This window comes from Streptomyces sp. CBMA291 (assembly GCF_014596525.1).
Taxonomy (GTDB): domain Bacteria; phylum Actinomycetota; class Actinomycetes; order Streptomycetales; family Streptomycetaceae; genus Streptomyces.
Map to the genome: position 1 here is coordinate 1 of NZ_MSJP01000014.1, position 57671 is coordinate 57671.

The 57671-nt window shown below is 73.0% G+C and carries 51 protein-coding genes; 20 read left to right on the top strand and 31 right to left on the bottom strand.

Annotated features, from left to right (window positions below):
• Positions 1-221, top strand: a 221-nt coding sequence (locus BU197_RS30235) for a hypothetical protein (RefSeq protein ID WP_223184045.1), incomplete at its 5' end; no start/stop codon positions are given.
• Between the two features lie 400 nt (positions 222-621).
• On the top strand, positions 622-1620 hold the full coding sequence (gene trpS / locus BU197_RS03845) for a tryptophan--tRNA ligase (RefSeq protein ID WP_188266751.1): 999 nt from the start codon (positions 622-624) through the stop codon (positions 1618-1620).
• Here trpS and BU197_RS03850 read toward each other — a convergent pair.
• A complete protein-coding gene (locus BU197_RS03850; protein ID WP_188266752.1) occupies positions 1587-2630 on the bottom strand; it encodes a GlxA family transcriptional regulator in 1044 nt (347 codons plus the stop codon). The genes trpS and BU197_RS03850 overlap by 34 nt on opposite strands.
• Before the next feature lie 44 nt (positions 2631-2674).
• On the opposite strand from BU197_RS03850, the gene BU197_RS03855 reads away from it, so the two are divergent.
• Positions 2675-3277, top strand: a complete 603-nt coding sequence (locus BU197_RS03855; protein ID WP_188266753.1) for a cysteine hydrolase family protein — start codon at positions 2675-2677, stop codon at positions 3275-3277.
• 89 nt (positions 3278-3366) lie between these two features.
• Here BU197_RS03855 and proC read toward each other — a convergent pair whose 3' ends face one another.
• From proC to BU197_RS03875, 4 genes are all read right to left on the bottom strand, one after another.
• Positions 3367-4176 carry a pyrroline-5-carboxylate reductase gene (proC, locus tag BU197_RS03860; protein WP_188266754.1) on the bottom strand — a complete coding sequence of 270 codons (810 nt, stop codon included), beginning with the start codon at positions 4174-4176 and terminating at the stop codon, positions 3367-3369.
• Between the two features lie 317 nt (positions 4177-4493).
• On the bottom strand, positions 4494-5597 hold the full coding sequence (locus BU197_RS03865; RefSeq protein WP_188266755.1) for an NAD(P)/FAD-dependent oxidoreductase: 1104 nt from the start codon (positions 5595-5597) through the stop codon (positions 4494-4496).
• A gap of 111 nt (positions 5598-5708) precedes the next feature.
• Positions 5709-6248: a hypothetical protein gene (locus BU197_RS03870; protein WP_188266756.1), complete on the bottom strand. Its 540-nt coding sequence runs from the start codon at positions 6246-6248 to the stop codon at positions 5709-5711.
• Between the two features lie 35 nt (positions 6249-6283).
• Positions 6284-6622 (bottom strand): SH3 domain-containing protein, encoded by a 339-nt coding sequence (locus BU197_RS03875; RefSeq protein ID WP_188266757.1) that lies wholly within the window; start codon positions 6620-6622, stop codon positions 6284-6286.
• A gap of 158 nt (positions 6623-6780) precedes the next feature.
• Here BU197_RS03875 and BU197_RS03880 point away from each other — a divergent pair, with 158 nt between their 5' ends.
• On the top strand, positions 6781-8955 hold the full coding sequence (locus BU197_RS03880) for a protein kinase domain-containing protein (RefSeq protein WP_188266758.1): 2175 nt from the start codon (positions 6781-6783) through the stop codon (positions 8953-8955).
• 222 nt (positions 8956-9177) lie between these two features.
• Here the strand turns inward: BU197_RS03880 and ilvD are convergent, their stop codons facing one another.
• The 3 genes from ilvD to BU197_RS03895 all read right to left on the bottom strand — a co-directional run bounded on the left by ilvD (position 9178) and on the right by BU197_RS03895 (position 13374).
• Entirely contained in the window at positions 9178-11031 is a 1854-nt protein-coding gene (ilvD, locus tag BU197_RS03885; RefSeq protein WP_188266759.1) for a dihydroxy-acid dehydratase, read from the bottom strand.
• Between the two features lie 248 nt (positions 11032-11279).
• Entirely contained in the window at positions 11280-12110 is an 831-nt protein-coding gene (locus BU197_RS03890; RefSeq protein WP_188266760.1) for a sugar phosphate isomerase/epimerase family protein, read from the bottom strand.
• A 331-nt stretch (positions 12111-12441) separates the two neighbouring features.
• Positions 12442-13374 carry a Ppx/GppA phosphatase family protein gene (locus BU197_RS03895; protein ID WP_188266761.1) on the bottom strand — a complete coding sequence of 311 codons (933 nt, stop codon included), beginning with the start codon at positions 13372-13374 and terminating at the stop codon, positions 12442-12444.
• 94 nt (positions 13375-13468) lie between these two features.
• On the opposite strand from BU197_RS03895, the gene BU197_RS03900 reads away from it, so the two are divergent.
• Entirely contained in the window at positions 13469-14287 is an 819-nt protein-coding gene (locus BU197_RS03900) for a hypothetical protein (RefSeq protein WP_411158436.1), read from the top strand.
• Between the two features lie 117 nt (positions 14288-14404).
• Here BU197_RS03900 and BU197_RS03905 read toward each other — a convergent pair whose 3' ends face one another.
• Complete coding sequence (locus BU197_RS03905) at positions 14405-16231, bottom strand: sigma-70 family RNA polymerase sigma factor (protein ID WP_188266763.1); 1827 nt, start codon at positions 16229-16231, stop codon at positions 14405-14407.
• A 420-nt stretch (positions 16232-16651) separates the two neighbouring features.
• Between BU197_RS03905 and radA the strand changes: the two genes are divergently transcribed.
• Positions 16652-18055 (top strand): DNA repair protein RadA, encoded by a 1404-nt coding sequence (gene radA, locus BU197_RS03910; protein WP_188266764.1) that lies wholly within the window; start codon positions 16652-16654, stop codon positions 18053-18055.
• A gap of 159 nt (positions 18056-18214) precedes the next feature.
• The gene (gene disA / locus BU197_RS03915) at positions 18215-19339 is read left to right on the top strand and encodes a DNA integrity scanning diadenylate cyclase DisA (protein ID WP_188266765.1); all 1125 of its coding nucleotides are present in this window, start codon (positions 18215-18217) and stop codon (positions 19337-19339) included.
• 94 nt (positions 19340-19433) lie between these two features.
• Here the strand turns inward: disA and BU197_RS03920 are convergent, their stop codons facing one another.
• Positions 19434-20261, bottom strand: coding sequence for a hypothetical protein (locus BU197_RS03920; RefSeq protein ID WP_188266766.1), 828 nt, complete (start codon positions 20259-20261; stop codon positions 19434-19436).
• Positions 20262-20539: 278 nt separating this feature from the next.
• Between BU197_RS03920 and BU197_RS03925 the strand changes: the two genes are divergently transcribed.
• From BU197_RS03925 to cseC, 6 genes are all read left to right on the top strand, one after another.
• Positions 20540-21211: a phosphatase PAP2 family protein gene (locus BU197_RS03925; protein ID WP_188266767.1), complete on the top strand. Its 672-nt coding sequence runs from the start codon at positions 20540-20542 to the stop codon at positions 21209-21211.
• A 240-nt stretch (positions 21212-21451) separates the two neighbouring features.
• Positions 21452-22414: an A/G-specific adenine glycosylase gene (locus BU197_RS03930; protein ID WP_223183472.1), complete on the top strand. Its 963-nt coding sequence runs from the start codon at positions 21452-21454 to the stop codon at positions 22412-22414.
• A gap of 697 nt (positions 22415-23111) precedes the next feature.
• Positions 23112-23684, top strand: coding sequence for a SigE family RNA polymerase sigma factor (locus BU197_RS03935; RefSeq protein ID WP_188266768.1), 573 nt, complete (start codon positions 23112-23114; stop codon positions 23682-23684).
• A 278-nt stretch (positions 23685-23962) separates the two neighbouring features.
• The gene (locus BU197_RS03940; RefSeq protein WP_411158437.1) at positions 23963-24586 is read left to right on the top strand and encodes a hypothetical protein; all 624 of its coding nucleotides are present in this window, start codon (positions 23963-23965) and stop codon (positions 24584-24586) included.
• Positions 24587-24727: 141 nt separating this feature from the next.
• Entirely contained in the window at positions 24728-25426 is a 699-nt protein-coding gene (gene cseB / locus BU197_RS03945) for a two-component system response regulator CseB (protein WP_188266769.1), read from the top strand.
• A 2-nt stretch (positions 25427-25428) separates the two neighbouring features.
• A complete protein-coding gene (cseC, locus tag BU197_RS03950) occupies positions 25429-26760 on the top strand; it encodes a two-component system sensor histidine kinase CseC (protein WP_411158434.1) in 1332 nt (443 codons plus the stop codon).
• Positions 26761-26988: 228 nt separating this feature from the next.
• Here cseC and BU197_RS03955 read toward each other — a convergent pair whose 3' ends face one another.
• Complete coding sequence (locus BU197_RS03955; protein WP_188266770.1) at positions 26989-28569, bottom strand: MDR family MFS transporter; 1581 nt, start codon at positions 28567-28569, stop codon at positions 26989-26991.
• Positions 28570-28670: 101 nt separating this feature from the next.
• Between BU197_RS03955 and BU197_RS03960 the strand changes: the two genes are divergently transcribed.
• Positions 28671-29228 (top strand): TetR/AcrR family transcriptional regulator, encoded by a 558-nt coding sequence (locus BU197_RS03960; RefSeq protein ID WP_188266771.1) that lies wholly within the window; start codon positions 28671-28673, stop codon positions 29226-29228.
• An 80-nt stretch (positions 29229-29308) separates the two neighbouring features.
• Here BU197_RS03960 and BU197_RS03965 read toward each other — a convergent pair whose 3' ends face one another.
• Complete coding sequence (locus BU197_RS03965) at positions 29309-30001, bottom strand: M23 family metallopeptidase (RefSeq protein WP_188266772.1); 693 nt, start codon at positions 29999-30001, stop codon at positions 29309-29311.
• 487 nt (positions 30002-30488) lie between these two features.
• Here BU197_RS03965 and BU197_RS03970 point away from each other — a divergent pair, with 487 nt between their 5' ends.
• Positions 30489-33506, top strand: coding sequence for an NACHT domain-containing protein (locus BU197_RS03970; protein WP_188266773.1), 3018 nt, complete (start codon positions 30489-30491; stop codon positions 33504-33506).
• A gap of 79 nt (positions 33507-33585) precedes the next feature.
• Here the strand turns inward: BU197_RS03970 and BU197_RS03975 are convergent, their stop codons facing one another.
• Positions 33586-36108 (bottom strand): ATP-dependent Clp protease ATP-binding subunit, encoded by a 2523-nt coding sequence (locus tag BU197_RS03975; protein ID WP_188266774.1) that lies wholly within the window; start codon positions 36106-36108, stop codon positions 33586-33588.
• 463 nt (positions 36109-36571) lie between these two features.
• Between BU197_RS03975 and BU197_RS03980 the strand changes: the two genes are divergently transcribed.
• On the top strand, positions 36572-37159 hold the full coding sequence (locus BU197_RS03980; protein WP_188266775.1) for an SCO3374 family protein: 588 nt from the start codon (positions 36572-36574) through the stop codon (positions 37157-37159).
• Here BU197_RS03980 and BU197_RS03985 read toward each other — a convergent pair.
• The 10 genes from BU197_RS03985 to BU197_RS04030 form a co-directional block, all read right to left on the bottom strand.
• Positions 37138-37473, bottom strand: coding sequence for a histone-like nucleoid-structuring protein Lsr2 (locus BU197_RS03985; RefSeq protein ID WP_188266776.1), 336 nt, complete (start codon positions 37471-37473; stop codon positions 37138-37140). The two genes, BU197_RS03980 and BU197_RS03985, sit on opposite strands and share 22 nt — an antisense overlap.
• A 153-nt stretch (positions 37474-37626) precedes the next feature.
• Positions 37627-38196: an amino-acid N-acetyltransferase gene (locus tag BU197_RS03990; RefSeq protein WP_188266777.1), complete on the bottom strand. Its 570-nt coding sequence runs from the start codon at positions 38194-38196 to the stop codon at positions 37627-37629.
• A 9-nt stretch (positions 38197-38205) separates the two neighbouring features.
• Complete coding sequence (locus tag BU197_RS03995) at positions 38206-38625, bottom strand: BlaI/MecI/CopY family transcriptional regulator (RefSeq protein ID WP_188266778.1); 420 nt, start codon at positions 38623-38625, stop codon at positions 38206-38208.
• Between the two features lie 207 nt (positions 38626-38832).
• On the bottom strand, positions 38833-39012 hold the full coding sequence (locus tag BU197_RS04000) for a hypothetical protein (protein WP_188266779.1): 180 nt from the start codon (positions 39010-39012) through the stop codon (positions 38833-38835).
• 14 nt (positions 39013-39026) lie between these two features.
• Positions 39027-39596 carry a hypothetical protein gene (locus BU197_RS04005; RefSeq protein ID WP_188266780.1) on the bottom strand — a complete coding sequence of 190 codons (570 nt, stop codon included), beginning with the start codon at positions 39594-39596 and terminating at the stop codon, positions 39027-39029.
• A 360-nt stretch (positions 39597-39956) separates the two neighbouring features.
• A complete protein-coding gene (locus BU197_RS04010) occupies positions 39957-40763 on the bottom strand; it encodes a type III pantothenate kinase (protein ID WP_188266781.1) in 807 nt (268 codons plus the stop codon).
• Complete coding sequence (gene nadC / locus BU197_RS04015) at positions 40763-41785, bottom strand: carboxylating nicotinate-nucleotide diphosphorylase (RefSeq protein WP_188266782.1); 1023 nt, start codon at positions 41783-41785, stop codon at positions 40763-40765. The genes BU197_RS04010 and nadC overlap by 1 nt, the downstream gene beginning before the upstream one ends.
• Positions 41786-43480 (bottom strand): L-aspartate oxidase, encoded by a 1695-nt coding sequence (locus BU197_RS04020; RefSeq protein ID WP_188266783.1) that lies wholly within the window; start codon positions 43478-43480, stop codon positions 41786-41788.
• Complete coding sequence (panC, locus tag BU197_RS04025; RefSeq protein ID WP_188266784.1) at positions 43477-44574, bottom strand: pantoate--beta-alanine ligase; 1098 nt, start codon at positions 44572-44574, stop codon at positions 43477-43479. Before panC ends, BU197_RS04020 begins: the two co-directional genes overlap by 4 nt.
• Positions 44571-45488, bottom strand: coding sequence for a Rossmann-like and DUF2520 domain-containing protein (locus tag BU197_RS04030; protein ID WP_188266785.1), 918 nt, complete (start codon positions 45486-45488; stop codon positions 44571-44573). The genes panC and BU197_RS04030 overlap by 4 nt, the downstream gene beginning before the upstream one ends.
• A 136-nt stretch (positions 45489-45624) precedes the next feature.
• Between BU197_RS04030 and BU197_RS04035 the strand changes: the two genes are divergently transcribed.
• Positions 45625-46800: a threonine aldolase family protein gene (locus tag BU197_RS04035; protein ID WP_188266786.1), complete on the top strand. Its 1176-nt coding sequence runs from the start codon at positions 45625-45627 to the stop codon at positions 46798-46800.
• Positions 46801-47046: 246 nt separating this feature from the next.
• On the opposite strand, the gene BU197_RS04040 is transcribed toward BU197_RS04035, so the two are convergent.
• On the bottom strand, positions 47047-47259 hold the full coding sequence (locus BU197_RS04040; protein WP_188266787.1) for a hypothetical protein: 213 nt from the start codon (positions 47257-47259) through the stop codon (positions 47047-47049).
• Positions 47260-47406: 147 nt separating this feature from the next.
• Here BU197_RS04040 and BU197_RS04045 point away from each other — a divergent pair, with 147 nt between their 5' ends.
• On the top strand, positions 47407-48495 hold the full coding sequence (locus tag BU197_RS04045) for a DUF5937 family protein (protein WP_188266788.1): 1089 nt from the start codon (positions 47407-47409) through the stop codon (positions 48493-48495).
• A gap of 220 nt (positions 48496-48715) precedes the next feature.
• Here BU197_RS04045 and BU197_RS04050 read toward each other — a convergent pair whose 3' ends face one another.
• Both BU197_RS04050 and BU197_RS04055 read right to left on the bottom strand, forming a co-directional pair.
• Positions 48716-49396, bottom strand: coding sequence for a response regulator (locus tag BU197_RS04050; protein ID WP_188266789.1), 681 nt, complete (start codon positions 49394-49396; stop codon positions 48716-48718).
• A gap of 100 nt (positions 49397-49496) precedes the next feature.
• Entirely contained in the window at positions 49497-50702 is a 1206-nt protein-coding gene (locus BU197_RS04055; protein ID WP_188266790.1) for a sensor histidine kinase, read from the bottom strand.
• A 96-nt stretch (positions 50703-50798) separates the two neighbouring features.
• Here BU197_RS04055 and BU197_RS04060 point away from each other — a divergent pair, with 96 nt between their 5' ends.
• Positions 50799-51890 carry an SAM-dependent methyltransferase gene (locus BU197_RS04060; protein ID WP_188266791.1) on the top strand — a complete coding sequence of 364 codons (1092 nt, stop codon included), beginning with the start codon at positions 50799-50801 and terminating at the stop codon, positions 51888-51890.
• Positions 51891-51894: 4 nt separating this feature from the next.
• Positions 51895-53037, top strand: a complete 1143-nt coding sequence (locus BU197_RS04065; protein WP_188266792.1) for an NADH-quinone oxidoreductase subunit D — start codon at positions 51895-51897, stop codon at positions 53035-53037.
• Positions 53038-53068: 31 nt separating this feature from the next.
• On the opposite strand, the gene BU197_RS31215 is transcribed toward BU197_RS04065, so the two are convergent.
• The 5 genes from BU197_RS31215 to BU197_RS04090 form a co-directional block, all read right to left on the bottom strand.
• The gene (locus BU197_RS31215) at positions 53069-53557 is read right to left on the bottom strand and encodes a GNAT family N-acetyltransferase (RefSeq protein WP_188266793.1); all 489 of its coding nucleotides are present in this window, start codon (positions 53555-53557) and stop codon (positions 53069-53071) included.
• Positions 53554-55059 (bottom strand): hypothetical protein, encoded by a 1506-nt coding sequence (locus BU197_RS04075; protein ID WP_188266794.1) that lies wholly within the window; start codon positions 55057-55059, stop codon positions 53554-53556. Before BU197_RS04075 ends, BU197_RS31215 begins: the two co-directional genes overlap by 4 nt.
• Before the next feature lie 130 nt (positions 55060-55189).
• Complete coding sequence (locus BU197_RS04080) at positions 55190-56188, bottom strand: ABC transporter substrate-binding protein (protein ID WP_188266795.1); 999 nt, start codon at positions 56186-56188, stop codon at positions 55190-55192.
• Between the two features lie 38 nt (positions 56189-56226).
• The gene (locus BU197_RS04085) at positions 56227-56892 is read right to left on the bottom strand and encodes an ABC transporter permease (RefSeq protein ID WP_188266796.1); all 666 of its coding nucleotides are present in this window, start codon (positions 56890-56892) and stop codon (positions 56227-56229) included.
• A gap of 1 nt (position 56893) precedes the next feature.
• Positions 56894-57580 carry an ABC transporter permease gene (locus tag BU197_RS04090; protein ID WP_188266797.1) on the bottom strand — a complete coding sequence of 229 codons (687 nt, stop codon included), beginning with the start codon at positions 57578-57580 and terminating at the stop codon, positions 56894-56896.
• Positions 57581-57671: the final 91 nt, after the last annotated feature.

Below are 57671 nucleotides of genomic sequence, written 5' to 3' on the forward strand. Positions count from 1 at the left end.
ACCTCGACCATCCGAAGATGGACGGGGTATCAACTAATCTGGCGTTGATTTTTGGCACGCTGTTGAGTTCTCAAGGTGCGGACGCTTCCTTCGTTCCTGTTTCCAGGCCCTCCGGGCGCTTCCTTCGTTTCCGACTCTATCAGATCCTTTCGGCGTCTGATTCCCAGTCAGCGGGATTTGTCTTTCCGGCTGTTGGGCCGTTCCGACGAGTGAGACTTTAGCGGATTCCTTGCCCCGACGCTAATCGGTGGCTGCGTCCGAACTTCGAACGCGAATTCCTTCATTTCACAAAAACACACAGAAAGCAGAACGGAACGACAAAGCCCCGTCGGCTTCTGCGGATCTTGCGGAATGGCTGTCCGGGGCCGACCGGAGTCGGTGCTCACGTCGGACAACTCGGAGAACACTACGGACGCTGGTATCTCCTGTCAACCCCGAGCCCCAGGGCGTACGCTCTGCCCCATGACTACGCATGCGCACACCACCCAGTGGTGGGCCGCCTGACGGCGGCCCGCACCCACGCATGCACCACGCGGCCGCCGCTTCGGCGGCCGTTCGCGTATCCCCCTCCGGGAGCCGGCCGTCGGATCGGCGGTCAGGAGAAGAGGGAGAACGAACGCGATGACCAGGATCTTCAGCGGGGTCAAGCCCACCGGGCATCTGACGCTGGGCAACTACCTCGGAGCCGTACGCCGGTGGGTCGAGGTCGATCAGCACCGGGCGGAGTCGCTCTTCAGCGTCGTCGACCTGCACGCGCTGACCGTGGAGCACGACCCGGCGCGGGTGCGTCGGCTCAGTCGGCAGGCGGCGACGCTGCTGCTCGCGGCGGGGCTCGACCCGGAGCTGTGCACCGTCTTCGTACAGAGTCATGTGGACGAGCACGCGCGGCTCTCGTATCTGCTGGAGTGCGTGGCCACCGACGGTGAGCTGCGGCGGATGATCCAGTACAAGGAGAAGAGCGTCCAGGCGCGGGACTCCGGGCAGGGGGTGCGGCTCTCCCTGCTGACGTATCCGGTGCTGATGGCGGCGGACATCCTGGCCTACGGGGCGGACGAGGTGCCCGTGGGCGAGGACCAGACGCAGCACGTGGAGCTGACCCGGGACCTGGCGGTGCGGTTCAACCAGCGGTACGGGCACACCTTCGCGGTGCCCCGGGCGGTCCGGCCCGAGGTGGCGGCGCGGGTCATGGATCTTCAGGACCCCACGTCGAAGATGGGGAAGTCCCATGTCGACGGGGCGGGGATCGTCTATCTGCTCGACGACGCGGAGACCGTGCGGCGCAAGATCATGCGGGCGGTCACCGACAGCGGTCGAAACGTGGAGTACGACCGGGACGTCAAGCCGGGAATCGCAAATCTACTCGATCTGATGGCAGCGGCGACCGATGCGCATCCTGCGGATCTGGCGGGGGCATACGGATCGTACGGAGCGTTGAAGAAGGACACGGCGGATGCGGTCGTCGAACTGCTGAGGCCCTTGCGCGAGCGGCATGCCGCGTTGGCGGCGGACCCCGGCTTCGTTGATCAGGTGCTGAAGGACGGGGCCGAACGGGCCCGTGCCATGGCGCGTCCGTTGGTGGACCAGGCCTACCGGGCGATCGGGTTGCTGCCTGCCGGGTGACGGAACGCGTTGCGGTAGTCGCGTGGGCTGGTGGCGAGGTGCGAGGCGAAGTGCTGGCGCATCGTGACCTCGCTGCCGAAGCCCGCGCGGCGGGCCACCTCGGGGAGGGGGTGGTCGGTGAGTTCGAGGAGTTTCTGAGCGGCTGCGACGCGCTGGGTGATGAGCCAGTGCAGGGGGGTGGTGCCGGTGGTGGCGTGGAAGTGGCGGGCGAAGGAGCGGGGCGACATGCCGGCGCGGGCGGCGAGGGTCGCGACCGTGTGCGGCTCGTCGAGGTGGGCGAGGGCGTGGGCGCGGACGGCGGCGAGGGCGTCGGCGTCCCGGTCGGCGCGGGGAGTGGGGTGCTCGATGAACTGGGCCTGGGTGCCGGTGCGGAAGGGGGCGGTGACCATCGAGCGGGCGATCGCGGCGGCGGCTTCGGCGCCGTGGGCCGTGCGGACGAGGTGGAGGCAGAGGTCGATGCCCGCTGCGGTGCCTGCGGAGGTCCAGATGCCGGTGTCCTCGACGAAGAGCGCGTCGGGTTCGACCCGGACCGCCGGATACCGGGCGGCGAGGGTTCCGGCGAGGTGCCAGTGGGTGACGGCGCGGCGCCCGTCGAGGAGTCCGGCGCGGGCCAGGACGAAGGCGCCGGCGCAGAGCGAGGCGACGGGGATGCCCCTGTCGTGGGCGTGGCGGAGGGCTTCGAGGACCGGGGCGGGGATGTCGTCGTCGGGGTCCTCGACGCCGGGGACGAGGACGAGGTCGGTGGGGGCGAGTCCGTCGAGCCAGTCGAGGGTGCGGTCGGGGGTGAGGGTGAGGCCGCCGCGCAAGGGGACGGGGGCGTCGGGGTCGGCCGCGGCCCGGTGGAGTTCGAAGGGCGGGACGCCTCTGAGGGTGCGGTCGCTGCCCCAGACCTCGGTGATGACGGAGACGTCGAAGGCGCGGATGCCGGGGAAGGAGAGGAGGGCCACGCGCTGGGGGCGGGGTGTGGGGGTGGACGGCACGTGTGGCAGTAAATCATCGATCGCTGGCATTCGCCCTCCTGGGCGTGAGGTGCGCACGGAGGAAGGATCGGAGCATGGAGAACGCAGGGAACATCGCGGGGAACGCGGCGCTGGTCGTCATCGACGTGCAGCAGGGCTTCGAGGAGGAGTACTGGGGGAGGCGGGACAACCCGGCGGCCGAGGGGAACATCGCGGCCCTGATCGACCTGTGGCAGGAGACGGGTCGGCCGGTCGTCTTCGTGCGGCACGACTCGGTGGGGGCGGGGTCGCCGCTGCGGTCCGGTTACGAGGGGAACGCGTTCAAGGACTTCGTGGAGGAGCGGCGCGGGAAGGGGGACGGGCCGGAGCTGCTGGTGACGAAGAGTGTGAACTCCGCCTTCTACGGCGAGCCGTCGCTCGACGCGTGGCTGAAGGGTCGGGACATCGGGCAGATCGTGATCGTCGGGATCCAGACCAACATGTGCAACGAGACGACGGCCCGGATGGGCGGGAACCTCGGGTACGAGGTGCTGTTCCCGCTGGACGCGATGCACACCTTCGACCTGGCGGGGCCGTTCGGCTGGTCGCAGTCGGCGGAGGAGCTGACCCGGGCGACGGCGGTGTCGCTGCACGGGGGGCGGTTCGCCCGGGTCGTGACCACGGAGGACGTCCTGAAGGGCGCGGCGGGCGCGCGGTAGGCGTCCGGCGGGGGCGCTTCGGTGGGCTGGTGTCGGCGGTCGCGAGGCGGCCGGGGGCGGTGGCGGGGCCGGTGCCTCGGCCGGTGGCGTCAGCTGGTGCCGGAGGCGAGTTCGCGGCTGCGGTCGCGGGCGGCTTCGAGGGCGGCGATCAGGGCCGCGCGGACGCCGTGGTTCTCCAGTTCCCTGATGGCGCTGATGGTGGTGCCCGCCGGGGAGGTGACGGCCTCGCGGAGCTTGACGGGGTGCTCGCCGCTGTCGCGGAGCATCACGGCGGCGCCGATGGCCGCCTGGACGATGAGGTCGTGGGCCTGGGCGCGGGGCAGCCCGAGGAGGATGCCCGCGTCGGTCATGGCCTCGACGAGGAAGTAGAAGTACGCGGGGCCCGAGCCGGAGAGGGCGGTGGCCGCGTCCTGCTGGGACTCGGGGACGCGGAGCGTCTTGCCGACCCCGCCGAAGATCTCCTCGGTGTGGGCGAGGTGGGCCGGGGTGGCGTGGCTGCCGGCGGAGATGACGGACATGCCCTCGTCGACGAGGACGGGCGTGTTCGGCATGACGCGGACGACGGGGGTGCCGGTGGTCAGGCGGTCCTCGATGAAGGAGGTGGGGATGCCCGCGGCGGCGCTGACGACCAGACGGTCGGTGGTGACGTGCGGGGCGAGTTCGTCGAGGAGGCGGCCCATGTCCTGGGGCTTGACGGCCAGGATGAGGGTGTCGGCGCGCTTGGCGGCCTCGGCGTTGGTGACGGTCTCGACGCCGTAGCGGGCGCGGAGTTCCTCGGCGCGCTCGGTGCGGCGGGTGGTGACCAGAAGGTTCGAGGGGCGCCAGCCCGCGCGGATCATGCCGCTGAGGAGCGCTTCACCGATCTTGCCGGTGCCGAGGACTGCGACGGTCTTGGTCATGGCTCTGTTCACCTCGCCGGAGGGGGTACGTGCCGTCATCCTCGCATCGGCGGGTGGAATGGTGTGCGGCCGTCCGAGGGTCGGGCACGCGGTGGGGTGTCCGGTGCGCCGGACGCCCCTGGGGGACGGTGCTTCCCAGGGGCGGGTTTTCCCGGCGGGGCTCGGCGGGTCGGAGGCGGGAGGGGCGGAGGCCGACGGGTTAGGGCTCTCAGGTGCGAGGCCGGGGCTTTCGGCGGGTCGGGGCCTTCGGGTGCGAGGCCGGGGCTCTCGGCGGGGCGGGGCCCTCGGGTGCGGGGACTGGGGGCGGGGCTTCGGGGTCAGAGGCGCTTGGCCGAGCGGCGGATGTACCAGGTGGCGCCGCGGACCACGAGTTCCTTGAAGGTCGCCGCCGCGCGGCCGGTGAGGAGACGGTCGCGGGGCGAGTCGTCAGGGTGGACGAACTGGATGAGGCCTTCCTTCCGGCCCAGGCTGACGCACTGGAAGCGGTATCCGAAGGCGAGCGGCTCGGGTTCCTCGCCGCGCAGCTCCCGGATGATCGAGTCGGCGGTGTGGGTGCCCGTGGGCAGGGCGGTGGCACAGGCCATGCGCAGTTCGGTGGCCGCGTCGGGGTGGGCGGCGGCGCCCGCGTCGCCGGGGACGTACACCTCCGGGTGGGAGGTCGAGCGCAGCGAGGTGTCGACGGCGATCCGGCCCGAGGGGGCGAGGGCGAGTCCGGCGGAGACGGCGAGTTCGGTGTTCGGGACGAAGGAGGTGGCCCAGACCACGATGTCGGCGTCCACCTCGTCGGGGGTCGCGTACCGCCGGCCCTCCTCCACGCGAGCGCCCCGCTGCTGGAGGACCCGGTGGACGTGGGCGGCGCCGCGCGGGGAGAGACCCGCGCCGACCCGGCCTCCGGTGAGGAGACGCACCCGGGTGCCGAGCGGGCGGTGGGTCTCGGCGAGTTCGGCGGCCATCTCGATGCCGGTGAGGCCGCCGCCGACGACGGCCACCGAGCCGGGCCGGTCCCGCAGGCGCAGATGGAGCGCACCGGCGGTCTCCGCCGTGTAGGCGCGGGGCTCTCCGGTCGTGGTGGGCGGGGCGGTGCGGCTGCCGAGGGCGTAGACCAGCCGGTCGTACGGGAGTCGGCGGCCGTCGTCGGTGGTGACCTGCCGGGCGGTGGTGTCGATGGCGGTGGCGCGGGCGGGGATGTGCTCGATGCCGGTGCGGTGGAGGAAGGCGGAGAGGGGGTGGGTCACGTCGGGTCGTCCGGCGGCCTTCTCGTGGAAGCGGACGCGTTCGGTGAAGTGGTCGGCGGGGTCGACGAGGGTGACCCGGGCGTGTGGGCCGACGCGGAGGGCGGTGATCAGCCCGGCGTATCCGGCGCCGAGGACGAGGACACGGTGGGTGGGGTGGCCGGGGCGGCGGTGCGATGTCGTCTTCATGCCCGAGGGACGAGGGCGGGGTGCCGGAATGTGACATCGGCGCGGGGATTTCCTCGGGAGGGGGCGGGGGCCCGGTCCTGCTCCGCTCGTGGCCGTCTCGGTCCCGGCGGGTTACTTGCGCTTCGGCTTCTTGCGGGTGGCCGGGTTGCCCGTGCGGTGGGAGCGGCGCTTCTCGTACTGGGTGCGGGCCGTCTCGTACTCGGCGCGCAGGAGCTTCTCGCCGGGGGCCTCGACGAGGCAGCGGATGCCGTAGGCGAGGAGGGAGCCGATGAAGCCGATCGCCTTGAGGCTGCGCAGGGACTCCTCGCGGGCCGGGTCGGCGGGGCGGCGCTGGAAGCCGTCCCAGGTCCGGACGAAGGCGATGGCGGTGCAGACCGCGAACATGAGGACGACGAGGACGTTGACGAAGCCGCCGACGTTCGCGATCTGGAGGCCCTCGTAGCCGAAGCGCAGGACGAAGCCGGCCGCGACGACGGCGACGAACGAGGCGGCGGCCAGGCCGAGGCGGCGGGCCGTGTAGTGGTTCTCGTGGTCGACCCAGCTGGTGCCGAAGTGGCGGATCTCCTCGGGCAGCGGGCCGGCGGGGGTGCCGCCGGCCCGGCCCTCGTCCTTGCCGCCTGCCGTGCCGGGGGTCTGCTCGTCGTCGCTCACGAGGTCGATTATCCCCTGGCCCTCGGCGGAAGGCCTCAGGCGCAGCGGGCGGCGACGAAGCCGTCGCTGCCCGTGTGCACATAGGAGTCGGAGATGTACTGGCCTGCGGCGACGCAGTCCCAGATCCGGGTGGTGCCGTACGGGCCGGTGACCCACTCGCCGTACACCTGGCAGGAGATCGTGACGGTGGCGCCTGCGGCCAGCTGGCGGACGACCGCGTACTGGGTGCCGGGGCCCGAGCGTACGTTCACCCGGTAGCCCGGGGCGGTCGCGTAGCGCACGGCCGCCGCGACGGCCGCCATGCCCTGTGGGCCCGCCGGGTCCGGTGCCGGTGTCCGGTCGGTCCTCGTCGTGTCGTTTTCTTCGGTGTCCATCTGTTCCTCCCCCGTGTGGCGCAAAGCGCTCCGCTGAGTTTCACTCTCCGCGACGCGCAGGCTAGCAAGCCCCACCGACTTCGCCGGGGTCATGGACTAGGCTCCGTCGGGTCGCGCAGGGCGCGTGAGGGTGACGGGGAATCACACGGGGGTGGGCGATGCCACCGTTGCGCGGGACGGGCTCCGAGCGGGAAGCGGAGGAGCCCGAATACGCGGGCGACTACCGGCTTCAGGCGAATCTGGGCGCCGGTGGCATGGGGGTCGTGCATCTCGCGTCCTCGGCCTCGGGGCTGCGGCTCGCGGTCAAGGTCGTGCACGCACGGTATGCGGAGGACCCCGAGTTCAGGGCGCGTTTCCGCCAGGAGGTCGCGGCGGCCCGCCGGGTCAGCGGGGCCTTCACCGCGCCGGTCGTCGACGCCGACCCCGATGCCGTACGCCCCTGGATGGCCACCCTCTACGTCCCCGGGCCGACCCTCGCGGACCAGGTGAAGCGGAACGGGCCGCTGTCCCCCGCCGAGCTGCGCAGGCTCACCGCCGGGCTCGCGGAGGCCCTCCGCGACATCCACCGGGCCGGAGTCGTCCACCGCGACCTCAAGCCGAGCAACGTCCTGCTCTCCGACACCGGGCCCAAGGTCATCGACTTCGGCATCTCCCGGCCCCTCGACAGCGATCTGCACACCGAGACCGGCAAGCTCATCGGCTCGCCGCCGTTCATGGCGCCCGAGCAGTTCCAGCGGCCGAGGGAGGTCGGCCCCGCGGCCGATGTGTTCGCGCTCGGCTCCGTGCTCGTGCACGCGGCGACCGGGCACGGGCCGTTCGACTCGGACAGCCCGTACATCGTGGCGTACCAGGTGGTGCACGACGAGCCGGATCTGGCGGGCGTCCCCGAGGACCTCGCGCCGCTCGTCGCGCGCTGCCTCGCCAAGGAGCCCGCCGAGCGGCCCACCCCGGCCGAGATCATGACGGCGCTGCTTCCGCCCTCGTACGCGGCGGAGGCCTTCATGCCGACGCAGCGGCGGCGGCCCGCCCTGCCCGAAGGCCACGACACCCCGGCCGGCTCCGGCACCCCGGGGGCCTCCTGGGACGCGGACACCCCGGTCCGGGGCGCCGTGCCCGCCCCGCCGCCCCGGCGTCTCGCCCGGCTCCGCCCGCGTCTGACGCTCGCCGTCGTCGCCGCGCTCGCACTGGCCGGGGCCGGGCTCTACACCGCCCTGACCCCGAAGGAGCACGGGCCGACGGCGGCGCCCACCCGGCCCGGTCAGGTCGCCACCGCCTTCGCAGGCTGGCGGACCGCGCTCCAGAAGCACGGGACGATCGCCGCGCCCGCCTGCGCGCACGGCGGCGGCGCGCTGTACTGCACCGCCCGGGGCGTCGCGGTCGCCCGGCTCGACCCGGTGACGGGGCGGGTCGTCTGGTCGCGGACCGTCCCGGCCGAGGGCGAGCCGCCGGGCATGCCGTTCCTCCTCTCCCCCGGTCTGGTCGGCGCCGCCCCGGCGATCGGTCCGCTGCGCGCCTACGCCGCGGGGAACGGCACTCCCGGCTGGACGGCGGAGCCGCCGGGCGCGCCCGAGCTGCCCCGGCCCGCCGGGGACGCCGTGGTCCTGGCCGACGGTCTGGGCGGGATCCGGGCCGTCGAGGGGAGCGGCGGGAAGGAGCTGTGGCGGCACGGTCTGCGCGGCTTCGGGCTGCCGCAGCCGGGGCCGTACGACGGCCCGTCGGGGCTGATGGCGGTCTCCGAGGTCGCGGACGACGGCTCTCGCACCCGGGTTGGCGAGTTCCGTCCGGGGACCGGCGAGGTGGTCTGGCGGCGGGATCTGGACGGGGACCTCGACCCGCTGGGCCGTACGGGGGATGGCTCGCTGGTGCTCGGCTCGCGTTACCAGGGCTCGCTGCTCGACGCGCTGGTCCTGTCGGGGCCCGAGGGCGGCGCGGTCCGCCGGGTCGCGCTGCCCTACCGGATCGACGTCCGGGGGGTCGCGGTGCGCGGCGCGGTCGTCCATCTGCTCGACGCGAACGGGCGGCTGACCGCGATCGACACGGCGGCGGACGGCGGCGGGGTGCGGTGGGAGCTGGAGACCGGCGCCGGAAACGTGTCCACGCCGGTCCTCGGGCCGGGCGAGCGGCTGTACTTCTCCGTCCAGGACGGGCGGCTGATCGCCGTGGACACCGCGCGCGGCACGCTGATCGGCCAGACCCGGCCGAGGCTGCTTGACGGACACCTGGAGTACGCGCCGTTCGTGCCCCCGCCGCTGGTCGTCGGCGACCGGGTGTTCGGCACGGCGCCGGACGGCTCGGTCTTCGCGGTGGACGCGCGCGACCCGTCGAGCTGGTAGCCGACGGGTTCCGGGCGTACGACGGAGGGGTTCGGGCGTACGGCGAAGGTTCCGTGCGTACGGCGAAGGGGGCGGGACCGGGGGTGCTTCCCGGTCCCGCCCCCTTCGGCTTCTCCTTCTTGCCGACCGGACCAGCCCAGCCCAAGCCGATCCAAGCCGATCCAATCCAGCCCGGACCGGATCGGCTCAGGTCAGGTCAGGTCGGTCCGAGCCGGGTTCGGCTCAGCCCAGCCTGGTCACGTCGCGCACCGCGCCCTTGTCCGCGCTGGTCGCCATCGCCGCGTACGCGCGGAGTGCCGCCGACACCTTGCGCTGCCGGTTCTTCGGCTCGTACACGCCGTTCAGGGCGGTCCGGCGGGCGGCCAGGGTCTCCTCGTCGACGAGGAGTTCGATCGAGCGGTTCGGAATGTCGATGCGGATGCGGTCGCCGTCCTCGACGAGGGCGATGGTGCCGCCCGAGGCCGCCTCCGGCGAGGCGTGGCCGATGGACAGGCCCGACGTACCGCCGGAGAAACGTCCGTCGGTGACCAGGGCGCAGGTCTTGCCCAGTCCCCGGCCCTTGAGGAAGGAGGTCGGGTAGAGCATCTCCTGCATGCCGGGGCCGCCACGCGGGCCCTCGTAGCGGATGACGACCACGTCGCCGTCCTTGACCTGCTTGTTGAGGATCTTCTCGACGGCCTCGTCCTGCGATTCGCAGACCACGGCCGGGCCCTCGAAGGTCCAGATCGCCTCGTCGACGCCGGCGGTCTTCACGACAGAGCCGTCGACGGCGAGGTTGCCGTACAGGACGGCGAGACCGCCGTCCTTGGAGTACGCGTGGGCCGCGTCGCGGATGCAGCCGCCGGCCGCGTCCGTGTCGAGGGAGTCCCAGCGCTCGGACTGCGAGAAGGCGGTCGCCGAGCGGACGCAGCCGGGGGCCGCGTGCCACAGCTCGACGGCTTCCTCGGTCGGGGAGCCGCCGCGCACGTCCCAGGCGCCGAGCCACTCCTTGACGGAGCGGGAGTGGACGGTGTGGACGTCCTCGTTGAGGAGACCGGCGCGGTACAGCTCGCCGAGGATGGCGGGGATGCCGCCGGCCCGGTGCACGTCCTCCATGTAGTACGTACGGTCCTTGGCGACGTTCGGCGCGACCTTGGCCAGGCAGGGGACCCGGCGGGAGACCTCGTCCATGTCCGGCAGGCCGTACTCCAGCTCGGCTTCCTGGGCGGCGGCGAGCAGGTGCAGGATCGTGTTGGTCGAGCCGCCCATGGCGATGTCGAGGGCCATCGCGTTCTCGAAGGCGGCGCGGGTGGCGATGGAGCGCGGCAGGACGGAGTCGTCGTCCTCGTCGTAGTGGCGGCGGGTGATCTCGACGACCGTGCGCGCCGCGTTCTCGTACAGCGCCTTGCGGGCGGTGTGGGTGGCGAGGACCGAGCCGTTGCCGGGGAGGGAGAGGCCGATGGCCTCGGTCAGGCAGTTCATCGAGTTGGCGGTGAACATGCCGGAACAGGAGCCGCAGGTCGGGCAGGCGTTCTCCTCGATGCGGGCGATGTCCTCGTCCGAGATCTTCGGGTTCACCGCGTCGGAGATCGCGTCGACCAGGTCGAGCGTGCGGACCGAGCCGTCGACGAGGGTCGCGCGGCCGGACTCCATGGGGCCGCCGGAGACGAAGACCGTGGGGATGTTGAGGCGCAGGGCGGCCATCAGCATGCCCGGGGTGATCTTGTCGCAGTTGGAGATGCAGATCAGGGCGTCGGCGCAGTGGGCCTCGACCATGTACTCGACGCTGTCCGCGATCAGGTCGCGGGAGGGCAGCGAGTAGAGCATGCCGCCGTGGCCCATCGCGATGCCGTCGTCGACGGCGATCGTGTTGAACTCGCGGGGGATGGCCCCTGCGGCGGTGATCGCCTCGGAGACGATCCGGCCGACCGGCTGGAGGTGGGTGTGGCCGGGGACGAACTCCGTGAAGGAGTTGGCGACCGCGATGATCGGCTTCCGGCCGATGTCCGCGCCGGGTACCCCGGAGGCGCGCATCAGGGCGCGGGCGCCCGCCATGTTGCGGCCGTGGGTGACAGTGCGGGACCTCAGCTCGGGCATGGTCGCTCGCTCCTCAGAGACGGGTGTGCTTGCCGTCGAGCGTACGCCTCCGGACCAGAATTTGGACAGTCCGTCCGTCATACGGACGGATTTCAGGGATGTACGGGGGTTGGTCTCGGGGGCGTACGGGGGCGGGGCTCAGGGGCGCGTACGGGGGCGGGGCAGGGGCGCGTACGGGGTGACTCACGCCCCTGTCGGGGTGCCCTTCCCTGGGGCGGCCCGCAGGAAGGAGGGCCGTACGGTCGCGGTCACGTGAGCCGGGAGGGGCGGCCGGGGGCGGGGGCGAGGTGGAGGCGGGCGAAGGCGAGGGCGTCCGCGAGGTCGGCCTCCCGCTCTGCGGCCGACATCGCGCGCCGGGTGTTGACCTCGATGACGACGTGCCCGTCGAAGCCGGTGAGGGCCAGCCGCTCCAGGAGTTCGGCGCAGGGCTGGGTGCCGCGCCCCGGGACCAGGTGCTCGTCCTTGGCCGAGCCCTTGCCGTCGGCGAGGTGGACGTGGCCGAGGCGGTCGCCCATGCGGTCGACCATGGCGAGGGCGTCGGTGCGGGCGGTCGCGGTGTGCGAGAGGTCGACGGTGAAGTGCCGGTAGTCGTCCTTGGTGACGTCCCACTCGGGGGCGTAAGCGAGCATCTCGCGGTCCTTGTACCGCCACGGGTACATGTTCTCGACGGCGAACCGTACGTCGGTCTCGTCCGCCATCCGCCAGATGCCCGTCACGAAGTCCTTGGCGTACTGGCGCTGCCAGCGGAACGGCGGGTGGACCACGACCGTCGACGCGCCGAGCCGCTCGGCCGCCGACCGGGCGCGCTGGAGCTTGACCCACGGGTCGGTGGACCAGACGCGCTGGGTGATGAGGAGGCAGGGGGCGTGCACGGCGAGGACCGGGACGCCGTGGTAGTCGGAGAGGCGGCGGAGGGCTTCGATGTCCTGGCTGACCGGGTCGGTCCACACCATGACCTCGACGCCGTCGTAACCGAGGCGCGCGGCGATCTCGAAGGCCGTCGCCGTCGACTCGGGGTAGACCGAGGCCGTCGACAGGGCGACCTTCGCCTCCGGTCCGCGCGCCACTGGTTCTGCCACGGGGACAGGGTACGGGGCGGGCCGGGGCGCCGGGGGTGGATCCGGTCAGGGGGCGTACGACCGGCTTGCGGAGGGGGCGCGGGGGCGCGGCCGGGACCGGCAGTCGGTACCCGCACCCGGGACCCGGCAGTCGGCAGTCGGCATGGCACCCGGCGCTATGGCGCCAGGGCCTCACGCCGTCGCGGCCTCGTGACGCCGGGACCCGACGCCGTCACGGCCTCGCGACGGAAGGGCCTCATGTCAGCGCGGCCTCATGGCGCAGGTCCTTCCGCACTCACGCCCTTCCGCACTCACACCCTGCCGCCCTCACGGCCTCACGCCCCTCCCGGCCTCACGCCGTCGGCAAGTGGTCCAGGCGCCGCAGGATGACGCCCTCGCGCAGGGCCCAGGGGCAGATCTCCAGCTGTTCCACGCCCAGCAGGTCCATCGCGCCCTCGGCGACCAGCGCGCCCGCGAGGAGTTGGGCGGAGCGGCCCTCGGAGACGCCCGGGAGGGCGGCGCGCTCGGGTGCCGTCATGGCGGCCAGGCGCGGGACCCACTCCTCCAGGGACTTGCGGGTCAGGCGGCGCTGGACGTAGAGGCCCTCGCCCGAGCCGGGCGCACCGGCGATCCTCGCCAGCTGCTTGAAGGTCTTGGAGGTGGCGACGACGTGGTCGGGCCGCCCGGAGCGGCTGAAGTCGCCGACCGTACGGGCGATGGCCGCGCGGACATGGCGGCGCAGCGCCTTCACGTCGGCGGCGTCGGCCGGGTCGCGGGGAAGCCAGCCCGCGGTGAGCCGGCCCGCGCCGAGCGGCAGCGAGACCGCCGTGTCCGGGTCCTCGTCCATGCCGTACGCGACTTCGAGGGAGCCGCCGCCGATGTCGAGGAGGAGGAGCTTTCCGGCGGACCAGCCGAGCCAGCGGCGGGCGGCGAGGAAGGTGAGCCGGGCCTCCTCCCCGCCGCTGAGGACCTGGAGGTCGACGCCCGTCGCCTCCTTCACGCGCGCGAGGACGGCGTCGGCGTTGCTGGCCTCGCGGACGGCCGAGGTCGCGAACGGCAGCACTTCCTCGCAGCCCTTGTCCTCGGCGGCGAGCAGCGCGCCCTGGACGGTCGCGATGAGCCGGTCGACCCCGCCGGGCGCGATCGCGCCCCGCTCGTCGAGCAGCTCGGCCAGCCTCAGCTCCGCCTTGTGGGAGTGGGCGGGCAGCGGGCGGGCGCCCGGGTGGGCGTCCACCACCAGGAAGTGCACCGTGTTCGAACCGACGTCGAGGACTCCGAGTCTCATGGGCGGAACGGTACTGCGCCCGCCCGCATACGCTGGACTTGTGCCAAAGACGAAGAAGGCGAAGCCGGACAGGAACAGCGGCGGCGACGCGGACGTGAAGGTTTCCGGGCCCGTGAAGGGCGGCGGGAAGCGGGGCAAGGGCGGGGAGCCGGACGAGAAGGGGCTCGACTTCGCGCGCGCGTGGGTCGAGTTTCCCGATCCGGCCGACGAGGAACAGGTCTTCCGCTGTGACCTGACCTGGCTGACCTCGCGCTGGACCTGTGTCTTCGGCAGCGGCTGCCAGGGCATCCAGGCGGGCCGTGCCGACGACGGCTGCTGCACGCTCGGCGCGCATTTCTCCGACAAGGACGACGAGAAGCGGGTCGCGTCGCATGTGGCACGGCTCACACCGGACCTGTGGCAGTTCCACGACGTCGGCACCGCATCGGGCTGGACCCAGGTCGACGAGGACGGCGACCGGCAGACCCGCCGCTGGGAGGGCTCCTGCATCTTCCAGAACCGCCCCGGCTTCGCGGGCGGCGCGGGCTGCTCGCTGCACATCCTGGCCCTGAAGGAGGGCCGGGAGCCGCTGGAGACCAAGCCGGACGTCTGCTGGCAGCTGCCGGTGCGCCGGACGTACGACTGGATCGAGCGGCCGGACGACACCCGGGTCCTCCAGGTGTCGATCGGCGAGTACGACCGCAGGGGCTGGGGCCCCGGCGGCCACGACCTGCACTGGTGGTGCACCTCGGCCACCTCGGCGCACGGCGCAGGGGAGCCGGTCTACGTCACATACCGGCCCGAGCTGATCGAGATGATGGGCGAGCAGGCGTACGAGACGCTCGTCGGGCTCTGCGAGGCGCGGCTCTCCTCTGCGCTGCCGCTCGTGGCCCCGCACCCGGCCGACCCGACGCCGAAGCGCAAGAAGCAGTAACCGCTCCGCGACGGACCGGACCCCCGCTTCGGGCGGATGCACGAGGGGCCCTTGCGGACGCTCCGGTGAGGGCCCCGGAGCGGACCCGGTGCCGCCCAGGCCGTCACCGGGCCCGGCTCACGAAGACGTCGGGTGGGGTTCCTCCGTCATCGAGGGCGTCGGTTCCGGCGTGGCCAGGGCCGGTGCCGGGGCCGGTGTCGTGGGCGGAGGCTGTTCCGACGCGGGCGGCGGGGTGTCCGCCTCGGCCGGAGGCGGGCTCGTCGGCGGGGTGGCCGGGTCGGCGGGCCGGGTCGTGGGCGGGGCCGTCGGTTCCGCCGTGGACGGCTTCGCCGGTCTCGTCGGCCGCGCCGCGGCGGCGGGCGGCCCGGTCGGCCTCGGGGGCCGGAGGGCGTACGGCAGGACCGGGGGATCGGCCTGCGGGACCGGCTCGCCCTGCCCGTGGATCCTGATCACCGCCCCCGAGGGGTTCACCCCGAGCCGCGCGCTCCAGGCGTCCCGGGGTTCGCGCGCCCGGTCGACGCGGACGGCGACCGTGACCGTGGCGCCCGGCCGGAGCGTTCCCGAGGCCCGGCTGACGTACAGCCAGGGCGCGTCCGTCCACAGCGACCAGGCGACGGGCGCGCGCCCCCCTGCGGTGAGCGTGAGCAGGGTGAGGCCGTTCTGGCTGCGGGCGTCCGCGATGATCCAGCCCGTCGCGGGTCCGTCGGGGCGGGAGGTGGCCGTGGGGCCGGTGGGGCCGCCGGGGCTGAGGACCTCGACGGAAAGGCCGGGGGCGCGGCTGGCCCGGGTGAACCGGGGGTCGGGGCCGGTGCGTCCGCCGCCCGGCCTGTCGTGGGCGTCGTCGGCGTCCCTGTAGGGGTGCCTGCCGGTGACGGCCGGGCCGTCGGCCTCGCGGGCGCTGATCCGGTGCCCCTCCGCGCCGGTCCGGTCGGCGCCGGGGGCGGACCGGTAGGAGGTCCACAGGGCGAGGACGGGCGCGGCGACCACGGCGGCGACCACGGTGGTGGTGACCGCGCGGGCCCGCAGGCGTCCTCGGCGGGCGACATGGTCCTTGGGGGCCATGGGGAACCCGGTCGGCGCGAAGCGCGGGGCCCCGGCACGCGCGCGGGGGACATGCAGCATCGCCAGGTACGCGGCGGCCCTGGGCGCCTCCACGAGCGGCAGCGAGACCGCGGGCAGGGCCCCGGTGCCCGGCCAGGGGCTCGTGGCGCCCACCCGCTCGGCGGTCCTGCGGCAGAGCGGGCAGTCGTCGACGTGCCGGACGAGTTCGGCGCGCAGCGCGGCCGACAGGAGCGGCCGCTGGTCGCCGGTGAGCCGGGCGACGGTGGGACAGTCGCCGGTCTCGACGACGGCGAGGGCGGCGCGGGTCCGTTCGACCTCACAGCCCGCGGTGGCGAGGAGTTCGCGGGCGGCCACCGGATCGAGGGCGAGGACGGCGGCGACCTGATGGGGGTCGAGGCCGTGCCGGACGGCGAGTTCGAGGGCTTCGCGCTGCTCGGGGGTGGTGCCCGCGGCCTCGGGCCAGGCGAGCCTGGCGAGTTCGGCGCGGCGGCGCTCGGCGGTTTCCTCGGGGATACGGGGCGGCTCGGGCGGGGTGACGGCGGGGCGGCCCGTGTGGGCGCCCTGCCGTCGGCCGCGCTGCTCGCCGAGGCTGCGGAGGCAGGCCCAGCGGGCGAGGGCGTACAGCCAGGCCGTGCGCCCCTCCTCGTCGGCGGGACCCCGGGCATGGTGGCGCTCGGCGACGGCCAGGACGTCGGCGAGGACGACGGTGGCCGTGTCGTGGTCGCAGAGCACGGAGAGGCAGTACGTGAAGAGGCCGTCGAGAACGGCCTCGTAGCGTCCGGGGGGCCGGCGGCCGGTCCTGTGCGCGCCCCGGTCCACGACGGGGTGCGCCCGGTGTGCGCCGGTGGTGCGTACGGGGGAATGCAGCCTGCTGCTCGTCACCGGACGACCGTAGGCACCCTGGGGGCGCTCTTCGTACCGGTCGAGGACTTCTCATTCGTACGGGTGAAGCTATCGCTCGAAAGGGGACAGGAAGGCGGGGTTCCTCTGCCGGGTGGGTGAGCGGCGGGGGTCCCCTGGAGGGATGAGGGACGGGGCCCCGGGGGGCGCTTTTCGGGTGAGGCGTCGGCTTGACGGGCGGGTGTTGCCGGGGGCTGGGCGGGGCGGGGGTGCTTGGCGGGCGAGTGCCTTGCCTGGGCGGGGGCGCTTGTGGAGGCGGGGGCCTCTGGTGGGGGGACCCCCACGGTGGGGGCCCCATGGCGGGGGGGGAGACCCCACGGCGGGGCCCCCTGGGAGGGGACGTCCTCCCCCGGCGCCGCGAGGCCGGGCCCGTTGTCAGTGGGGGCCGCTACCGTGGGCTTCATGGCTGCCCGTACGAAATCGACCAAGGACCGGCCGTCCTACCGCTGCACCGAGTGCGGCTGGCAGACGGCCAAGTGGCTCGGCCGCTGCCCCGAATGCCAGGCCTGGGGGACGGTCGAGGAGTACGGCGCGCCCGCCGTCCGCACGACCGCCGCGGGCCGGGTCTCCACCGCCGCCGTTCCCATCGGGCAGGTGGACGGACGGCAGGCGACCGCCCGTTCCACCGGCGTCGACGAGCTGGACCGGGTCCTCGGCGGGGGACTCGTGCCCGGCGCCGTCGTGCTGCTCGCGGGCGAGCCGGGCGTCGGCAAGTCCACGCTGCTGCTCGACGTGGCGGCCAAGGCGGCCAGCGACGAGCACCGCACGCTGTACGTCACGGGCGAGGAGTCGGCGAGCCAGGTCCGGCTGCGCGCCGACCGGATCGGTGCGCTCAGCGACCATCTGTATCTGGCGGCGGAGACCGATCTGTCGGCCGTCCTCGGTCATCTGGACGCCGTGAAGCCCTCCCTGCTGATCATGGACTCGGTGCAGACCGTCGCCTCTCCCGAGATCGACGGCGCGCCCGGCGGCATGGCCCAGGTCCGCGAGGTCGCCGGGGCGCTCATCCGGGCGTCCAAGGAGCGCGGCATGGCGACGCTGCTCGTCGGCCACGTCACCAAGGACGGGGCCATCGCGGGTCCCCGGCTCCTGGAGCACCTGGTCGACGTCGTCCTGAGCTTCGAGGGCGACCGGCACGCGCGGCTGCGGCTGGTCCGGGGCGTGAAGAACCGGTACGGGGCGACGGACGAGGTCGGCTGCTTCGAGCTGCACGACGAGGGGATCACCGGGCTCGCCGACCCCTCCGGGCTTTTCCTGACCCGGCGTGACGTGGCCGTGCCCGGCACCTGTCTGACGGTGACCCTGGAGGGCCGCAGACCGCTCGTGGCGGAGGTGCAGGCGCTGACCGTGGACTCGCAGATCCCGTCGCCCCGGCGGACCACCTCGGGGCTTGAGACCTCCCGGGTCTCGATGATGCTGGCGGTGCTCGAACAGCGCGGGCGGATCAGCGCGCTGGGCAAGCGGGACATCTACAGCGCGACCGTGGGCGGGGTGAGGCTCACCGAGCCCGCCGCCGATCTGGCCGTGGCGCTCGCGCTCGCCTCGGCGGCGAGCGACACCCCGCTGCCGAAGAACCTGGTCGCGATCGGCGAGGTCGGACTCGCGGGCGAGGTCCGGCGGGTGACGGGTGTGCAGCGGCGCCTCGCCGAGGCGCACCGGCTCGGTTTCACGCACGCGCTGGTGCCCACGGACCCGGGCAAGGTACCGGCGGGCATGAAGGTCACGGAGGTCGCGGACATGGGCGACGCCCTGCGGGTCCTGCCCCGCAGCCGCCGCGCCAAGGCTCCGGAGTCGGCGGAGGGGTGACGGGTCCCGTGCGCTTCGCACGGACGGGAAGGGTTTGGGGCGGGTCAGGGCGGGGACCCCTTTCGGACCACCCGTGATCGGTCGGGGGCGGAGGGCGGCGGGGTGGTGTCGCTAGACTTTGCCCTGGTCTCGCCCATCCGTACGAGCCGGAGGAGTGCAGTGGCAGCCAAGGACGGGGCAGCAGCTCCCGGAAAGTCCGGCGCGGGCTCCGGCAACGAAGCGCTGATGCGCGCCGCCCTGAGCGCGGTCGCGCCCGGCACCGCGCTGCGCGACGGACTGGAGCGGATCCTCCGGGGCAATACGGGCGGGCTCATCGTGCTCGGTCTGGACAAGACGGTCGATTCGATGTGCACGGGCGGTTTCGTGCTGGATGTCGAGTTCGCCGCCACCCGGCTGCGCGAGCTGTGCAAGCTCGACGGCGCCCTCGTACTCGACAAGGACATCACCAAGATCCACCGCGCGGGTGTCCAGCTGGTGCCGGACGCCTCCATCCCCACCGAGGAGACCGGCACCCGCCACCGCACCGCGGACCGGGTCTCCAAGCAGTGCAACTTCCCGGTCGTCTCCGTCTCGCAGTCCATGCGCCTGATCGCGCTGTACGTGAACGGGGAGCGCCGGGTCCTGGAGGAGTCGGCGGCGATCCTGTCCCGCGCCAACCAGGCGCTCGCCACCCTTGAGCGGTACAAGCTGCGGCTCGACGAGGTGGCCGGCACGCTCTCCGCCCTGGAGATCGAGGACCTGGTCACGGTCCGGGACGTCACCGCCGTCGCCCAGCGCCTGGAGATGGTCCGCCGGATCGCGACCGAGATCGCCGAGTACGTCGTCGAGCTGGGCACGGACGGGCGGCTGCTCTCGCTCCAGCTGGACGAGTTGATCGCGGGCGTGGAGCCGGAGCGCGAGCTGGTGGTCCGGGACTACGTGCCCGAGCCGACGGCGAAGCGTTCGCGGACGGTCACGGAGGCGCTCACCGAGCTGGACGCGCTCTCCCACACCGAGCTGCTGGAACTGCCCGTCGTGGCGCGGGCCCTGGGGTACAGCGGTTCGCCGGAGACATTGGACTCGGCCGTCTCGCCGCGCGGTTACCGGCTGCTGGCCAAGGTGCCGAGGCTGCCGGGAGCCATCATCGAGCGTCTGGTGGAGCACTTCGGCGGGCTACAGAAGCTGCTCGCGGCGAGCGTGGACGACCTCCAGGCGGTCGACGGCGTCGGCGAGGCTCGGGCCCGCAGCGTCCGCGAGGGCCTGTCCCGGCTCGCGGAGTCCTCGATCCTGGAGCGGTACGTGTAGTCCGCCGGACACGAGTGAGGGAGGGGGCTTCCGGATGTCCGGAAGCCCCCTCCCTCGTCTTCCGCCCGCGCCCGCGGGGCCGCGCGCCCGGGTGTCAGTCCTTCGCCAGGCTGAACGACGCCGGGAGCACCTTCATGCCCGGCATGGTCGCCTCCACCAGATAGGTGTCGGGGCCCGTCGGGACCGAGCTTCGGGTGCAGCGCGGGTCGCTGCGCTTCCGGTCCCAGTCCACGGTGTGGGTGACGGTCGAGTGCGCGGGCAGGCGCAGCAGGACGGGGGCGGCCTCGGCGGGGCAGTCCGCGGTGGACCAGACCTCGTCGTCCTTGCTGTCACTGATGGTCAGGACCGCGTTGCGGGGCCCGAAATCGGCCTTGCAGTCCGTGCTTGAGGTGTTCTTGGCGGCGAGCAGGAAGCGGGGCTTCTCGCCCGCCTCGTACCGGACCTTGCTGCTGCGCAGGGACAACTGGAGCGCGGCGGGGGTGCAGTTGGGGAGCGGGGAGTCGGCCGGGACCCGCCGGCCCGCGCCGGTGCCCGCGCCGCCGTCGCCGCCCGCGCCGTCCGTGTCGCCGTTCTTGCCGGTGCCGTCGGCCGTACCGGCGTCGGTGCCGCCGCTCGCGCCCGGCTCCGGAGTGGCGGTGCCGTCGCCCGCGTCCGACTCGTCCCGGCCACCGGGCTGTTGGCTGATGGCCTTGCCGGTGCCGGAGGGGCCCGGGGTGATCGAGGGCAGGGCGGGGGACGCGGTGGAGGAGGGGGCGACACCGCCGTTGGCTGCGTCGTTCGTCTTCTTCCCGTCACCGCGACTGGAGGCCAGGGCCCAGACGCCGAGCAGCGTCAGAAGCGCCGCCAGGCACGCCGCCACCGCCCTCCGTCGCCAGTAGATGGTGGAGGGAAGCGGCCCGACCGGATTGCGCAAAGATCCCACGCCCCGAACCTTACGAGAGATCCGGGCCAACTCCCGCCCCACCCGCCGTTCGAGGTACCAAGTTTTGCCGATGATCACATCCATCGGTTCCGGGAACTTTCCTCGAAACCCCCTCCCAAGCCCCCTGAAGCCTCCTGAAGCCCCTTGAAAGCCCCTCCCAAGCCCACCGGAAACGGGAGAGAACCGACACGATCCGGCCGACCCCCACTTTCGTCAGGGGTGGTCATGGCCGTTGGCCCGGGGCGCGGGCCTGCGGATTCCGGTTAGCGTCATGCACCATGGACACCCTCCTCGATCTCTCCGACCGTCTGTATCTCGACGTCGCCGACTTCGCGCACGCCACCCCTCACTGGTTCCAGTGGCTCGCCGAGGTCTGGACCGAGGCCGGACTGCTGCTCTTCGGCGTGCTGTTCCTGGCCGGCTGGTGGCGCGCCCGCGGGGGATCGAGCCGGGCGATGTCCCTCGCGCTGCTCGCCCCGCTCGCCACCGCCTTCGGTTACGTGGTGAGCGAGGCGCTGAAGTCGCTGGTCGACGAGGAACGCCCGTGCCGGGCGGTGGCCGGGGCGCCCGCCTCCCTGATCGCCTGCCCGCCGCACGGGGACTGGTCCTTCCCCAGCAACCACTCGGCGATCGCGGGCGCCGCCGCGATCGCGCTCGCCCTGTCCTGGCGCGGGATCGTCTGGCTGACCGTGCCGATGGCGCTGCTCATGGCGTTCTCCCGGGTCTTCGTCGGTGTCCACTACCCGCATGACGTCACCGTCGGTCTGCTTCTCGGCGCCCTGGTCGCCTTCCTCGTCATGCGCGCCGCCGCCCGCCCCGTGGGATCACTCGTGGAGACCGCGAGGTCGAGCCGGAACCCGGCCGTGCTCTGGTGTGCGGGTCGCGGGCCGCGCGTACACGCCGCCCCGTGGGCCGAGGAGCCCCGGCGTGCGCGCCACGGCGCGTACTGAGCGGGTACCGAGCCGGTACTCGGCCCGTACGGATCTCGGTGCGGGCCCCGGGCCCTCGCCCGTACCGCCTGCGGCCCGCACCGAAGCGGCTCGCACCGATCCCGGCCCGCGCCCACCCGGCGCACTCCGCTCCTGGCCCGCACTCCCCCCGGCGCATGTTGCCCCGGCGCGCACTCCCCCGGCGCGTACCGTCCCGGCGCGCACCGATCCCGCCGGGGACGTGCCAGGATCGGAGGTGCCATGACTTCCACCGACACTCCCCCCGCCCCCGGCGCGCTCCCGGCGCGCGAGGCCCGCGGGGCCGCCGACGCCCCCGCCGTCCCGACGCCCCCCGCCGAACTGCACGGGCCCGTCCTCGCCTGGTTCGACCGGCACGCCCGCGACCTGCCCTGGCGGCGCCCCGAGGCGGGTGCCTGGGGCGTCATGGTCAGCGAGTTCATGCTCCAGCAGACGCCCGTGATCCGGGTGCTCCCGGTGTACGAGCAGTGGCTCGCGCGCTGGCCGCGCCCGGCCGACCTGGCCGCCGAGGCCCCCGGCGAGGCGGTCCGCGCCTGGGGCAGGCTCGGCTATCCGCGCCGGGCACTGCGGCTGCACGCGGCGGCCGTGGCCATAACGGAGCGGCACGAAGGCGACGTCCCCAGCGATCACGGGCAGCTGCTCGCGCTGCCCGGAATCGGCGAGTACACGGCGGCGGCGGTGGCCTCCTTCGCGTACGGGCAGCGGCACGCGGTCCTCGACACCAATGTGCGCCGGGTCTTCGCGCGGGCGGCGACCGGTGTCCAGTACCCGCCGAACGCGACCACGGCCGCCGAGCGACGGCTCGCCCGCGCGCTGCTCCCGCAGGAGGAGGAGACGGCCGCGCGCTGGGCCGCCGCCTCGATGGAGCTGGGCGCGCTGGTGTGCACGGCGAAGAACGAGGAGTGCGGGCGCTGCCCGATCGCCGGGAAGTGCGCCTGGCTGCTGGCGGGGAAGCCCGCCCACGAGGGACCGCCCCGGCGCGGCCAGACGTACGCGGGGACCGACCGTCAGGTCCGGGGGCGGCTGCTCGCGGTGCTGCGGGAGTCGCGGGAACCGGTGGCGCAGGCGGCCCTCGACGCGGTCTGGGACGAGCCGGTCCAGCGGGCCAGGGCCCTGGACGGCCTGGTCGCGGACGGCCTGGTCGAACCGCTCGCCGGGAGCCGCTACCGGCTGCCGGTGGGCTGATCGCCCTGACGGGCCTCCGCCACCCGTCGGCCGAGAGGCTTTCGTCGCCCATCGGCCGAGAGGCTCTCGCCGCCCGTCGGCCGAGGAGCCTTCGTCACCCGTCGGCCGAGGAGCCTCCGCCTCACGTCGGCTGCGCCCCGGCGGGGCCCCGCTGCCGGTCGGCCGACCTACCGGCGGAGGGCCTGCCGGGGTCGGCCGCGCTCTGGCGGAGGGCCTGCCGGGGTCGGCTGCGCCTCTGACGGAGGCCCCACCGCTCCCACCGACTGCCCCGGGCGGAGGCTCCACCGCCCTCACCGACTGACCCCAGCCAGAGGCCCCGCCGCCCGTCGGCAGCCCCCGGCAGAGGCCCCGTCGCCCGTCGGCCCGCCCCCAGTCGGAGGCCCCACCACCCTCACCGACTGACCCCGGGCGGAGGCCCCACCGTCCCCACCGACTGCCCCCAGCCAGAGGCCCCGCCGCCCGTCGGAAGCCCCCGGCAAAGGCCCCACGGCCGGTGGGCCGAGTCGGAGGGGTGGACCCTCTCCCGCCCCTCCGCCCCCTCCCCTCCCTCCGTAAACCCCGTCCGGCCGTCGTTACACAACCGATGGATAGCCGTGCGCCCACCGACGGCTGCCACGCACAGCCCCGTGACAAGCGCTCCGTAGCGTCGTCCACGACACGAGAACGAAGCAGGTCACGGGGTTCGGAGGCGGTTCGGATGGGGCATGGCGAGGTGCTCGACTTCGAGGAGTACGTCCGTACGCGGCAGGAGGCTCTGCTGCGCAGTGCCCGTCGGCTCGTGGCCGATCCGGTGGACGCCCAGGACCTGCTACAGACCGCCCTCGCCCGGACGTACGGGCGCTGGGACGGCATCGCCGACAAGTCGCTCGCCGACGCCTATCTGCGCCGGGTCATGATCAACACCCGGACCGAGTGGTGGCGCTCCCGCAAGCTGGAGGAGGTGCCCACCGAGCAGCTCCCCGACGCCTGCGTCGACGACCCGACCGAGCAGCACGCCGACCGCGCCCTGCTCATGGACATCCTGACGGTGCTGGCGCCGAAGCAGCGCAGTGTGGTCGTCCTGCGCCACTGGGAGCAGATGAGCACCGAGGAGACGGCCGCCGCCCTCGGCATGTCGACGGGTACGGTGAAGTCCACGCTCCACCGCGCGCTCGCCCGGCTCCGGCAGGAGCTGGAGAGCCGTGATCTCGACGCCCGTGCCCTGGGGCGGACCGGGGAGCGGACGACGGTACGGGGACACGAGCGGGAGCGGGAGCGGTGCGCGGCCTAGACGGCGGAGCCGACGGCAGAAGAGACGAGGGCGGCGCCGACACCGGCGACCGCCCCGCCGCCGTCGACGGCGGCACCGGGACCGGAACAGGCGCAGGCGCAGGCGCAGGGACAGGAACCGGCGTCGACACCGGCATCGGCACAGCCGCAAGCACAGGCATCGGCACAGCCGCAAGCACAGGCATCGGCGCAGGCACAGCCGCAGGAGCCGACACCGGCACCCGCACCACCCACACCACCCGCACCGTCCCCCGCCCGCGTCGGGTCAGGGCGGCGGGGATCACGGCGACCGCCGGGCTCGTCGCCATGAGCCTGTCCCTGGCGAGCTGCTCCACCGGCGGCACCGGCTCCCGCGACGAGGGCGCGGCCCGTACGGACGAGGTGACGGCGGCGGCCCCCACCCCGGCCCACTCGGCGACCACCGGGCCGCAGACGGCCGAGCGGGTGAACCCGATCGCGCTCCTCAAGAACGATCCGAAGATCGGCGACTGGCTCAAGAGCGATCTGAAGCCGTGTGTCGCGGACGCCTACCCGGTGGACACCTCCTACGGCAATCTCACCGACGCGCCCGCGCCCGATGTCGTCGTCAACGTGATGACCTGCGGTGACGCCGTCGGCATCGGCACCTATGTGTACCGGAAGCAGAACGGCAAGTACGAGAACGTCTTCATGGCGGAGGACGCGGCGGTCTACGCCACGATCGACCGGGGCGAGCTGGTCGTCACCAAGCAGGTGTACGCGAAGGGAGACCCGGTCGCGTACCCCTCGGGCGAGGACGTCGTCACGTACCGCTGGTCCGGTGACAAGTTCACCCAGCGCGACTGGGTCCACAACGACTACAGCCGTGCCGTCGGCGACGCGGGCGTGGACGAACCCGCACCGGCGAGGCCCGCGCCGGAGTAGCCGTACGCTCCCCTCACCCGTACTCGCTCCGTGCTCCACCCGCGCACCCTCGCCCGTACGCCTCACTCGTACGCCGCCCGGGACCCCCGTCCCCGCCCCGGCACGCCCCCGGAACCGCTCCGATCCGAAGGACCCCCCACCATGGCCGAGACGCATGTGCTGTTCGTCGAGGACGACGACGTGATCCGTGAGGCCACCCAGCTCGCCCTGGAGCGGGACGGTTTCCGGGTCACCGCCGTGCCCGACGGGCTCTCCGGGCTCGACTCCTTCCGGGCCCGGCGGCCCGACATCGCGCTGCTCGACGTGATGCTGCCGGGCATGGACGGGGTCAGCCTCTGCCGTCGCATCCGCGACGAGTCGACCGTGCCGGTGATCATGCTGTCGGCGCGTGCCGACTCCATCGACGTCGTCCTCGGCCTGGAGGCGGGCGCCGACGACTACGTCACCAAGCCCTTCGACGGCTCCGTCCTGATGGCCCGCATCCGGGCCGTGCTCCGCCGCTTCGGGCACGCCGGGGGACCCGGCGAACGCGGGGAGGGCGAAGGCGACGGCGGCGGGCTGCTCGTCTTCGGCGATCTGGAGATCGACACCGAGGGCATGGAGGTCCGCAAGGGCGGGACGCCCGTCGCCCTGACCCCGACCGAGATGCGGCTGCTCCTGGAGTTCTCGTCCGCGCCCGGCACCGTACTGTCCCGGGACAAGCTCCTCGAACGGGTCTGGGACTACGGCTGGGGCGGCGACACCCGGGTCGTCGACGTGCACGTCCAGCGGCTGCGTGCCAAGATCGGCCAGGACCGGATCGAGACCGTCCGCGGCTTCGGCTACAAGCTCAAGAGCTGACCGTGAGACTCCTGCCCGCGAAGCTGCTGCCCCTGCGCACCGGGGTCCGCTGGAAGATCGCCGTCGCCATCGCGGCGGTCGGCGCGCTGATCGCGGTCACCCTCAGCGTGGTCGTCCACAACGCGGCCCGCATCTCGATGCTCGACAACGCGCGCGAGGTGCAGATGGAGCGGCTGCTCTTCGCCCAGCGCCTCTACGAGACCTCGAAGCCGAAGGAGCCCCGTTTCGGCACGAAGATCAACGACCCGGCGCTGCCGCCCCAGCTCGACCAGCTCATGCGGGACAAGCGGCGCGGCACCTACGTCCAGGAGCACCGGCACGGCGGGGCGCCCGACGTGTGGGCCGCCGTGCCGCTCGCCAACGGGGACGTCCTCTCCCTCCACATCCCCTTCGCCGACCGGGGCGCGGCGGTCATGAACGACCTCGACCGGGCCCTCGTCATCGGCTCGGTCTCGGTGGTCTTCGGCGGCTGCGCGCTCGGCGTGTTCATCGGCGGCCGGCTCTCCCGGCGGCTGCGGAAGGCGGCGGTGGCCGCCGGGCGGGTCGCCCAGGGGAACACGGAGGTGCGCGTCAGGGACGCCGTCGGCGGGGTCGTACGGGACGAGACCGACGACCTGGCCTGGGCGGTCGACGCCCTGACCGACGCCCTCAACGAACGGATCGAGGCGGAACGGCGGGTCACCGCCGACATCGCGCACGAGCTGCGCACCCCCGTCACCGGGCTGCTGACCGCCGCCGAGCTGCTGCCCCCCGGCCGCCCCACCGAGCTGGTGCGCGACCGGGTGCAGGCGATGCGGACCCTGGTCGAGGACGTCCTGGAGGTGGCCCGGCTCGACAGCGCGTCGGAGCGCGCCGAGCTCCAGGAGATCGCGCTCGGCGAGTTCGTGGAGCGGCGGGTGCGGGCCCTGGGCCCCGAGGTGGAGATCAGGGTCGTCCACGAGTCCTGGGTGAACACCGACCCCCGGCGGCTCGAACGCGTCCTCGGCAACCTCCTCGCGAACGCGGCCAAGCACGGCAGGCCGCCGGTCGAGGTGACCGTCGAGGGCCGGGTCGTCCGCGTCCGCGACCACGGGCCCGGCTTCCCCGAGGCGCTTCTGAAGGAGGGCCCGAGCCGCTTCCGTACGGGCACGAGCGACCGGGCGGGCCAGGGGCACGGGCTCGGGCTGACCATCGCGGCGGGCCAGGCACGGGTCCTCGGCGCCCGGCTGACCTTCCGCAACGTGGCCTCGGAGACGGCGCCGAACGGGGTGGGCGGGGCGATCGCCGTCCTCTGGCTCCCGGACCAGGCACCCACGACGACGGGCAGCTTCCCGACCCTGGGGACACCGGGCTGAGACCCGTCTCGCTCGCGCTGCGGGCCGGGTCCCGTAGGGGTGGGCAAGGGGGCCTGTAGGGGGTGGGCAAGGGGGCCCTTACGGGTGGGCCAACGGGCCTGTAGGGGGGCGCCGAGCCCGTACGGGATACGACGAGCCGCCCCGTACGGGCAGCCGAGCCGCCCCGTACGGGTACGGCGAAGGGCCGGCCCCTTCCCGGGACCGGCCCCCTCGTGCGCGTACCGACGATCAGACCGCCTCGGCGACCTTCGCCGTGCCGTCGTCCTCCGTCGTCTTCGGGGCGGCGGCGGGTCCGGCGCCGCGCAGTGCCACCTCCTTGACGAAGAGGGCGAGGACGAAGGCGAGGACGGAGACGACCGCCGCGAGCAGGAAGGCGCCGTGCGTGCCGGAGGCGACCGCGTGCTGGTAGGCCTCCCGGAGCGCCGCGGGCAGCTTGGCCAGGCTCGCCGCGTCGAGCTGCGCGGTCCGCTCGGTCAGCCCGGAGCCGCCGCTCGCCGTCATCTCGTCCTGGACGCGTCCGGTGAAGAGCGCACCCATGATCGCGACGCCGAAGGAGGAGCCGAGGGTACGGAAGAGGGTGCTGGAGGAGGAGGCGACGCCCATGTCCTTCATCTCCACGCTGTTCTGGGCGACCAGCATGGTGATCTGCATGAGGAAGCCCATGCCCGCGCCGAGGACGGCCATGTGGACGCCGGAGACGAGCCGCGAGGTGTCGGTGTCCATGGTGGAGAGCAGGAAGAGGCCGACGGACATCAGCACGCCGCCGATCACCGGGAAGATCTTGTACTTGCCGGTGCTGGTGGTGAAGCGGCCGACGACCAGCGAGACGACCATCATCGAGAGCAGCATCGGCAGGAGCAGCAGTCCGGAGTTGGTCGCCGATGCGCCCTGCACGGACTGCTGGAAGATCGGCAGGTAGAGGACCGCGCCGAACATGACGAAGCCGGTGATGAAGCCGATCGCGGCCATCAGGGTGAAGTTGCGGCTGCGGAAGATGTGCAGCGGCATGATCGGGTCGCTCGCCCGGGTCTCCACCCAGAGGAAGGCGGCGAGCGCCGCCGCGCCTCCGACCGCGAGCCCGACGATGGTGGCCGAGCCCCAGGCGTACTCGGTGCCGCCCCAGGTGGTGACGAGGACGATCGCGGTGATGCCGAGGGTGAGCAGCGCGGCGCCCGTGAAGTCGATGCGGGCGCCCTCGGCGCGCCGCTTCTTCGGCAGGTGCAGGACGGTGCCGACCATCGCGAGGGCGACGGCGCCCAGCGGCAGGTTGATGTAGAAGGACCAGCGCCAGCCCCAGTGGTCGGTGATGCTGCCGCCGACGAGGGGGCCGCCGATCATGGCGAGGGCCATCACGCCGGCCATCATGCCCTGGTACTTGCCGCGCTCGCGGGGCGGTATGAGGTCGCCGATGATCGCCATGACGCCGACCATGAGACCGCCCGCGCCGAGACCCTGGATGGTGCGGAAGCCGATGAGCTGGCCCATGTCCTGGGCCATGCCGCTGAGCGCGGACCCGATCAGGAAGATCACGATCGAGGTGAGGAAGACGCCCTTGCGGCCGAACATGTCGCCGACCTTGCCCCAGAGGGGGGTGGAGGCGGCGGTGGCCAGGGTGTAGGCGGTGACGACCCAGGAGAGGTGCTCCAGACCGCCGAGTTCGCCGACGATCGTCGGCATCGCGGTGCCGATGATCATGTTGTCCAGCATCGCGAGGAGCATCGCGATCATGAGGGCGAGGAGGACGACGCGGACACTGCGTGGCTGTCCCGCCTCCCCCTTCGCCGGTGCCGCTGTCTCTTGCGTCGTCATGTCGTTCCCTTACTTGCCGCCCGGCTAGTTACTACACTGGGGACGCTAGACCGGTAGCTAGCCGGTCGTCAAGTAAGTTTCTTGGAAAGTGGAGGGCAGTCATGGCCCGAGGCAACACCCGCCAGCGCATCAAGGACGCGGCCCTGGACCTCTTCGTCGAACAGGGCTACGAGAAGACCTCACTGCGCGAGATCGCGGAACGCCTCGATGTCACCAAGGCCGCGCTCTACTACCACTTCAAGACCAAGGAGGACATCGTCGTCGAGATGTTCGACGACATGACCCGGCCGGTGAACGAGCTGATCGCCTGGGCCGAGGAGCAGCCACCCACCCTGGAGAACCGGCAGGAACTGCTGCGCCGCTACCAGGAGGCCCTGGGCTCCGCCGCCCGCTTCTACCGCTTCATGCAGGAGAACCAGGCCACCATCCGCGAGCTGAGCATCGGCCTCAGCCTCAAGGAACGCACGATCGCCCTGATCGACCTGCTCCAGGGGCCCGACTTCACACTGGTCGACCAGGTCCGCTGCGCCAGCGCGATCTTCACCCTGCACGCGGGCACCTTCTTCCTGCACAACGTCGAGGGCGACCCCGAGGAGAGGCGTGAAGCCACTCTCGAAGTCGCCCTCGATCTGCTGAACGCCGCCCACGGGGTCGCCTGAGACGGCGGCGGGGTGCGCCCGGCGGGGTCGTGCCCGGGGGCGCCCCGAGGGGGCGCCGTCCCGGACGCGTCCCGGGTGCGTCAGATGAAGACGCCCTGGGCCCGCAGGAACGCGGCCGGGTTCAGCGCCGAGCCGTAGTTCGGGGTCGTACGGATCTCGAAGTGCAGGTGGGGGCCGGAGGAGTTGCCGGTGTTGCCCGAGAGGGCGATCTGCTGACCGGCGGAGACCTGCTGGCCGATGTGGACCTGGATCTTCGACAGGTGAGCGTACTGCGAGTAGCGCCCGTCGGCGTGCTTGACGACGATCGCGTTGCCGTACGCCGGGCCGTCGCCGCCGCCGTTGGGGCCGGCCTTCACGACGGTGCCCGCCGCGGCGGCCTTGACCGAGGTGCCGACCGGGACGGCGAAGTCCTGGCCGGAGTGCTTGTGGGCCCACATGGCGCCGCCCTGGTTGAAGCTGGCGCTCAGCGTGTAGGAGCTGACCGGCTTGACCCAGGCCGCGGAGGCCTTCGTCGCGACGGTCTTGACGGCGGCCGCCTGGACGGCGCCGGTCTCGGCCTTCGCGACGGCGGCCTTCAGCTGGGCGGCGACGTGGGCCTGGGCCTCGGCCTGGGCGGCGACGGCCGCGGACGCGTTGAGTGCGACCGGAGCGGCGGTCTTGCCCTCGGCGGCGAAGGCGGACCCTGCTCCGGCCACCAGCGACGCTCCGAGACCCGCGGTGGCGAGAGCGACGGCGGTACGACGGACGACGGGGTTCATGACGCGCTTCGACATACGGGGGGAAACCTCCGGGTGGGACGAAAGGGAAGTGCGGAACCCGCCGCGGACAGTGCCGCGCCGGGCTTGCTCCACCTTGGTAACCCGGACCCCCATTCAGGCCAAAACACCCCATCTACGACATTGCGTCGTAGCGATCTCCGCGAGCGAAGCACCCCGCCTACCCCGCCCACCGCCCTCACTAAACCGACATAACGACCCCGATATGTCGGTTTATCGGCACGTCACGAGGCTCCGCGACCGCCGGAAACAACGCCCCGCGTCCGATTCGGGACCCCGAGGGACCAAAGTCCCGGCGCCACCGCCCGAAGGTCCCGAACCCCCGCCAAAGGCCGCCACTATTCCGGCTAGTACCCCCCGAAACCCCTGTGCGCCTTGTCACCAGCCCCCGGCCCCGGATGCGAGCTGGGTCACGCGACCCGGCCGTCCCCCAGGGCCGTTCCCACTACGCTGACCGGCCTGGAGACCTACTGGGGGGACCACCATGGATCCGGTGCTCATCGGCACGCGCCTCGCCTCGGCCGCGATCGGCCCGATTCTGAAGAAACTGCTGGTCAGCGAAGGCCCAGGAGCCGGAATCACCGGCCAGTCCGGCCCCGTCCGGCTCTCCGCCCTCGTCTCCTTCCGGGGCGAGAAGCGCACCCTCGGCGAGAAGGACGTCCGGAAACTGGCCGCCGCCCTCGTCGCCCGCTCCCAGGACGACGCCGGACGGCGCCCCTTCCCCGCCGACGAGACCGAGGCCGTCACCGACGCCCTCGCCGCCACCCTCCTCGCCCTCGGCGACCTCGACATGGACGACGTCCAGGCCGTCCGCCTCGGCTCAAGCGAACTCGCCCGACGGCTCCGCGCCGCCGCCCCCGCCCCCGACGGCCTCGCCACGGACTCCGTCCGCTACCTGGAGACCCTCACCGACTGGGCCTGCCTGCACATCCTGGAGTTCTTCACCCGCCGCTCCACCTTCGTCGCCCGCACCCTCGTCGAGCAGACCCGCGGCCAGACCGAGCTGATCGCCAAGGTCGACGAACTCATCCGCCGGATCCCCCGCGCCGACGGCCGGGACGCCGACTTCGAGCGCCGCTATCTGGACCACCTCGCCAGGAAGCACGGCCGCCTGACCATCTACGGCATCGACCTGCACCGGTCCCCCGGGGAATGGCCGCTCGACATGGCCTATCTGTCCCTCGAAGCGACCGGCACGGAAGGCCGCCCCGGCGACACCGTCCTCCTCGGCCCCCAACGGCGGGAACACACCCCCCTCCACGCCGACCTCGCCCTCGCCCGCCACGACAAGGTCCTCCTGCGCGGCCTCGCGGGCTCCGGCAAGACCACCCTCGTCCAGTGGCTGACCGCCTCCGCCGCCTCCGCCGAACGCCCCGAGGGCATGGCGTACCTGCACGGCCGCATCCCCTTCGTCCTGCCGCTGCGCACCCTCACCCGGCACGGCGAGCGGCTCCCCGCCCCCGACCGCTTCCTCCCCGCCTCGGGCTGTCCCCTCACCCCGCCCGACGGCTGGGTCGACCGGGTCCTGGCCGCCGGACGGGGCCTGATCCTCGTCGACGGCATCGACGAGATCCCCGAGACCGAGCGCGGACGGGCCCGCGACTGGCTCCGCGACCTGCTCACCGCCTACGAGGGCAACCGCTGGCTGGTGACCGCCCGCCCCACCGCCGTCGCCGGAAACTGGCTGGCCAGGGACGGCTTCGCCGATCTGACCCTCTCCCCCATGTCACGCACCGAGGTCGACACCTTCGTACGCCGCTGGCACAAGGCCGCGGGCCCCGACGCGGCGGCCTACGAACAGCCCCTCCTCGACGCCCTGCGCACCACCGAACACGTCGCCCAGCTCGCCACCAGCCCCCTCATGTGCGGCCTGGTCTGCGCCCTCCACCGCGACCGGCACGGCTACCTCCCCCGGGGCCGCAAGACGCTCTACGACTCCGCCCTCTCGATGCTCCTCTCCCGCCGCGACCGCGAGCGGGGCATGGGCAACCCGTACGGCATCGAGCTTGACGAGGCCCCGCAGATCCAGCTGGTCCAGCGGCTCGCCTACTGGCTCACCCGGAACGGGCGCCTCCAGATGGACCGCGAGCACGCCCGCTCGATCGTCACGGAGGCCGTCCCCGCCATGGTCGAGGCCTCCGCCTACGCCCCCGACCAGGTCTTCACCCATCTGCTCCACCGCAGCGGACTGCTGCGCGAGCCCACCACCGACACCGTCGACTTCGTCCACCGCACCTTCCAGGACTATCTGGCGGCGAAGGCACTGATCGACCACTGGGACATCGGCGTCCTCGTCGAGCACGCGGACGACGACCGCTGGGAGGACGTCATCCGCATGGCGGTCGGCCACGCCCGCCCGCGCGAGTGCGCGGAGATCCTGCGCGAACTCCTCAAGGCGGCGGACACCGCCGAGGACCGCCCGGCCCAGCTCCGCCTGCTCGTCCTGGCGGCGACCGCCCTGAGCCACGCCACCGAGGTGGCCCAGGCGGTACGGGAGGAGGTACTGGCCCGGACGGCGGCCCTCATCCCGCCCCGCTCCCCCGAGGAGGCCAGGGAACTGGCGACAGCCGGCCGACTGGTCCTGGACCTGCTCCCGGGCCCGGAGGGGCTGGGCGACGAGGACGCCCGAATGGTGGTGACGACCGCCACGCACATCCCCGCCGAGGCGGCCCTCCCCTATCTGGCCCGCTTCGCCGACCACCCGGCGCTCCCGGTCCGGGCCCAGCTGATCTGGGGCTGGCAGCGCTTCGACGCCACCGCCTACGCGGAGGCGGTGGTGACCCGCCTGGACCCGGAGGGCCTGGACTTCTCCGTCGTACGGGACGACCAGGCGGCGGAACTCCTCCGGCGCGGGCTGCACCCCGAACGGCTGCTCATCGGCACCGACGTCCCGGACGAGGCGGTACGGGAGCTGCTGGCCGCCTGCGACCCGGTCTCCCTCAAGCTGACCCGGCTGGGCACCGAACCCGACCTCACCGCGCTCTCCGGGCTGACCCGGCTGGAGACCCTGACTCTGGACCTCCCCGACGCCTCCTACTGGCGGCTGGCCGACGTGCCTGCCGGGACGCCCCTGAAGGACCTCTCCTTCAGCTCCTGGCCGCAGGAGGGACTGGGGGCGCTGCACGCGTACACCGCCCTGCGCGACCTGGCCCTCTGGGCGGCGTACCCGCTCACCGCGCACGACTGGCGGGAGCTGGCCGGGCTGCCTCGGCTGCGGACGCTCGCGATCGAGGAGACCGATCTGGATTCCGTACCCGACGGTCTCGTCCTCCCCCACATCCGCGCCCTCGTCCTCGACGCCATGGACGACACCTCCCCGCTGCGGGCCGTCACCCGGGTGTTCCCCGGCCTGTGGCAGTTCGGTCTCGTCACCGGCACCGACGACGAGGTGGACGTCAGCCCGCTGGCCGCCCTCGCGGACCTGGAGATCCTCCGCGTCAGCAGCAGGTCCGTGACGGGCGCCGACCGCCTCGCCGACACCGTCGAGATCCGCTTCCTCTAGAGGGCGGAAAAGGGGCGGCCCCGGAACCGATCGGTTCCGGGGCCGCCCCTGTGCTTGCGCGTCGAGCGCTACCGCTCGCTCACGCTTCCTTCGAGAGGTTCGGGCCCGTGCCGCCCGTCGCCTCGATCGGCGGGGCGTCCGGCAGCGCCGACTTCTCCTCGCCGCGGAAGGTGAACGCGCGCTCCTCGCCCTCGCCCTCGGTGTCCACGACCACGATGTGACCGGAGCGCAGCTCGCCGAAGAGGATCTTCTCCGACAGCGTGTCCTCGATCTCGCGCTGGATCGTCCGGCGGAGCGGACGGGCGCCGAGCACCGGGTCGTAGCCCTTCTTGGCGAGCAGCTCCTTGGCGGACTGGGAGAGCTCGATGCCCATGTCCCGGTCCTTCAGGCGCTCGTCCACACGGCCGATCATCAGGTCGACGATCTGGAGGATGTCGTCCTGGGTCAGCTGCGGGAAGACGATGATGTCGTCCACACGGTTGAGGAACTCGGGGCGGAAGTGCTGCTTCAGCTCGTCGCTGACCTTCGCCTTCATCCGCTCGTAGTTGGACTTCGTGTCGCCCTGAGCCGCGAAGCCCAGGTTGAAGCCCTTCGAGATGTCCCTGGTCCCGAGGTTGGTGGTCATGATGATGACCGTGTTCTTGAAGTCCACGACCCGGCCCTGGGAGTCGGTCAGACGACCGTCTTCCAGGATCTGGAGCAGGGAATTGAAGATATCGGGGTGGGCCTTCTCGACCTCGTCGAACAGGACGACGGAGAACGGCTTGCGGCGCACCTTCTCGGTGAGCTGGCCGCCCTCTTCGTAGCCGACGTATCCGGGCGGCGAACCGAAGAGACGCGAGACGGTGTGCTTCTCGCTGAACTCCGACATGTCGAGGGAGATCATCGCGTCCTCGTCGCCGAAGAGGAATTCGGCGAGCGCCTTCGAAAGCTCGGTCTTACCGACACCGGACGGACCGGCGAAGATGAACGAGCCACCGGGACGCTTGGGGTCCTTGAGACCGGCACGCGTACGGCGGATGGCGCGGGAGAGGCCGATGACGGCGTCCTTCTGCCCGATGACGCGCTTGTGGAGCTCGTCCTCCATGCGGAGCAGGCGGCTGGACTCCTCCTCGGTCAGCTTGAAGACCGGGATGCCGGTGGCGGTCGCGAGGACCTCGGCGATCAGATCGCCGTCGACCTCGGCGACGACGTCCATGTCGCCGGCCTTCCACTCCTTCTCGCGCTTGGCCTTCGCGGCGAGGAGCTGCTTCTCCTTGTCGCGGAGCGAGGCGGCCTTCTCGAAGTCCTGCGAGTCGATCGCGGACTCCTTGTCGCGGCGGACGCCGGCGATCTTCTCGTCGAACTCGCGCAGGTCCGGCGGCGCGGTCATCCGGCGGATGCGCATCCGGGAGCCGGCCTCGTCGATCAGGTCGATCGCCTTGTCCGGGAGGAAGCGGTCCGAGATGTACCGGTCGGCCAGGGTCGCGGCCTGGACGAGGGCCTCGTCGGTGATGGAGACCCGGTGGTGGGCCTCGTACCGGTCGCGCAGACCCTTGAGGATCTCGATGGTGTGCGGCAGCGACGGCTCCGCGACCTGGATGGGCTGGAAGCGGCGCTCCAGCGCGGCGTCCTTCTCCAGGTACTTGCGGTACTCGTCGAGCGTGGTCGCACCGATGGTCTGGAGCTCACCGCGGGCCAGCATCGGCTTGAGGATGCTGGCGGCGTCGATCGCGCCCTCGGCGGCACCCGCACCCACCAGGGTGTGGAGCTCGTCGATGAACAGGATGATGTCGCCGCGGGTGCGGATCTCCTTGAGGACCTTCTTCAGGCGCTCCTCGAAGTCACCGCGGTAGCGGGAGCCGGCGACCAGCGCGCCGAGGTCCAGGGTGTAGAGGTGCTTGTCCTTGAGGGTCTCGGGCACCTCGCCCTTGACGATGGCCTGCGCCAGGCCCTCGACGACGGCGGTCTTGCCGACGCCGGGCTCGCCGATGAGGACCGGGTTGTTCTTGGTGCGGCGGGACAGCACCTGCATGACCCGCTCGATCTCCTTCTCGCGCCCGATGACCGGGTCGAGCTTGGATTCGCGGGCCGCCTGGGTGAGGTTGCGGCCGAACTGGTCGAGGACCAGGGACGTCGAGGGGGTGCCCTCGGCAGGACCGCCCGCGGTGGCGGCTTCCTTGCCCTGGTAGCCGGAGAGCAGCTGGATGACCTGCTGCCGCACCCGGTTGAGGTCGGCGCCCAGCTTCACGAGGACCTGGGCGGCGACGCCCTCGCCCTCGCGGATCAGGCCGAGCAGGATGTGCTCGGTGCCGATGTAGTTGTGGCCGAGCTGGAGGGCCTCCCGGAGCGACAGCTCCAGGACCTTCTTGGCACGAGGGGTGAAGGGGATGTGCCCGGACGGGGCCTGCTGGCCCTGCCCGATGATCTCCTCCACCTGCTGGCGGACCGCCTCGAGCGAAATCCCGAGGCTCTCCAGGGCCTTAGCGGCGACACCCTCACCCTCGTGGATAAGGCCCAGAAGGATGTGCTCGGTGCCGATGTAGTTGTGGTTGAGCATCCGGGCTTCTTCCTGAGCCAGGACGACAACCCGCCGCGCGCGGTCGGTGAACCTCTCGAACATCGTTAATCGCTCCTCAGAGCGGTCAGTCAGTTAGGGGTCGATCCCCTCCCTGTCCTTCCGCAGCTTAGTCCCGCAAGCGGGGACCGCTCATTCCAACTGCCGACATCCGTCCGGATCACCCCTCTTCACGCGGGGAGACCTGCTGCCGAACAGCCGACAAATGCTCCAACCCGATGGTGCGAGACGATGTTCCCCCAGGCCAAGTAGTTACCCGAGCCTTCAGTACGCCGTTGGCGAACGCGAGACGCGGAACCCGGCGGGTCGTCCCTCTCCACTAGGAATGTCTTACCCGTAAGGACCGACACTCCATGCGGCACACCCCGGTTCCCTCCGCTACCAGCGAACACCCTTGCGCTGCCGAATGCACTCGTACGCCCCATCCCGGACACCTCGCGCGTACGGCGGGGAACAGCGCGTCACAGGGGGGGCGTAACCAAGGCGGCTCGCCCGGAGTTCCCCGGGCATGCCCTTCACCGTGCCGCCGCCCCGTACGCCGCTCGACGGCGGCACCGCCCGGTGGTACGAGCGGGAACTCGGCTGGGCGACGGTGGCGGGGCCCCCGGTGCGACTGGCCACCGGGCTGCGCTTCGACGTCCTGGAGCTGCCCGCGGGGGCCGGACGGCGACTGCTCGGCCGGATGGGCCCGACGGGGCCCGTGGCCCTGTCAGGGGGCCGGATGCGGCTGCTCGTGGCCGCCGGGACGGCCGAGGAGCTGCCGGGACTGCTCGACTGGCTGGAGTGGGGCGGGATCGCGCTCGACCTCGCGGCGCTGGGCACCGGAGGCCGGATGACCGCGCCCCTTCCCCCGGGGCGGGAGGGCTCCGGCGCACCGGCCGGCTCCGTGTGGCTGCGCCCCCCGGTGCCGGGCCGCGAGGTCGAGTCCTCGCTGCCCGCCCTGCGGTCCGCGCCGTGGGGCGGGGCGGACGGCCCGTGCCTGACGCGGCTCGTGGCCGCCGCCGCCGTGGAGTGCCACCGGGCGCTGCTGCTGAGTACCCGGACCGGTGGTCCGGCGACCCGGCAGCCGGCGCCTCAGCGGTTCGCGTCCTCGTAGGCGGCCTTGATGTCGCCGGGAACGCGACCGCGGTCGTTCACGTTCATGCCGTTCTCCTTGGCCCACGCGCGGATCTTCGCGGTGTCCTGGCTGCCCGTCGCCACGGCACGGCCCTTGCCACGCCCGCCGGCGGTACGACCACCGGTACGACGGCCGCTCTTCGTATACGGCTCAAGCAGGCCGCGGAGCTTTTCCGCGTTGGCGGTGGTGAGGTCGATCTCGTAGGTCTTGCCGTCCAGCGCGAACGTCACGGTCTCGTCCGCCTCGACGCCGTCGAGGTCGTCGACAAGAAGGACCTGAACCTTCTGTGCCACCGGATTTCCTTTCATCGAAAATGCAGTACGCGGAAAGGAAACCGCTTTTGCCGGGAAAACACAAACCCTTGGGAGAGGTTCAGAACCCTGGACGCACGGGAAACGTGCGCGATTCGGACATAGGGTTCCTGGCGGGTTCGCCCGGGGTTCAGCTCACAGGTGCAGAAGCATCCGGCTGTTGCCCAAGGTGTTCGGCTTCACTCGTTCGAGACCGAGGAACTCGGCGACTCCCTCGTCATAGGAACGCAGGAGCTCGCTGTAGACATCTCCGTCGACCGGGGTCTCGCCGATCTCGACGAAGCCGTGCTTCGCGAAGAAGTCCACTTCGAAGGTCAGACAGAATACCCGGCGCACCCCCAGCCAACGGGCCGTGTGCAACAACTTGTCCAGCACCTGATGTCCCACGCCCGCGCCCTTGAACTCCGGGTCCACGGCGAGAGTGCGGACTTCGGCGAGGTCTTCCCACATGACGTGAAGAGCGCCGCATCCGACGACCTCGGCGTCCTCGTCGCGTTCCGCGACCCAGAACTCCTGGATGGACTCGTAAAGGGTGACGGTGGCCTTGTCGAGCAGGATGCCCCGGCCCACGTAGGGGTCGACGAGACGGCGGACCGCCGCCACGTCGGAGGTACGGGCCCGGCGGACGGTGACGGCCCTGCCGGGGCGCGGGGACGCCGGATGCTCCGGCGACGATGACGGGGACGAGGGCGCGGACGGTGACATGGGGGGACGCTATCGCTCCTGGTCCACCGGGCCCTCGGCGCCCTCCTCGGGCGGGGCGGGCTGCGGGGTGTCGCGCTGCACGATCCGGATGGCGTCGTCGAGTGCCGCGCGCTGCTCCGGCGACATCATCCCGAAGAAGGCGACGAGTGCGGCGGCCGGATTGTCGCTGCGGCCCCATGCCTCGTTCATCAGGGCGGCGGAGTAGGCGGCGCGGGTGGAGACCGCCGTATATCGATAGGCGCGGCCTTCGACTTCCCGGCGCACCCAGCCCTTCTGATGAAGATTGTCCATGACGGTCATGACGGTGGTGTAGGCGATGGACCGTTCCCGCTGAAGGTCCTCCAGGACTTCCCGGACGGTCACCGGACGGTTCCATTGCCAGACGCGGCTCATGACGGCGTCTTCGAGCTCTCCCAGGGGACGGGGCACAGCGTCACTTTAGTGCGTAAACGGCCAATAAGCGTCGATTGACGGCACGCGATGACACCCGTCGAAGACAGAAGTGGAGCCGGAACGAAGAACGATCGAAGGCTGGACGACGGACGGCGAAACAAAAAGGACGCACGGCCGGTAAGGGCATGCGTCCGGAAGGGACGGCCGGCCGTCGGGGCGGCCGTCCCGGGAAAGCGGGGTGGCTCAGGAGGCGGGAGTGCCGTCCGCCTGACGGGCGGCCTCGGCACGCGCGAGCGCGGCGTCCACGACCGCGTCCTCCTTGTGCTTGTTCGGCCCGCCCTGGCTCTTGACGATCGTGACGACGAGACCGATGAAGAAGGCGGCCATCACGACGGGGGGCAGGAGCGCGGATACGTAGTCCATGGCGACCAGAGTAGCTATCCGGCGGCGCGTTCCTCGGGCGGGGGCGGCGGTACGGGCCGTCGGCGCGGCGGGAAGACCTCGTTCGGCTTGGGCACCGGACGCTCGGCCGGTGCCGGGGGCGTCGGCTTGGGGTCGTCGCCCGCCGCGCGACCGCCGGGGAGGGCGAGCAGCCGGGCCCGGGAGCCGGGGACGGCGGTGGCGGCGGCGCCGGAGACCCGGGCGAGCCGGGCGCGTACGGAAGCCTCGGCGATGACCTGGCAGCGGGTGAGCAGCGCTTCGGCGGCCGGCACCTCCCGCAGGGCCCGCAGCGCGGCGAGGTCGTCGGCCCCGGGGTCGTATCCGGCGGCCAGGGCGTCCTGGAGGAGTTCCAGATAGCCGCCGAGGGAGCCGGGGAGTGCCTCGCGGTAGCGGGCCAGGTCGTCGAGGAGGAAGGCGCGCAGCCTGCCCGCCTCTCGGGCGGCCTCGTCCACGGCTTCGGCCAGGCGCAGGGCGTCCCTGACGTCCTCGTCCTGGAGCGGGGCGGGATACAGGACTGCGGAGAGGGCACGGCGGAGAACACGCAGCTCGTCCGCGCTGAAAGCCATGCCCCCACGGGATCCGTAAGGCGTGGGCATGAGCCGACGATACGCGCTTATCGGACAAAATTCTCTGAGGGGTCGTCACGCCGCGCCGGAGGGGGCCTCCTGACGGCGGGTCGGGTGCTGTCGGCCTGCCGTCGGGAGGGCGGTCGCCGCGCCGCCGGAGGACGGTCACTCCACCGCCGGAGGACGGTCACCCCACCGCCAGGAAGGCGGTCGCCGCGCCGCCGGAGGGCGGTCACCCCACCGCCAGGAAGGCGGTCACCCCGCCGCCGGAGGGCGGTCACCCCTCCGTCGGAAGGCGCTCGCCCCGCCCTCCGACCCGCTCGCGCGCGGAGTCCGTTCGGCTCCGGGGCCCGCTCCCGCTCACATCCGGGACACGTTCCGCTCGTACACCAGCCGCAGGCCGATCAGGGTCAGCCAGGGCTCGTGCTCGTCGATCTCCTTGGAGTCGGAGAGGACCATCGGCGCGAGGCCGCCGGTCGCGATCACGGTGACGTCCGAGGGGTCGCCGTGCGGGCCGACCAGCTCACGCTTCATCCGGGCGACGACGCCGTCGACCTGGCCCGCGTACCCGTAGACGATGCCCGCCTGCATGGCCTCGACCGTGTTCTTGCCGATCACGCTGCGGGGCCTGGCCAGCTCGATCTTGCGGAGCATGGCGCCCCGGACGCCGAGTGCCTCGACCGAGATCTCTATGCCGGGCGCGATCGCGCCGCCCGCGTACTCGCCGCGCACGGTCACCGCGTCGTACGTCGTCGCCGTGCCGAAGTCGACGACGATCGCCGGGCCGCCGTACAGCTCGACGGCGGCCACCGCGTTGATCACGCGGTCCGCGCCGACCTCCTTGGGGTTGTCCGTGAGGATCGGGACGCCCGTCTTGACGCCCGGCTCCACCAGGACCGCCGGGACGTCCCCGTAGTACCGGCGGGTGACCTCGCGCAGTTCGTGCAGGACCGAGGGGACGGTCGCGCAGATCGCGATGCCCTCGATGCCGTCGCTCAGCTCCACGCCGAGCAGCGGGTGCATGCCCATGAGGCCCTGGAGCAGGACCGCCATCTCGTCGGCGGTGCGGCTCGGATCGGTGGAGATCCGCCAGTGCTCGACGATCTCGTCACCGTCGAAGAGACCGAGGACCGTGTGCGTGTTGCCGACGTCGATGGTGAGCAGCATCAGGCGCGCACCTCGCGCAGGTCGAGGCCGATGTCGAGGATCGGGGAGGAGTGGGTGAGGCCGCCGACCGCCAGGTAGTCCACGCCGGTCGACGCGTACGCCGCCGCGTTCTCCAGGGTCAGCCGGCCCGAGGACTCCAGGACCGCGCGGCCCGCGACCAGGGCGACGGCCTCCTCGGTCTCGCCCGGGGTGAAGTTGTCGAGCAGGATCAGGTCGGCGCCCGCGTCCAGGACCTCGCGGACCTGGTGCATCGTGTCGACCTCGACCTCGATGGGCAGCTCGGGGAAGAGCTCGCGGACGGCCTGGAAGGCCTCGGCGACGCCGCCCGCCGCCACCACGTGGTTGTCCTTGACGAGGGCCGCGTCGGAGAGCGACATGCGGTGGTTGACGCCGCCGCCGCAGCGGACCGCGTACTTCTCCAGGGCGCGCAGTCCCGGCGTGGTCTTGCGGGTGTCGCGGACCTTGGCCTTCGTGCCCTCCAGGACGTCCGCCCACGCGCGCGTGGCGGTGGCGATGCCGGAGAGGCGGCACAGGATGTTGAGCGCGCTGCGCTCGCCGGTGAGCAGGTCGCGGGTGCGGGCGGTGACGCTGAGCAGGACCTCGCCCGCCGCGACGCGCGCGCCGTCCTCCACGTGCCGCTCGACCTCGAACTCGTCGGCGCAGACGATCGAAAGGACGGCCTCGGCGACCCGCAGACCGGCCACGACACCGGCCTCGCGGGCGGTGAAGTCGGCGGTGGCGACGGCGTCCTCGGGGACGGTCGCCACGGTCGTGACGTCGACGCCGCCGTCGAGGTCCTCGGCGATGGCGAGGTGCGCGATGTCCTCGACCTGCACGGGGTCGAGGCCCGCGTCGGCGAGCAGTTCGGCGAGCGCGGGGTCGAGCCCGCACTCGAACTCCTCCGCGCCGCCGCAGCCACAGCCGTCGCCGCAGCCGCCGGGCTCCTCGGCGTCCGCGCGGGCGCCGATCTGGATCAGGGGGACGTCCACGGGCTGCGGACGGGCTTCCTCGGGCGTGGTCACTTACGGCTCCCTTGGGGCATCGGATGTGGGGGGGAAGTCATGGGTGCCGGTCGCCTCGACGGCGAGCGTCCGTTCCGGGGTGAGGCGGACGACCAGGTGCCGCCGCCAGGCGGTGTCGTCGCGGTCGGGGTGGTCCTCGCGCCAGTGGCAGCCGCGGGTCTCCTCGCGGCGGCGGGCGGCGGCGACCAGGACCCGGGCCACGCACAGCAGGTTGGTGGTCTCCCAGGCGTCCACGCCCGGCTCCCCCGCCTTGGTGTCGTCGGTGCCGCCCGCGAGGGAGTCCGTGTGGAGTGCTTCGAGGGCCTCCGCCGCCTCCCGCAGTCCGGCCTCGGAGCGCAGCACCCCGGCGCCCGTGGTCATGATCCGCTGGATGCGGGGGCGGGCGCCGGCCACGGGCAGCGGCAGGGTCGCGGGGGACGGGTGCGGCACCGGGGCGCCGGGGGCGCGGGGTGCGGCGGCGGCGATGTCCTCGGCGATCCGCTCGGCGAAGACCAGGCCTTCGAGGAGCGAGTTGGAGGCGAGGCGGTTGGCGCCGTGGACGCCGGTGCAGGCGGCCTCGCCGCAGGCGTAGAGCCCGGGGACGGTGGTACGGCCGCGCAGGTCGGTGCGGACGCCGCCGGAGGCGTGGTGGGCGGCGGGGGAGACGGGGATGGGCTCGGTCACCGGGTCGATGCCGTGGGCGCGGCAGGCGGCGAGGATGGTGGGGAAGCGCTTGGCCCACATCGTGGCGCCGAAGTGGCGGGCGTCGAGGTACATGTTCTCGGTGCCCTGCTCGATCATCCGGCGGATGATCGCCTTGGCGACGATGTCCCGGGGCGCCAGTTCGGCCAGTTCGTGCTGGCCGGTCATGAACCGGACGCCGTCGGCGTCGACCAGGTGGGCGCCTTCGCCCCGGACGGCCTCGGAGACCAGCGGCTGCTGGCCCTCGGAGCCCGCGCCGAGGAAGAGCACCGTGGGGTGGAACTGGACGAACTCCAGGTCGGAGACCTCGGCCCCGGCGCGCAGGGCGAGTGCCACGCCGTCGCCGGTGGAGACCGCCGGGTTGGTGGTGGCCGAGAAGACCTGGCCCATGCCGCCGGTGGCGAGGACCACGGCGGGCGCGTGGACCGCGCCGACGCCGTCGTGCTGTCCCTCGCCCATGACGTGCAGGGTCACACCGGCCGTACGGCCTTCGGCGTCGGTCAGGAGATCCAGGACGAGCGCGTGTTCGATGGTGCGCACGCCCTGGTCCCGTATCGCCTCGACCAGGGCGCGGGAGATCTCGGCGCCCGTGGCGTCGCCGCCCGCGTGGGCGATCCGGTCGCGGTGGTGGCCGCCCTCGCGGGTGAGCGCGATGCCGCCCTCGGCGTCCTCGTCGAAGTGGGCGCCGGTCGCGATGAGCCTGCGGACGGCGTCGGGGCCCTCGGTGACCAGGGCGCGTACGGCGTGCTCGTCGCAGAGTCCGGCTCCGGCGACGAGGGTGTCGTCGAGGTGCTGCTCCGGGGTGTCGCCCTCGCCCAGGGCGGCGGCGACGCCGCCCTGGGCCCAGCGGGTGGAGCCGTCGTCGAGCCGCGCCTTGGTGACGACGACCGTACGGAGCCCGGCGGCGGTGCAGCGCAGGGCGGCGGTGAGGCCCGCGACCCCGGAGCCGACCACGACGACATCGGCGTCGATGGCCCAGCCGGGTGCGGGGGCGTGCAGCCGTATTCCGGTCACGGGGTCGCTCCGAACGTGGGGTCCTGCGGAGACCCGGTGTCTCCGAGGTGGAGGGGAAGGTTGTCGATCAGGCGGGTGGCGCCCACGCGGGCGGCGATGGCGAGGACCGCCTCTCCCTCGTGTCCTTCGGCGACCTCGGTGAAGTCCGCCGGGTCGACGAAGGCCAGGTAGTCGAGGGTGAGCGGCGGCTCGGTCCTCGCCGCCGCGTCGAGGACCGCGCGGGCGGCGGCCCTGACGGCTCCGGCGCCCTGGCCTTCGGCCGTCTGCGCGACCGCCTGGGCGACCGCGTGGGCGTCGGCCGCGGCCCGTGCCTCGCCGAGCCGGGAGAGGGCCTCGGCGCGGGTCCCGGCCCGCCCCTGGGCGCCGGGCAGGGCGGCGGCACGCGCGCGGAGCGCCTCCTGCGCGGCGAGCCGGTCGCGGGCGGCGAACAGCGCGCGGGAGAGGGCGAGGGCGGTGATCCGCTCGCCCGCCGACAGATACCGGTTGCGGCTGGACAGGGCGAGCCCGTCGGCCTCGCGGACGGTGGGCACGCCGACGATCTCCACGGGGAAGTTCAGGTCCCTGACCATGCGGCGGATGAGCGCCAGCTGCTGGGCGTCCTTCTGGCCGAAGAACGCCAGGTCGGGGGCGGTGAGGTGGAGGAGCTTGGCGACGACGGTCAGGACGCCGTCGAAGTGGCCGGGGCGGGAGGCGCCTTCGAGGCGCTCGCCCATGGGTCCCGCGGTGATCCGCACCTGCGGCTCGCCGCCCGGGTAGACCTCGTCGACGGCGGGGGCGAAGACGGCGCTCGCGCCCGCCGCGTGGGCCAGGTCCAGATCGGCGTCGAGGGTGCGGGGGTAGCGGTCGAGGTCCTCGCCCGCGCCGAACTGGAGCGGGTTGACGAAGACGGTGACGACGACGGTGCCCTCGGCGCCGACGCGCGCGCGGGCGGCCCTGATCAGGGTGGCGTGGCCTTCGTGGAGGGCGCCCATGGTCATGACGACGGCCCGGGGACCGCCCGTGCCGACGGCGCGCAGTTCGCGCGCGGTGCGGACGGGGGCGAGGGGCGCGGGGGCGCCGGGAGCGCCGGGGGGTGTGGACGGCGAGCTGGTCATCGGGTCTCCCCCTCGGCGAGTACGCCCAGCAGGTCCTCGGCCAGCTCGGGCTTGAGCAGTCCGTGCGCGAGCGCCCGGTCCGCGGTCGTACGGGCCATCGCCAGGTATCCGGCGACGGCGGCGGGCGCGTGCTTGCGCAGCTCCGCGACGTGGGCGGCCACGGTGCCCGCGTCGCCGCGCGCGACGGGGCCGGTGAGCGCCGCGTCGCCGGACCGCAGGGCGTTGTCCAGGGCGGCGCCGAGGAGCGGGCCGAGCATCCGGTCGGGGGCGGCGACGCCCGCCGTGCGGAGGAGTTCCATCGACTGGGCCACCAGGGTGACGAGGTGGTTCGCGCCGAGGGCCAGGGCCGCGTGGTAGAGCGGGCGGGCGTCCTCGGCGATCCACTCGGGCTCGCCGCCCATCTCGATCACCAGTGCCTCGGCGGCGAGCCGCAGCTCCTCGGGGGCGGTGACGCCGAAGGAGCAGCCCGCGAGCCGCTGGACGTCGACCTCGGTGCCGGTGAAGGTCATGGCGGGGTGCAGGGCGAGCGGCAGCGCGCCGGCCTGCCGGGCGGGGTCGAGGACCCGTGTCCCGAACCGGCCCGAGGTGTGCGCGATCAGCTGGCCCGGCCGGACGGCCCCGGTGTCGGCGAGCCCTTCGACGAGACCGGGCAGGGCGTCGTCGGGGACGGTGAGCAGGACCAGGTCGGCGAGGGCCAGGACGCGCGCGGGCTCGACGACGGGCACCTCGGGCAGGAGGGCGGCGGCGCGGCGGCGGGAGGTCTCGGAGACGGCGGAGACGGCGACGGGGCGGTGTCCGGCGAGCCGGAGGGAGGCGGCGAGGGCGGGGCCCACCCGGCCGGCGCCGACGACGCCTACGGTGAGCCGGGCCGGTCGGTCCTCGGCCCGGGTCTCCGGCGCTGCTGGTGCGTTCACGATGGGGTCGGCCTTCCGTTCCAGTCCTCGGCGGGTACCGGACGATTTCTGGTCATGCTACGCCAGCGTTTCACGCTCTTTCCTGGCTGTCCCGCGGCTGTCCACAGGGTGGGGACGATGGTGTGATGATCGGCTCATGAATCCTGTGGACCCTGTGGACGAGGAAGCCGCCCGGCGGCATCGGGCGAAGGTCTGGGGCGGTGCCGAGCGCGCCCTGTGGCGCGGCCCGGCGGACGGCACGGCCGGTGCGCGCCTGCGGGAACTCGCCGACTGGACGGACGCCGCGGGGTACGGCGGGCAGCCGCTCGACGCCTACGGCGACGGCCTGGTGGAGGTCCTGGAACGGCGGGTCGCGGCCGAGCTGGGGATGCCCGCCGCCGTCTTCTTCCCGACCGGCACCATGGCCCAGCAGGCGGCCCTGCGCTGCTGGGCCGGGCGGACCGGGAGCCCCGTCGTCGCCCTCCATCCGCTGGCCCACCCCGAGGTGCACGAGAACGGCGCGTTCGGGGCCGTCTCCGGGCTTCGCACGGTCCATCCGACCGACGCGCCCCGGCTTCCGACGGCGCGGGAGGTGCGGGACCATCCGGAGCCCTTCGGGACGCTGATGCTGGAGCTGCCGCTGCGGGACGCCGGTTTCGTCCTGCCGACCTGGCGGGAGCTGACCGAGGTCGTGGAGGCGGCCCGGGAGCGGGACGCGGTGGTCCACTTCGACGGGGCCAGGCTCTGGGAGTGCACGACCCGTCTCGGCCGCCCGCTCGCGGAGATCGCGGGGCTCGCCGACAGCGTCTACGTGTCGTTCTACAAGTCCCTCGGCGGCATGTCGGGCGCGGCCCTCGCCGGTCCGGAGGAGGTCATGGAGGAGGCCAGGATCTGGCGCCACCGGTACGGGGGCCAGGTCTTCCAGCAGTACCCGGCGGCGCTCGCCGCGCTGCGCGGTCTCGACGCGGAGCTGCCCCGGCTGCCCGCGTACACGGCCCACGCGCGCGTGGTGGCGGACGCCCTGCGGGAGGCCTTCGAGGAGGCGGGGGCGGGCTGGTTCCGCGTCCATCCCGAGCCGCCGCACACGCATCAGTTCCAGGTCTGGCTGCCGTATCCGCCGGAGACCCTGACGGCGGCGGCCCTCGCCCAGACCGAGGAGACCGGCACGGCCCTCTTCCGCCGCTGGTCCGCCCCGGGCGCGGGCGGCCCGCCGGGCGTCGCGTACACGGAGATCACGGTGACGGAACCGGGTCTCGCGTGGACGGCGGAGGACGTGAGGGAGGCGGCGAGGACGTTTCTGTCGTACGTGGGACGGGGGAGCGCGGACGCGTGAGCGGGTTGGCAGGTGCGCGGGGTGGTGAGTGGTGGCGGGGGTGGTGAGTGGGGCCCGGAGGCCGTACGGGTGAGGCCGTACGGAAGGGCTCGGCGGTCCGGCTGACGAGGCAGGCAGGATCCGGCTGGCGCAGAAGGGCCCGGCCCGGATCGGCTCGGCCCGGATCGGCTCGGCCCGGATCGGCTCGGCTCGGATCGGCTCAGGGCCCGGCTGCCCCGGAGTCCTGTCGGCTCAGGACCCGGTGGCTCACCGTGTCTGCGCGCGGCGGGCGAAGGCGAGGCGGAAGCGGAGGCGGAGGGCGCCTCGGGCGGGGCGGCCCGCGAGGACCCGGGTGAAGCGGCGGCGGTCGCGGATTTCCCGCAGGACGGCGACGTCATGGGTGCCGGGCGCGGGCGGTGCGGGCTCCCCGAGCCGCGCGGCCCGATACGTGTCGAAGAGGTGCTGCTGCATGGCGTTCATGGGCTCACCGTGCGCCGCTCCTCCGCGCCGCGCCGAGTCGTTTGACGGGGCTCGTCAAACGACGGGCCGACGTCCGCCGCCATGCCGATTGACGGCCCCCGTCAATCGTCACGACACCACCCATATCCCACCCCGCACTATGGAGGGGTGAGCGTGACCATCGACATCACCGGACTGCCGCACGAGCGGATCACCTTCGGCCCCTCGCCCCTGGCCGAGCTGGGCGCCGCCCTGCACGCCCTCGCCGAGCCCGCGCACCACGCCCGGCTCCACGCCTGGACGACCAGCACGTCCGCCGCGCTCAGGCCGGAGCTGGCGGACCGGCTCCACGAGGCCGGTTTCATGTGGAACTCCACCCGCTCGGACATCCTGCTGCCCGCGCAGCCCCGGGAGACCCTGGCGGAGGAGCTGGACGACCTCGATCGCATGGACGACGAGAAGTACGTCGGCTCCGCCCTGGAGATCTCCTGCAACAACACGTACCGCGACGGCACCCCCTCCCCGCTCGTCGACGAGCGGGCGCGCCGCCGTGCCCTCGACCTGGCCGCCGCGCGCGGTCCTCGGCAGGTCGCCTTCGTGGAGCGGATGCTGGCCGACCCGCCCGGCACGCGCGCGTGGATCCGGCGGCTCCTGGAGGACTGCGACGAGGCGTTCTTCGCCGACACCTGGCGCCGGGTGCGGGTGCAGCTGGCCGCCGACGCCCGCCACAAGACGGAGCTGCTGCGCCGCAAGGGACTGGCGGCGGCCCTCGCCGACGCCTCCCCCGCGCTCTCCCTCGAAGAGGACGAGGCGGGTTCCCGGATCGTCGTCGACAAGCTGGTCCAGGGCCGGACGAGCGCCGTGAGCCCCGCCGTGACGTTTCTGCCGACGGCCTTCGGCTGGCCGCACCTCTTCGCCCTCTACGCCTCCGGCTGGCAGCCCGTCATCCAGTACCCGGTCGCCGACCGTGACCTCGGCGGCGCCGCCTCCGTCGAGGAGGTCACCCTGCGCATCGAGGCCCTCGCCCACCCGCTGCGGATGCGGCTCTGCCGCAGTCTTGCGCGTGCGTCGAGCTCGACGAGCGAGCTGGCCGACGGGCACAACGTCACCGCGCCCGAGGTCTCCCGGCACCTCGCGGTCATGAAGAAGGCGGGGCTGCTCACCACCCAGCGCCGGGGCCGTTACGTCCTCCACCAGCTGGACGTCTCGGCCGTCGCCCGGCTCGGCAGCGACTTCCTGGAGAGCGTCCTGCGCTGACCGGCCCCGGGACGAGGCCCGAGGGGGCGGGACTCGTCCCCTCGGGAGCCCGGCACTTCAGGGACCCGGCGCCTCAAGAGCCCGGCGCCTCAGGGACCTGACACCTCAGGGACCCGACACCTCAGGAGCCCGGCACCTCAAGGACCTGGCCTCTCAGGGACCTGGCCCTTCAGAGGCCCGGCTCGGTGCCGGTCGCTCGGCACTCGGTGGCACTCGGCGCTCAGCCCGCCGTGCCCCCGCCGCCCGCCCGGACCAGGCCCGTCTCGTACGCGAGGACCACGACCTGGACCCGGTCGCGCAGGCCCAGCTTGGTCAGGATGCGGCCCACATGGGTCTTCACGGTCGCCTCGGAGAGGACGAGCCGGGCGGCGATCTCGCCGTTCGACAGGCCCTGCGCGACCAGCATCATCACCTCCCGCTCCCGGTCGGTGAGGCGCCCCAGCTCCTTGTGCTCCGGCTCCCGGCCCGAGGACGGCAGCAGCGGAGAGAAGCGGTCCAGGAGCCGCCGGGTCGTCGAGGGCGCCACCACCGCGTCCCCGCTGTGCACCGAACGGATCGCGGCGAGCAGCTCCGCGGGCGGCACGTCCTTCAGCATGAAGCCGCTCGCCCCCGCCTTCAGACCGGAGAACGCGTACTCGTCGAGGTCGAAGGTGGTCAGGATGAGCACCTTCGGGGCGTCCGGCTCGGAGCAGATCCGCCGGGTCGTCTCCACCCCGTCCAGCTTGGGCATGCGCACATCCATCAGGACGACGTCCACCTCCGTCCCGCGCAGCACCTCCAGGGCCTCGACCCCGTCGCCCGCCTCCGCGACGACCTCCATGTCCGGCTGGGCGGCCAGCACCATGCGGAAACCGGTGCGCAGCAGCACCTGGTCGTCGACAAGCATCACGCGGATGGACATCGGGTTCCTTCGGGGTCGTCGGTGAGCGGACGGGGAGGGGCGTCGGGCTCCGTGTCGGGAGGGCCCGCAGCCGTGCCGGGGAACGGCCCCGGCGCGGATGTCAGTGGACGGAGGACTTCAGGGGCAGCAGGGCGCTGATCCGGAAACCGCCGCCGGGGCGCGGACCCGCGTCCAGCGTGCCGCCCACCATGCCGACCCGCTCCCGCATGCCGATCAGACCATGACCCCGGCCGTCGGCGCCCCCGTCCTCGTACATCTCCTGCGGTGCGCCCCGCCCGTCGTCCTCGACGAGCAGGCCGAGACCGTCGTCGAAGTAGACCAGGCGGACGCTGGCCCCGACGTCGGGTCCGCCGTGCTTGCGCGTGTTGGTGAGGGCTTCCTGCACGATCCGGTACGCGGTGAGTTCGACGCCGCTGGGGAGCGGGCGGGGGCTGCCCTCGATCGCGAAGTCGACGGTGAGCCCGGCGCCCCGCACCTGCTCGACGAGGTCCTCGATCTGTCCCACGTCGGGCTGGGGAACGTACTCCCCGGCCTCCCGGTGCTCTCCGGTGCGCAGGATGCCCAGGAGTCTTCGCATCTCGGCGAGGGCCTGCCGGCCGGTGGTCGAGATGGTCTCCAGGGCCTGCTTGGCGGTCTCCGGGGAGGAGTCCATGACGTAGGCGGCGCCGTCCGCCTGGACGACCATCACCGACACGTTGTGCGCGACGACGTCGTGCAGCTCGCGGGCGATCCTGGCCCGCTCGGCGGCGACCGCCACCTTGGCCTGGGCCTCGCGCTCCTTCTCCAGGCGGGAGGCCCGCTCCTCCAGCTGCGCGAAGTAGGCGCGGCGGGTGCGGAGCGAGTCGCCGAGGACCCAGGCGAGCACGAACGGCACGGTCATGATGACCGCGAAGAAGACCCGGGCGGCGTCCGACTCGGTGCCCTGGAGGGGCCATCTGAGCTGGGAGAGCGTGGAGGCGCCGAGGGCGCCGGCGAGCGCGAGGCGGGAGGCCCAGCGGGGTCCGGCGTGCGCCGCGACCGTGAAGACGATCACGAGCATCGCGAAGTCGGCGACGAACGGCGCCAGGTCGAGGACGAGCTGGGCGGCCCCCAGGACGCACGTCAGCAGCAGCATCTTCTCGGGGGCGCGCCGCCGCAGGGCCACCACCAGGGAGAAGAGCGCGGCGACGATTCCGTACGCGAAGGGCCGCTCCACCGACGGGTAGGCCGATCCCACCCACAGCAGGGAGAACCCGAGGAGGACGACGGCCCAGAAGGTGTCGACGCCCGTCGGGTGTCTGCGGAGGAAGTCGTAGAGGCGCTGCACGTCACCCAGAGTAGGGAAGAGAGGGGGTGCCCGGATCAACCGTGGGGTCGATCCTTCACGGGAGACCCGTACACCCCGAGGTGGAGACTGGGGTCCGTGACGGATGAGACAGGTCGGTGGCAGGGGTGGCGGGCGGCCACGGAACGGGCGCTGTACGGCCCCGAGGGCTTCTACCGGCGGCCCGAGGGGCCGGCGGGGCACTTCAGGACCTCGGTGCACGCCTCCCCGCTCTTCGCGGGCGCGGTGGCCCGGCTGCTCGGCGAGGTCGCCCGGGACCTCGGGACGCGCGCGGTCGACCTCGTGGACGTGGGCGCGGGCCGGGGCGAACTGCTCACCGGGGTCCTCGCCGCGCTCGACGGAGCCGCGGAGAACGGAGCCTCGGAGGACGGGGGCGCGGAGGACGGGGCCTCGGAGGACGCCGGGGGCGGGCTCGTGGTCCGGGCGTACGCGGTGGAGCGGGCGGCCCGTCCAGCGGGGCTCGATCCCCGGATCGAGTGGACCTCCGAGGTGCCGCGCGGGGTGCGGGGGCTGCTCTTCGCCAACGAGTGGCTCGACAACGTGCCGGTGGACGTGGCAGAGGTGGCCGCCGACGGCACCGTCCGGTACGTGGAGGTGCGCGCGGACGGCACGGAACGCCTCGGCGGCACGGTCGCGGGCCCGGACGCGGAGTGGCTGGCCCGCTGGTGGCCGCTGCGGGAGCCGGGCACGCGCGCGGAGATCGGCCGACCGCGCGACGAGGCGTGGGCGGCGGCGGTGGACGCGGTGGCGGCGGGCCGCGCGGTGGCCGCGGACTACGCGCACGTGCGCGCGTGCCGACCGTCCTACGGCACCCTGACCGGCTTCCGCGCGGGCCGAGAGGTCCCGCCCGCCCCGGACGGAAGCTGCGACGTGACCGCGCACGTGGCCATGGACGCGTGCGGGGGGCCGTTCGGCGAGCTGACGACGCAGCGGGAGGCGCTGCGGCGGCTCGGGGTCTCCGGGGAACGGCCGCCGCTCTCGCTCGCCTCGGCCGATCCCGCCGGTTACGTCCGGGCGCTCGCCGCCGCGGGCGAGGCGGCCGAGCTGACCGCGCGCGGTGGTCTCGGCGACTTCCTCTGGCTGACGCGGCGGATCCCGGACACCGCCGGACGGGCGCCCGTGCCGCCCGCCGGGGAGGGCGCCGGGGCCCGGAGCGGCGGGGGATACTGACCGCATGACGGAGACGACGGTCGGCATCGGCGGCGCGGCGGAGAGCACCGACATGGTGCTGAACATCGGGCCCCAGCATCCTTCGACCCACGGGGTGCTCCGGCTCCGGCTCGTGCTCGACGGCGAGGTCGTCCGGCAGGCGGAGCCGGTGATCGGCTACATGCACCGGGGTGCGGAGAAGCTCTTCGAGGCGCGGGACTACCGCCAGATCGTCATGCTGGCGAACCGTCACGACTGGCTGTCCGCCTTCTCCAACGAGCTGGGCGTGGTCATGGCCGTCGAGCGGATGCTCGGCATGGAGGTCCCGGAGCGCGCGGTGTGGACCCGTACGCTCCTCGCCGAGCTGAACCGGGTCCTGAACCATCTGATGTTCCTCGGCTCCTACCCGCTCGAACTGGGCGGGATCACCCCCGTCTTCCATGCCTTCCGGGAGCGCGAGGAGCTTCAGGCGGCGATGGAGGAGGTCTCCGGCGGCCGGATGCACTACATGTTCAACCGGGTCGGCGGCCTCAAGGAGGACCTGCCGTCCGGTTGGCTCGGCCGGGCACGGGCGGCCGTCGCCGACGTGCGCTCGCGGATGGACGTGTACGACCGGCTGGTCCTCGGCAACGAGATCTTCCGGGGCCGTACGCGCGGGGTGGGCGTGCTGTCGGCGGAGGCGGTGCACGCGTACGGGGTGTCGGGGCCGATCGCCCGTGCCTCGGGGGTCGACTTCGACCTGCGCCGGGACGAGCCGTATCTGGCCTACGGGGAGCTGCGGGACACGCTGCGGGTCGCGGTCCGCGAGGAGGGTGACTGTCTGGCCCGGTTCGAGTGCCTCCTCGACCAGACGCACAACGCGCTGGACCTGGCCGACGCCTGTCTGGACCGGCTGGAGGAGCTGCCGCCCGGCCCGATCAACCAGCGGCTGCCGAAGGTCCTGAAGGCGCCGGAGGGCCACACGTACGCGTGGACCGAGAATCCGCTCGGCGTCAACGGCTACTACCTGGTCTCCAAGGGCGAGAAGACGCCGTACCGGCTGAAGCTGCGCTCGGCGTCGTTCAACAACATCCAGGCCCTGGTGGAGCTGCTGCCGGGAACGCTGGTCGCCGACATGGTGGCGATCCTGGGCTCGCTGTTCTTCGTCGTCGGCGACATCGACAAGTAGCGCACGGGGGTGGCGGGGGACGGCGGACGGTTCAGTCCGTTCGGCGCATCACCGCGTACTCCCGGTCCGCGGTCTCGGGGCGCCGCCGTTCCGTCACGGACCAGCCCCAGCGGGTGTACCGGTCCGTCAGTTCCGGCAGGTCCAGGGTCATCAGACGGCGGGGGCCCGGGGGCAGCGCGCCGAGGAGCCCGTCGTGGAGCGCGCGGCCGAGGCCGAGGCCCTGCCGGGCGGGGGCGACGACGAGTTCGGCCAGGACGAAGGCGGGCTCGTGACCGGGGGGTTCGGTGTCGGTCCAGCCCGCCGCGAAGCCGAGGAGTTCGCCGTCGGGGCCCAGCGCGGCGACGCTCCGGAAGTCCGGCCGCGCGGCGGCCGAGCCGAGGAGCCGGTCCACGGTCCGTACGGCGCCGAGTGGCGGTTCGTGCCAGGGGGCGCCGCAGAAGGCCTGGGCGCACAGGGCGAGCAGTTCGTCCCGGCGCCCGGCCACCTCGTCGGCGGGGAGGTCGGCTAGGCGGTACGTCACGAGTTGACGGCCCCGCGCAGTTCGGCGACGTCCAGCTGCTCGGTCTCGTCGTGCGCGGTCAGATCGATGACCTGACCGACCGTCCGGGGCAGGGCGGGAGGGGTGCCGGGAGCGGCGGGCGCGCCGGCGGGGGTGACCGGGGTGAGCAGCGGGGTGCCGGTCGTGGCCTGCGCCGCCAGGACCTCCTCAAGCACCTCCTCGCCGACGACATCGGCGAGGTCGGTGTGCTGCACGGCCTCGATGGCCGCCGCCGTCTTCTGCGTACCGAAGAAGTCGAAACCACCCTCGGGACGCGGAACGGGCCTGCGGGCCGCGTACGGAACGATCGCGGCGGCGACGGGCACGGAACCCGGGAGAGCCGGGGTGACGGGCGGGACGGGGGTGTGGGGGGTGCCGGGGGTGGGCTGAGGGGCCTGGGGGGCCTGTGCGGCGGGCGGGACCGGGGTGCCGGGAGCGACGGGCGTGGCCGCAGCGCCGGGCGTGGTCGCCGAGGCCGGGGTGCCGGGCGGGACCGCAGCGCCGGGCGTGGCAACCGAGGCGGAAGTGCCGGGACCGGCAGCCGGGGCGGCCGGGGCACTCGGGGCGGCCGGTGCAGGCGTGGCAGGTGTGGCAGGTGTGCCGGTGGGGACAACCGTGGCCGATGTCGTGGGCCCCGCCGTGGCCGAGGTCGGTGCGGAGGGGGCGGCGGGCGGAACCGGCGTCCCCGGGGCGGCCTTCTGCGTGGTGGCCGGAATCCGCGGGAGCACGAGGGTGGAGGCCGAGCGGGCGTGTTCGTCATCGGGGACCGGCTGCTCGCCCTGCGGCGCCTGTGCCGTCCGGGGCGCCTGCGGCTCGCGCGGCTCCTGCGCCGTCTGCGGCTTCGGCTCCTGGGACTTTCCCGGCTCCTGGGGCCGTTCGGCGAGGTCCCGGGCGCCGGACCGCTGGGCCGTCGCGTTGTTCGAAAGGTCGCGCAGGGCCTCGGCGGCGCGGCGGTAGGACTCGGGGGTGGGCGTGGAGCCCGCCGCGGGCAGGGCCCTGGCCAGGGCGGAGTCCTCGGCGGCGGGCCCCGTCGTCTCCAGGGCGCGGACGCGTCGGCCTTCCAGGGCGCTCGCGCGCTGGGTCTCGGCGGTGGCGTAGCGGCGCAGGAGGTCGGCGTGCTCGCCGCGAAGACCGGCCAGTTCCACCCGCTTGGCGCGGAGCTTGGCGTCGAGCCGGGCGCGCAGGGCGCGGGACTCCTCCAGGTCGGACTCCAGCTCGGCGATCCGCTCCTCGGTCTTCCACTGGTCGGCGGTGCGGGCCCGGTCCAGCTCGGCGACCCGCAGACCGGCGTCCCGGTCCCAGCTGCGCATGAGGACGGCGCCGATGACGGCGGCGGCGGCCGCAGCGGCCGCGAGGACGCGCGCGACCACCGGATCGCCGGGCAGCCAGGCCACCGCGGCGCACACGACCGCGGCGCCGGCGACCGCGGAGGGCGGCAGCAGCTTGTGCAGAGGCGGGGAATGGCGGTGGCGTCCACGTGACATGGCCTGAAATTTACCGTGCGTGGGTGTCATGTGGGGCGTCGGCCCGTCAATCTCTTGGCTACTTCTCGCCACCGGAAGTGGCCATCTCCCGTTCCGGTTCCGTTTCGCGCCGACGCCCCCGTACGGACGCCTACTTGTTGAGCAGCCCCTTCGTCACCAGATACTCCTTGGCCACGTCCTCGGGCTTCGCTCGCTCGGCGTCGACCTTGCGGTCGAGTTCGGCGAGATCCGCTGTGGTCAGCACCTTGGTGATCTTGTCGAGGGCGGCGGCTATCTCGGGAGATCCGGCGTCCTTCGCGTTCACCACCGGCAGGACGTTGTCCGCGTTCTGGAGCTTCTTGTCGTCGGTGAGGAACACCAGGCCGTAGCTGTCGAGCGTGGCGTCCGTCGTGGTCGTCAGAACCAGCTGGTCCACCCCGTCCTTCACCGCCTGCTTGGCCTGCGGGGTGCCGACGCCCTTGGGGTCGACGCCGGTCACGTCGATCCCGTACGTCTTCTTCAGACCGGGTGCGCAGAACGGCCTGACGGCGCATTCGTCACCTGCGGCGATCTTCACCTTGAGCTTCGACTTGCCGAGATCGGAAAGCGTCGTCAGACCGTTCTTCGCGGCGAATTCCTTCGACACCGCGTAGGCGTTCTGATCGACCGCCTCGCCGACCGCGAGGACCTTCAGACCACGCGGTTCGGCGAGCTTGCGCAGTGCCTCCACCGTGGCCGTCGCGTCACCGGAGGCGACGGGCTTCTCCTCGGGCGCCTTCGGCCCGTTCACCTTCGCGTTGAGGAATTCCGCGAGCGTCGCCGCGTATTCCGGGACGACATCGATCTCGCCGTTCTCAAGGGAAGGTTCGTACAGCTCGCGATTCTTCACCGTGGTGATCGAGACCGAGTATCCGGCGCCCCGGAGCGCCCCCGCGTACAGCTCGGCGAGGACCTTGCCCTCGGTGAAGGAGGCCGCTCCGACCACCAGCGAGCCCTTCGCGCCGCCCGCCGGGGCCTGTGCGCCGTCGGCTCCCTTCTCCTTGCCCTGCTCCAGGCTGTCACCGCCGCACGCGGCGAGCGCGACGGTCAGTGCCGCCGTCCCCAGTACCGCGCCCGCGATCCGCGAGACCCTGTTCACGAAACCACCCATCCAAGTCGCATCCGAGTCGGCATTTGCATTTCGGCTTCTCAGCGGCGGGCCGAGCCTCCCAGGAGGCGTTCCGCACCCACCATCACGCCCTCCACCAGAAGGGCGAGCAGTGCCACGAGCACCGCGCCCGCGACGACCTGCGCGGTGTCGTACCGGGCGAATCCGGCCGTGATGATCCGGCCGAGTCCGCCCTGACCGACCATCGCGGCGACGGTCGCCGTGGCGACCACCTGCACGGCCGCCGAGCGCACCCCGGTCATCACCACCGGTCCGGCGAGCGGCAGTTCGACCCGGCGGAACAGCTGTCCGCCCGTCATCCCCATCCCCCGCGCGGCCCGCACCGCCGCCCGGTCGACCTCCCGCACCCCCACGTACGCGTTGGTGAGCAGCGGCGGCACCGCGAACAGCACGAGGGCCGTGATCGTCGGCACGTACCCGGCGTTCCGCAGCGGGGAGACCATGAACAGGCCGAGCACCGCGAAGACGGGGACCGCGCGGCCCACGTTCGACACGTTCACCGCGAGCGCGCCGCCCCGTCCGAGGTGGCCGAGCCACAGTCCCAGGGGCAGCGCGAGCGCCGCTGCGATCAGGAGCGCCGCCCCGCTCACGTACACGTGCTCGGCGAGCCGCCGCCCTATGCCGTCCTCGCCCGTCCAGTGCGCGCCGGTGGCGAGCCAGGCCCAGGCGTCCGTCACGACCCCCATCTCAGCTTCCTCCCGACGCGGTCCGTACGCGGGACCAGGGCGTCAAGAGCCGCTGGAGGCCCAGGAGCAGCAGATCGGCGGCGACCGCGAGCAGGACGCAGAGCACGGCGGCGGCGAGCATCTGGGCCTTGAAGAAGGTCGGCAGGGCGTCCTCGATGAGGTTCCCCAGACCTCCGCGTCCGACGACCGAACCGACCGTCGTCAGCGCGATCGTGGAGACCGTCGCCATCCGTATGCCCGCCATCAGGACCGGGAGCGCGAGCGGCAGTTCGACCTCCCAGAGGAGCCGCAGCGGCCCGTATCCCATGCCCCGGGCGGCCTCCCGCGTCTCCGCCGGGACCGCCGCCAGACCCGCCAGGGCGTTGCGCACCAGGATCGTCAGCGCGTACAGCACGAGACCGGTCACCACCAGGGCCGTCGAGAGCCCGAACAAGGGCAGAAGCAACGAGAACATGGCGAGCGACGGCACCGTGTAGAGCAGGGTGGTCAAGCCCAGGACCGGGCCCGCGAACCGGGGCCTGGCGCGGACGAGCAGCGCCAGCGGCACCGCGACGGCCAGCGCGATCAGCACGGACACGAGGGTGATTCCCACATGCTGGAGCGTGGCGTCCGTCAACTCGTGCGCGCGCGTGCGCAGATACTCCCCGCAGATCCAGTCGTTGGCGACCAGACAGTTCGGTGCGCTCATTCGTCCCTCCCCCCGGTTCGTCAGCCTTCCCGAACGCATGTGTGACGACACTAGCCTTCGGCACTGACATTCCCTCTCGGCCGCCACAATG

Bases quoted from the DNA above. Each gene is read 5' to 3' on its own strand.
- BU197_RS04005 (WP_188266780.1), bottom strand. From the start codon at position 39,596: ATGGCTTTCAGCGCGGACGAGCTGCGTGTTCTCCGCCGTGCCCTCTCC.
- BU197_RS03965 (WP_188266772.1), bottom strand. From the start codon at position 30,001: ATGTCGAAGCGCGTCATGAACCCCGTCGTCCGTCGTACCGCCGTCGCT.
- BU197_RS04085 (WP_188266796.1), bottom strand. From the start codon at position 56,892: ATGGGGGTCGTGACGGACGCCTGGGCCTGGCTCGCCACCGGCGCGCAC.
- ilvD (WP_188266759.1), bottom strand. From the start codon at position 11,031: ATGCCCGAGCTGAGGTCCCGCACTGTCACCCACGGCCGCAACATGGCG.
- cseB (WP_188266769.1), top strand. From the start codon at position 24,728: ATGGCCGAGACGCATGTGCTGTTCGTCGAGGACGACGACGTGATCCGT.
- BU197_RS04065 (WP_188266792.1), top strand. From the start codon at position 51,895: ATGACGGAGACGACGGTCGGCATCGGCGGCGCGGCGGAGAGCACCGAC.
- BU197_RS03935 (WP_188266768.1), top strand. From the start codon at position 23,112: ATGGGGCATGGCGAGGTGCTCGACTTCGAGGAGTACGTCCGTACGCGG.
- BU197_RS03930 (WP_223183472.1), top strand. From the start codon at position 21,452: ATGACTTCCACCGACACTCCCCCCGCCCCCGGCGCGCTCCCGGCGCGC.
- BU197_RS03990 (WP_188266777.1), bottom strand. From the start codon at position 38,196: ATGTCACCGTCCGCGCCCTCGTCCCCGTCATCGTCGCCGGAGCATCCG.
- panC (WP_188266784.1), bottom strand. From the start codon at position 44,574: ATGACCAGCTCGCCGTCCACACCCCCCGGCGCTCCCGGCGCCCCCGCG.
- BU197_RS04040 (WP_188266787.1), bottom strand. From the start codon at position 47,259: ATGAACGCCATGCAGCAGCACCTCTTCGACACGTATCGGGCCGCGCGG.
- BU197_RS03960 (WP_188266771.1), top strand. From the start codon at position 28,671: ATGGCCCGAGGCAACACCCGCCAGCGCATCAAGGACGCGGCCCTGGAC.
- BU197_RS03865 (WP_188266755.1), bottom strand. From the start codon at position 5,597: ATGAAGACGACATCGCACCGCCGCCCCGGCCACCCCACCCACCGTGTC.
- radA (WP_188266764.1), top strand. From the start codon at position 16,652: ATGGCTGCCCGTACGAAATCGACCAAGGACCGGCCGTCCTACCGCTGC.
- BU197_RS03855 (WP_188266753.1), top strand. From the start codon at position 2,675: ATGGAGAACGCAGGGAACATCGCGGGGAACGCGGCGCTGGTCGTCATC.
- BU197_RS03975 (WP_188266774.1), bottom strand. From the start codon at position 36,108: ATGTTCGAGAGGTTCACCGACCGCGCGCGGCGGGTTGTCGTCCTGGCT.
- BU197_RS04075 (WP_188266794.1), bottom strand. From the start codon at position 55,059: ATGTCACGTGGACGCCACCGCCATTCCCCGCCTCTGCACAAGCTGCTG.
- BU197_RS04050 (WP_188266789.1), bottom strand. From the start codon at position 49,396: ATGTCCATCCGCGTGATGCTTGTCGACGACCAGGTGCTGCTGCGCACC.
- BU197_RS03880 (WP_188266758.1), top strand. From the start codon at position 6,781: ATGCCACCGTTGCGCGGGACGGGCTCCGAGCGGGAAGCGGAGGAGCCC.
- BU197_RS04090 (WP_188266797.1), bottom strand. From the start codon at position 57,580: ATGAGCGCACCGAACTGTCTGGTCGCCAACGACTGGATCTGCGGGGAG.
- BU197_RS04080 (WP_188266795.1), bottom strand. From the start codon at position 56,188: ATGGGTGGTTTCGTGAACAGGGTCTCGCGGATCGCGGGCGCGGTACTG.
- BU197_RS03925 (WP_188266767.1), top strand. From the start codon at position 20,540: ATGGACACCCTCCTCGATCTCTCCGACCGTCTGTATCTCGACGTCGCC.
- BU197_RS03980 (WP_188266775.1), top strand. From the start codon at position 36,572: ATGCCCTTCACCGTGCCGCCGCCCCGTACGCCGCTCGACGGCGGCACC.
- BU197_RS03895 (WP_188266761.1), bottom strand. From the start codon at position 13,374: ATGAGACTCGGAGTCCTCGACGTCGGTTCGAACACGGTGCACTTCCTG.
- trpS (WP_188266751.1), top strand. From the start codon at position 622: ATGACCAGGATCTTCAGCGGGGTCAAGCCCACCGGGCATCTGACGCTG.
- BU197_RS03875 (WP_188266757.1), bottom strand. From the start codon at position 6,622: ATGGACACCGAAGAAAACGACACGACGAGGACCGACCGGACACCGGCA.
- BU197_RS04035 (WP_188266786.1), top strand. From the start codon at position 45,625: ATGAATCCTGTGGACCCTGTGGACGAGGAAGCCGCCCGGCGGCATCGG.
- BU197_RS04000 (WP_188266779.1), bottom strand. From the start codon at position 39,012: ATGGACTACGTATCCGCGCTCCTGCCCCCCGTCGTGATGGCCGCCTTC.
- BU197_RS03850 (WP_188266752.1), bottom strand. From the start codon at position 2,630: ATGCCAGCGATCGATGATTTACTGCCACACGTGCCGTCCACCCCCACA.
- BU197_RS04010 (WP_188266781.1), bottom strand. From the start codon at position 40,763: ATGCTGCTCACCATCGACGTCGGCAACACGCACACGGTCCTCGGTCTC.
- proC (WP_188266754.1), bottom strand. From the start codon at position 4,176: ATGACCAAGACCGTCGCAGTCCTCGGCACCGGCAAGATCGGTGAAGCG.
- BU197_RS03955 (WP_188266770.1), bottom strand. From the start codon at position 28,569: ATGACGACGCAAGAGACAGCGGCACCGGCGAAGGGGGAGGCGGGACAG.
- BU197_RS03970 (WP_188266773.1), top strand. From the start codon at position 30,489: ATGGATCCGGTGCTCATCGGCACGCGCCTCGCCTCGGCCGCGATCGGC.